We start from the raw sequence: 57,671 nt of genomic DNA on the forward strand, positions 1-57,671 counted from the left end.
CCGTGCGTGGTGTGAAGCCTAGACACCTCCACCACACCGGAGGTCTTCGCCATGATCAAGACCCGCGACTGTCAACAACGCTCGTGATCAATACAACTAGGGCCACGCCGCGTCTTCGGACGTGGTGCGGCAAGGGGCCGTCCGGACCGATCCTTCGCGGATCAGTCCGGACGGTCGCTCACCAGGAGATCCTCGGACGGGTCGTCGGACGCAATGTCGGACGCAATGTCGGACGCAATGTCGGAGAGGATGTCGGACGGTTCGTCGGAGGACTCGTCGCGTACGTACCGCAGGATTCCCCACATGCTGTGTTCCTCCGGGGCGTCCTGCGCGCCGGTGACGCGTGCGGCGTCCAGCTCCGCCAGCAGGGCGGGGGCGTCGATGCCGGAGCCGATGAGCACCAGCTGCGTCTGCCGCCCACCGTCACCCGGCGGCCAGGGCTCGGGACGAAAACGCAGGAACCTGCCGACGGAGTGGACGGCGTAGCGGTTACGGGGATCGAGAGCGCCGAAGTCGACGAAGCCCTTGATGCGGTAGAGGCCCTTTGGCCGTGAGTCGAGGAAGTCCAGCAGCCGGCGAGGATGGAGCGGGTCGTCCGAGGTGAACGAGGCGCTCTGGTAGGCGGCGTGCAGATGGCCGCCGTGCCCGGTGCCACCGCAGTCGTGGGCGTGGGGTTCGTGGTCGTCGTCGTGCTCGTCGTCGTGGACATCGTCGTGGACATCGTCGAAGGAGAGCTGGCCCACGCGCTCCGACGGCGGGCGCGGTTCGAAGAACAGCTCGGCGTCGACGCGGCCGTACGACGCCGGGATCACCGCGGCCCGGCCGGCGAGACCTGTGATCCGCTCACGCAGCCCGCGCAGGGCGTCCTCACCGGCCCGGTCGGCCTTGTTCAGTACGACCAGGTCGGCCACGCCGAGGTGCCGGTCGATCTCCGGGTGCCGTGTCCGGGTCTGCTCGAACTCGGCCGCGTCGACGACCTCGACGAGACCGCCGTACACGATCCGCTCGTTCTCGCTGGCCAGCACCATGCGCACGAGCTCCTGCGGTTCCGCGAGCCCGCTCGCCTCGATGACGATCACATCGAGGCCGACGGCCGGGCGGGTGAGCTTCTCGAGGAAGACGTCCAGTTCGCTCGCGTCGACGGCGCAGCACAGGCAGCCGTTGCCGAGGGAGACCGTGGAGTCGCCGAGCTGTCCGGCCACCGTCATCGCGTCGATCTCGATCGACCCGAAGTCGTTGACGATCGCGCCGATCCGGGTGCCGCGACTGGTCCGCAGCAGGTGGTTGAGCAAGGTCGTCTTACCGGATCCCAGAAAGCCCGCGAGGACGATGACGGGGATCTGCGACGTGCTCAAGACGGCACCTCCAGGGCTTGGCTGCACTTCGGTCCCCAGGATATGGGTCGGCCGGAACGGGGGCGGTGGGCGCAAGATGCTGCGCGGGCTCCGCAAATTCGCGGCATGGGGGAAGGGGAAACGGCCCCGCGCAACCGCCCCGCCCCGCCCCGCCCCGCCCCGCCGCTAGGGTCGCCGCACCTGCGCCGTCGACCCCCGGACCACCAGTTCCGGCTCGAACAGCAGCTCGCCCGGCGGCACCTCGCCCCCCTGGATCTGCGCGGTCAGCAGTTCGACCGCCGCCCGCCCCATCGCCTCGATCGGCTGCCGTACCGTCGTCAGCGGGGGCTCCGTGCAGTTCATGAACGCCGAGTCGTCGAAGCCGACGACCGACACGTCGCCGGGTACGGCGAGCCCGCGCCGCCGGGCGGCGCGTACCGCGCCGAGTGCGAGCGGGTCGCTCGCGCAGATGATGCCGGTGACGCCCCGCTCCAGGAGCCGACCGGTCGCGGCCTGACCGCCCTCGAGGGAGAACATCGAGCGCTCGACGTACTCCTCCGGCAGCTCCGTCCCGGCCGCTTCTGCCGCCGCCTGGGCGGCCGCCAGCTTGCGGCGGGAGGGCACATGGTCACCGGGGCCGAGAACGAGGCCGATGCGTTCGTGGCCGAGCGAGGCGAGGTGCCGCCACGCCTGCTCGACGGCGACGGCGTCGTCGCACGAGATGCACGGGAAGTCCAGGCCGTCGATGGAGGCGTTGACGAGCACGACAGGGATTTGTCGCTCGGCGAGCAGCCGGTAGTGGTCGTGCGGGGCGTCCGCCTGCGCGAACAGGCCTCCGGCGAACACGACGCCGGACACCTGTTGCTGGAGCAGCAGCTCCACGTAGTCGGCTTCGGAGACGCCGCCCTTGGTCTGCGTGCACAGCACGGGGGTGAGTCCCTGCTGGGCCAGCGCCCCGCCGATGACTTCGGCGAAGGCGGGGAAGATCGGGTTCTGCAGTTCCGGCAGCACGAGCCCGACCAGCCGCGCCCGCTCGCCCCGCAGCTGGGTGGGCCGCTCGTAGCCGAGGACGTCCAGCGCGGTGAGCACGGACTGGCGGGTGGCCTCGGAGACTCCTGGTTTGCCGTTGAGGACCCGGCTGACCGTGGCCTCGCTGACTCCAACCTTCTTCGCCACCTGAGCAAGTCGTCGCGTCATACGCGCAAGGCTAGCGCAAGCCACGCAAGTGGCTTGCGCTGGCCCGATCGTCGACCGGGGCCTCACCCCGATCGTCGACCGGACCTCGCCCTGCCCGCCCTACGGATTGATGTTGATCTTGAAGGTGGAGGTCGTGTTCCTGATGTCCTGCGCGTTGCCGCTGAGCCTCAGGCCGTTGAAGGTGACCTCGCCGACCGCCGGGCCCTGTCCGCTCTCGGGCATCTCGTTCGCCCATAGACCGAAGCCGGACTTGGCGTCGAAGGCGTCACCGCTCTTGCGGGCGCCGGATATCGAGATGTCGGTGAAGACGGTGTCCTTGATCGGGAACTCCGGTTGTCCTCCCTCGTACTTGGTCTGGAACATGATGCCGCTGTACGTCGGATCCACGATGTCGACATTGTTGACCCGGATGCCCTGGAAGACCTTGTCCGCGGAGAACAGCCAGATGCCGGGGAAGGTCTGCGCCCCCCAGAAGTGGCCGCCGGCCCGGACGACGGAGACGTTCTCGACGGTCGTCGGTCCGGTGCCGAAACCGTTCATCGGGTAGCCGAAGTCCAGGGAACTGATGGTGATCCCGGAGTAGACCAGGGTGTCGGCGATGTGGATGTTGCGGAAGGTGTTGTCGTAGCCGCCGTAGACGGCGATGCCCGCCGCGCGCCAGGTGAGGATCGAGGTCAGGTTCTCGTAGACGTTGTTCTTCATGTCCGCGCCGCCCGCGTCGATCGCCGAGAAGAGCGCGAAGCTGTCGTCGCCGGTCGCTCTGGCCTCGTTGTTCGAGACCAGGTTGTCGGTCGAGCCGTTGGTCATGTTGATGCCGTCGGCGAACATGTTCCGGATGCGGGAGTTCTTGACGGTGATCCGGTCGGTGTTGGCCCCCCAGTAGAGGCACACCATGTGCTCGTTCCAGATGTTGTCGATGACGATGTCCGACACGTTGGAGAAGTCGAACACCTTGCCCGGACCGTCGATGCGGGACGTGTAGTTGCCGAAGTAGGAGAAGTTCCTGAACGACGCCCCCTTCGCCGACGCCTCGGCCCGGAACCCGATGTCGGTGTTGTCCTGGGTGGAGGGGGCATGGAACTTCGTGAACCAGGGGCCCGCACCCGTCACCTGCACGGCCTTGCCGTACACCTGGAACTTGCTCGACGTCTGGTAGTCGCCCGCCGGCAGGTACACACCGACGAGCTTGCCGCTCGTGTCCATCCGGACGCGGTCCAGGGCGTTCTGCACGTCCTGGTGGGTGAACCCGGCGGGCACGGCGTACGACGCCGGGTCCGGGTTCGCGACCGGGGCGACCTGCTCGAGGTTGACGAAGTCGATCGCGTACGACGATGTGTTGGCCGCGTCCTTCTGCAGCCTGATCGTGCTGCCCGCGGGGACGGTCCCGCCCAGCATGATGTGTGCCTCGTCGTAGATGTGGCGTGGAGCTCCCGCCCCGGGAGAGTTGCCCGGCGAGGCCTCGGCCCCGTACAGCCAGGCGTACTTGGACGTCAGGTCGATCGCCTTGCGGAAGACGCCGTCGACGTACACGTTCAGGGTGGCGTCGATGCCGCCGCCCCCTGGCGCGTCCGGTATGGAGAAGCGGGTGACGAGGGTGTTGGTGCTCGCCCGGCTCGTGAATTCCACGTACTCGCCGGTGCTGTCGAGGGTGACCGCCTTGCGGCCCGACGCCTCACCGGCGATGTCGCCGACCGTCCGGTTCGGGCCGACGACCTGCGCGCCGCCGCCGGCCGTGCCGTCCTCGGCCTCGTACATGTCGAACGGCAGGTCGGCGCCACGACCGACGAAGAACGCCTGGGTGCTGGTGTTGTTCCCGCGCTTGACCGGCAGCTCGTGGGCGTCGGCGGCGACGGTCACCCTGAGCGTGTACGAGCCGTCGGCGGCCGTCCAGGTCCCGAGGTTCACCGGCGCCGTCGTCGCACCGGCGGCGACGGCGCCGCTGTAGGCGCCCGTGAAGGTCCTGACCGTCGCGCCCCGGGAGTCGACAAGAGCGAGGGTGAGACCGTGGCTGCCGCCCGCGGACGCGGTGGTGCCCTGGTTCCTGACGGCGACGGAGAAGGTGACGCTGTCACCGGCCGCCGGCGAGGACGGCGAGGTGGAGACGGAGGCGGCCACCAGGTCCGAGCTCGCGACCGGCTTCACCACCAGAGCGGTGGGGCTGGTGTAAGTGTTGTCCGTCTCGTTCTGCTCGATGACCGCGTCCGCCTCGTCGGCGACGGCACTCAGCTGGTAACTACCGGCCTCGCGTGTCCCGATGGAGGCGCTGACCGTCGTCTGCGCCCCGGCCGCCAGCGGGCCGGCCTGGGCGGTGGCCACCTTGGTGTCCCCGAGCCGCAGCGCGACGGCGCTCGCCGGAGCGGCGGACGGGCCGCTGTTGCGTACGGTGGCCGACAAGGTGATCTCGTCCGACTCGACGGGCGAGACCGGCGACGCGGACACAGAGGTGATCGACAGGTCCGGGTTGGGAGCGGGTACACCGAGCACCTGGAACTCGGCGATCTGCCCGGCCGTGGCGCCGGTGTTGGAGGTGAACCGGAGCTGGACGTCGGCGAGACGGGCGTCGAGCGGGACGGTGACCGTGTTGCCGCGCGCCGGGTCGAAGGCGTAGTCCTTCGCCGCCACCACGCCGGTGAACCCTGAGGCGTTCTGCCCGCGCCCGAGCACCTCTATGTTCTGTGTGCGGGCGCCCCAGGCGCCGGCCGGATTCAGCTTGAGCACGACGGCGCTGACGTCCGCGTCGGCGCCCAGCTTCACGGTGAGCGTGTTCGGGTAACTGCCGGCCGCACCCTCCCAGTAGGTGGTCACGTCGTTGTCGTTGGCGTTCTGGGCGACGAAGGTGTGGATCACGGAGGACGCGGTGATCGGTTTGGAGACGGCGAGGTTGGAGGCGGAGTCCGTGGAGCCGTTGCGGGTGACGCTGTTGCTGTCGCCCGACTCGTTCCCGGCCGCGTCCTTCGCGCGCACCCGGTAGGTCACCGTCTCCGACACGGGCCGGGTGTCCGTGTAGGTGGTCACGTCGCCGGCGACGCTCTTGCGCAGGACGTTGTCTGCGTAGATGTCGTAACCCGCCACTTCGGTGTTGTCGACGGAGGCGCCCCAGGTGAGGACGATCCGCCCGGCGACCGGCTCGGTGAAGGACAGGTTCGACGGCGCGGTCGGGGCCTGCGTGTCACCGGAGTCGGCCCTGCGGGTCACGGTGTTGCTGTTCGCGGACTGGTTCCCGGCCGCGTCCCTGGCCCGCACGTAGTAGGAGACGGTGACGTTCGAGGGCCTTGTGTCCGTGTACGTGGTCACGTCGCCCGCCACGGCGGCGAGCAGCTGATTGTCGGCATAGACGTCGTAGTCGGTGACCGCCGTGTCGTCGGTCGACGCCTTCCAGGTCAGCTGGATCCGGCCGGTCGCCGGCTCGGTGAAGGCGAGCTCCGCCGGGGCGCTCGGAGCCTTGGTGTCGCCTGTCGCCGGTCCGTAGATCTCGAGCTCGGACAGTTGGGCGGCAGGCTGCCCGGTGTTGGCGCTGACGAGGACGCGTACGTACCGGGTCGTGGCGGCGTCGAAGGCGATCGTCGCCGCATGGCCGCCCGCCGCGTCGAACACGTAGCCGCTGGAAGCGGTCAGATCGGTGAAGTCGGAGCCGTTGGCGCTGCCCTGGATCTTCAGTGTCTGGGTCCGTGCGCCCCAGCCGTCCGGCAGCCGCAGCACCACGCGGTCGACGCGCACGGACGAGCCGAGGTCGGCCTGGATCCACTGCGGGAGTTCGTGGTTGCGGCTCTCCCAGTAGCTGGCGCTGTTCCCGTCGGCCGCGTTCGCGGCCGAGTAGACCTCGGTGTGGCTGCTCGCGGTGAGCGTGCGGCCACGGGCGAGGTTCCCCGAGGACCCGTCGGCGGCACGGACCTCCAGCGCGGACAATTGGGCCGCCTGCCAGCCGGTGTTGGCGGTGATGTGGACTCTCACGTAGCGGGCGCGGGCCGACGGGAAGGACACGGACACCGTGTTGGCCGAGCCCGGTGCGAAGGTGTAGGCGGCCGAGCTCTTCAGGGTGCTGAAGCTGGTGCCGTCGGCGCTGCCCTGGACGGACAGGGTCTGCGTCCGGCTCTCCCAGCCGGCCGGGAGCTTCAGCACGACCTCGTCGACGCCGGTGGTGCTGCCGATGTCGGCCTGCACCCACGGCGGCAGCGTGCTCCCTGCGCTCTGCCAGTACGACGACTGGTCGCCGTCCGTGACGTTGGCGGCGGCGTACTCGCTGTGCGAGCTGCTCGCGGTCGCCGGGCGGCCCGCGGCGATGTCCGGACCGTCGGCCGCCGAGGCGGTCCACGAAGGCCGGCCGAGCATCAAAAGACTTGTGGTGATCACGGCGGAGAGGACCCGCCATCTCCAGCGTTGCGGTCTCATCTGTCCCCGATCTTCGGCCCCGTGCTCTGGTGCGACGAGGGCGCGGCTCTGACGACTCATCGGTGCAGCAGCATTTATGCGGCAAAGTGCTGCACCTTTTGCGTTTAGCGGTCAGAGAGTTGCAGAGATATGCCGGGTCGTCCACTGTCGCGGCAACCCCCTCTCCGACCGCCTCGCACCCCTGACCCGCCGCGCATCTGCCGATACCAGGGGCTTTCATTCGCGCTGTCAGGAAAATGAAAAATGGCCGCAAGGAGCGCAAGTCATTTGCGCGGAGACCACAATTTCGGAAAGCGGACGGCTGCCCTTACCGTTCCTAGGCATGAGTCCCGTTCCGACCGCCCCCGCCCGGCGACGGCGGTTCGGCTGGCCGCAGCGGGTCTTCTCACAGGTCCTGCTGATGCAGCTGACGATCGTCACCGGGGTCATCGCGCTGGCCACCGGCCTTTTCCTCGCCCCGCTCAGCGCCCAGCTCGACGACCAGGCGATGCGCCGCGCGCTCGCCATCGCGGAGACCACCGCGTCACCCGAGCTCGCCGAGGACGTGACCGGCTCCCGGCCGACCGCCGACGGCCCGGTCCAGGCGGAGGCCGAACGGATCAGGCAGGCCACGGGCGCCGAGTACATCGTGATCATGGACGGGCGCGGCGTGCGCTGGTCACACACCTCCCCCGCCCAGATCGGCCGGATCGTCTCCACCGACCCGAGCGAGGCGCTGGCCGGTCGGGACGTGATGGAGATCGACAGCGGCACCCTCGGCCGTTCCGCCCGCGGCAAGGTGCCGCTGCGCGACGCGGACGGCCGGATCGTCGGCGCGGTGTCCGTCGGCATCGAGTACGACAGTGTGCGGGCCCGGCTGCTGGCGGCGATCCCAGGACTGCTCGCCTACGCCGGCGGCGCACTCGCCGTCGGGGCGCTCGCCGCGTACCTGATCTCCCGCAGGCTCCAGCGGCAGACCCATGACCTCGCCTTCTCCGACATCTCCGCCCTGCTCGCCGAGCGCGAGGCGATGCTGCACGGCATCAGGGAAGGCGTCGTCGCCCTGGACACGGCCGGGCGGGTGCGGTTGTTGAACGACGAGGCACAGCGGCTGCTCGGGGTGGGGCCGGAGGCCACCGGACGGCCGCTGGACGAGGTTCTCGGCGCGGGACGCACCAGTGACGTCCTGGCGGGCCGGGTGAGCGGCGACGACCTGCTGACGGTACGGGGCAGCCGGGTCCTCGTCGCCAACCGGATGCCGACCGACGACGGCGGCGCCGTCGTCACCCTCCGCGACCGCACGGAACTGGAGCGGCTGGGCCGGGAGCTGGACTCCACCCGCGGGCTGATCGACGCCCTGCGCGCGCAGGACCACGAGCACGCCAACCGCCTGCACACCCTGCTCGGCCTGCTGGAGCTGGAGATGCACGAGGAGGCGGTGGAGTTCGTCACCGAGGTCGTCGGGGTGCACCGGGCCACCGCGGAGCAGGTCACGGAGAAGATCCACGATCCGCTGCTCGCCGCCCTGCTCGTCGGCAAGGCGACGGTCGCTGCCGAGCGCGGGGTGTCGCTGCGGATCGCCCCCGCCTCCCTGCTGCCCGACCGGCTGGTCGACCCGCGCGGACTGGTGACGATGGTCGGCAATCTGGTCGACAACGCGCTGGACGCGGCAGCGGGCACACCGGACCCGCAGATCGAGGTCGAGCTGCACACCGTCGGCAGCACGGTGATCCTCCGGGTCGCCGACAGCGGTCCCGGTGTCCCGGCCGAACACCGCGAGTTGATCTTCACCGAGGGGTGGACCACCAAGGAACTGCCGGCCCACGGCAAGCGCGGCCTGGGGCTGCCGCTGGTCCGCAGGTTCGCCGAGCGGCAGGGCGGTAGCGCCACGGTCCGCGAGTCGGCCGCCAAGGGCGCCGAATTCGTCGTCGTACTGCCCGACGCCCTGGCAGAGACCGGTCCGGACGAGGACCTCACACGGATTCCCCGACCGCTCGACGCACCGGATCCGGGAGAGACCGGCGCACCGGGACGGGCAGGCGGCGCACGAGAGGTCCGGCAGACGCGATGATCGACGTACTGGTCGTGGACGACGACGTCCGGGTCGCCCGCATCAACGCGGCCTACGTCGCCAAGGTGTCGGGCTTCCGGGTCGTCGCGGAGGCCCACTCGGCCACGGAGGCGCTCGCGAGGATCGCCGAGGCGCCCGTCGATCTGATCCTGCTCGATCACTACCTGCCGGACGAGAACGGGCTGTCGGTCGTCCGTGAGCTCCGCGCGCTCGGCCACCAGACGGACGTGATCATGGTGACGGCCGCCCGGGACGTGGCGACCGTCCAGGCGGCGATGCGCCACGGCGCCCTCCAGTACCTGGTCAAGCCGTTCAACTTCGCCGGGCTGCGGGCCAAGCTCGAGGCGTACGCGACGCTGCGGCGCGCCCTGGACGGCGGTGGCGAGGCCGAGCAGGCCGAGGTCGACCGGATCTTCGGCACGCTGTCGGCCGGCTCGATCGCCCCGGAACTCCCGAAGGGGCACTCCCCCACCACGGCAGAACTGGTACGCCAGGTGCTGCTGGCCGCCGACGGCCCTTTGTCGGCCCAGGAGATCGCGGAACGGGCGGGCGTGAGCCGGCAGACCGCGCAGCGCTATCTGAAGCTCCTGGAGCGGGCGGGCAGGGTGCGGCTGACTCTCAGGTACGGCGAGACGGGCCGCCCCGAGCACCGTTACGTGTGGGTGGCGAGTACCTGACGCCGCGGGCCCGGACTCCGTCAAACGTCACGACCCGCACCACGGCGTCAGACGGCGCCCGCTCCCGTCAGCGCCCGCACCTCGGTCTCGGCGTGCTTCGCCGCGTCCGGCGGCTCACAGGAGACGACCGTGCCGATCCAGCCCGCCAGGAAGCCCAACGGGATGGAGACGAGCCCCGGGTTCTCCAGCGGGAAGAGGTGGAAGTCCACACCCGGGAAGAGCGACCGCTCACTGCCGGAGACGACCGGCGACACCAGGACGAGCAGCACCGCGGGCACCAGCCCGCCGTAGACGGACCAGACAGCGCCACCTGTGGTGAAGTTCCGCCAGAACAGCGAGTAGAGCAGGACGGGCAAGTTGGCGGAGGCGGCCACGGCGAAGGCCAGGCCGACGAGGAACGCGACGTTCAGGTCGCGGGCCAGCAGACCGAGCGCGATGGCGACGGCGCCGATGCAGACGGCGGCGATCCGGGCGACGGCGACCTCGCTGTACCGGCCGTCGCCGTCCTCCGCGCCCGCCGGCCCGGCCGCGCGCCGGCGCCGCAGCGTCGCGTACAGGTCGTGCGCGACGGAGGCCGAGGAGGCCAGCGTGATCCCCGCGACGACGGCCAGGATGGTCGCGAAGGCCACGGCGGCCACGACCGCGAACAGGACGGCGCCCCCGGTGGACCCCGCCCCACCGCCGAGGTCGAGGGCGAGCAGCGGCACGGCCGTGTTGCCGGCGGCGTTGGACGCCCGGACCTCGTCCGTGCCGACCACCGCGGCCGCTCCGAAACCGAGCACGATCGTCATCAGGTAGAAGCTGCCGATGAGACCGATGGACCAGACGACCGAGCGGCGGGCGGCCCGCGCGGTCGGCACGGTGTAGAAGCGGGCCAGGATGTGCGGCAGTCCCGCCGTGCCCAGCACGAGCGCCAGGCCGAGGCTGATGAAGTCCAGACGGGCGATCCAGTCCCCGCCGTACCTGAGGCCCGGGGCCAGGAAGTCCTTGCCGTGACCGCTGCGTGTGGCGGCGGAGTCGAGCAACTGGTTGAAGTCGCCGTGGAATCGCATCAGCACCAGCACGGTCATCGCGATCGCGCCCGCCATCAGCAGCACGGCCTTCACGATCTGGATCCAGGTGGTGGCCCGCATCCCTCCCATGGACACGTAGATCACCATCAGCGCTCCCACGCCGATGACGGTCCACGACCGGGCGGCCTCACTCGTGCCGCCCAGCAGCAGCGCGACCAGGCTCCCGGCTCCCACCATCTGCGCCACCAGATACAGGACGGAGACGGTGACCGAGGAGGTTCCGGCCGCGATGCGCACCGGCCGTTCCTTCATCCTGGCGGCGATGACGTCGGCGAGGGTGAACCGGCCGCAGTTGCGGACGAGTTCGGCTACGAGCAGGAGCACGACGAGCCAGGCGACGAGGAAGCCCACGGAGTAGAGCATCCCGTCGTAGCCGTAGAGCGCGATGAGCCCTGAGATGCCGAGGAAGGAGGCGGCCGACATGTAGTCACCGGCGATGGCGAAGCCGTTCTCCATCGGGGAGAACAGCCGCCCGCCCGCGTAGAACTCCTCTGCTGAACCATGCCTGTTGCGGCTCACCCAGGTGGTGATGCCGAGGGTGACCGCGATGAACGCGCTGAACAGCAGCAGGGCGAGCGCCTGGTGGTCCCCGTTCAACGCCCGGCCCCTCTCGTCATCTCCTGCGTGTCCCACCGCAGATCGAGCGCGGCCCGGTCCCTCCGCAGCCTGGCGTGGCGGGTGTACGCCCAGGTCAGCAGGAAGGTGGTCAGGAACTGTGCGAGTCCCGCGACCATCGCCACATTGACCGCTCCCGCCACCGGCCTGGCCATCAGCCCCGGCGCGGTCGTGGCCGCGACGACGTACGCCAGGTACCACACGAGGAAGGCGGCGGACGCGGGCACGACGAACCGCCGGTAGCGGGCGCGTACTTCCTGGAAGGCCTCGCTGCGCTGCACTTCCAGATAGATGTCGGCGGCGCTGCGTCCGGCCGTCAGGTCCTCCCCGGCGAGCGGCGCTCGGGGGGCAGGGGCTCCGGTGCTGTCCCGGTCGCTCCAGCCCGAGGCCAGCGCGTCGTACCACGGGTCCTCGAGCCGCACTTGGGCGGCGTCCGGGCCTTCCTGCTTCTCCACGCTCACCTCTCCTTGCCGACGAACCGTTTCGGCCGCCTGCCCAAGGATGGACAGAGTGGGAAGATCCAGGACTCTTCTCCGGGGGTCTTCACCCCATCAGGTGACGTTTGTCCCCGGAGGCTTCGCGAGACCCTCCCGATAGGCGTACCGGACCGCCTGTGCCCTGTCGTGGAGGCCGGCCTTCGCGAACAGGTTGTTGATGTGGGTCTTGACGGTGGCCGTGGAGATGCCCAGCCTCGCGGCGATGTCCGCGTTCCCCAGACCCTCCGCGATCAGGGCGAGCACTTCCCCCTCGCGGGCGGTCAGCCCGTCGGGCAGCCGGGGACCGGTGGGCGCCGGCTCCGCCGTGACCTGCTCCAGCAGACGCCGCTGGACGACCGGGGACAGCCCGGCCCGGCCGGCGACGACGTCCTGGATCGCCCGTACGATCTCGTCCCCGTCCGCATCCTTGGTGAGGTATCCCCGCGCGCCGGCCCGCAGAGCGGGGAAGAGCGAGTCGTCGTCCGCGTAGGTGGTGAGCACGACGACCTGCGTGCCGGGGTACTCGCTGCGGATGCGGCGGGTGGCCTCCACCCCGTCGACCCGTGGCATCCGCAGGTCCATCAGGACGACGTCGGGCGACAGTTGGGCGACGAGGGCGAGAGCCTCCTCCCCGTCCCTGGCCGAACCGACGACCTCGATGCCGGGCAGCAGTCCCAGCAGCATCACGATGCCCTCGCGCACCACCGCCTGGTCGTCGGCGACGACGACCCGCGCGAGCTCCCCGGTCACGCCGGCACCCGCAGTCGCACCACGAACCCCTCCCCCTCCGGTCCCGCCTCCAGCGTGCCGCCGAGCAGTTCCGCACGCTCGCGCATACCGAGCAGACCGTACCCGGCGCCGGATCCTTCGAGCTCACCGGAGACTCCCGGCCCGTCCGGCACCGTGGGTCTCCCCGAGTCCCTCACCTCCAGGACCACTTCGCCGTCCAGGTAGGCGAGCAGCATCCGGACCACCGCTCCAGGCGCGTGCTTGCGGACATTGGTCATCGCCTCCTGCGCCACCCTGCGCACCGCCTGCGAGGCGTCCGCGGACAACTGCCGCCGCACCCCGGTGACTTCGGTGGACACCGGACCGCTTTCCGCCAGCTCCCGCAGGTACTCCTCCACGGGCGCCATCTCTCCGCGCAGCGCCGACAGCGCCTGCCGGGTCTCCGCCAGTCCCTCGCGGGCCATGCCGCGCGCGGCGACGACCCGCTCCAGGATCCGGTCACGGAAGGGCCCTTCCGGGCCTCGCTCGATCTGCAGCCGGGCCGCTTCCAGATGCACCAGCTGCGCCGACAGGCTGTGTGCCAGCACATCGTGGATCTCCCGGGCGATCCTGGCCCGCTCGGCGAGAGCGGCGGAGACCGCCTCGGCCTCACGGGCCGCCCGCTCCTGGGCGAGCAGCCTGAAGCCCGCGCCACGGGCCTGGGCGTCCAGGCGCAAGGCGCATCCGCCGAGCACGACGGCGGCGGTGGTGAGCAGTGCTCCCAGCGTGCTGTCCTCGGTCACCAGGAATCCGGCCACCGGGAGCGTGACGATCGCGACGACGGCGGCCACCGGCAGCCGCTCGATCGCCATGAGGGCGACCGAGACCCACAGCACCATGGCCGGGACGTCCGCCCCGGCGGCGTGCGCACCGAGCCCGGTGAGGGCGATGACGCCGAGCAACCACAGTGAGGCGGGCAACCGGTTCTCGAGAGTGGTGCGGTGGTAGCGCGTGGCGGCCGCCGCGCAGCCCAGGAGACCCAGCGGCGGAAGCACCGCCCCCCAGCCGTGGAAGACCTCGGACGTGTACGCGCTGGACACGGCCCACGACGACAGGGCGGCGAGCAACGCGACGTCGAGCACGATCCGCGCCCGCGGGACACCGATGCGGGACAGGGACTCGCGGCTGGGCCACTCGGTCCACTTGCTGCTGGGCACGCCGGGCACGTGTGTCCTCCTCCGTCGCACCCGATGCTAGGGAGCGGGGAGCCCGGCCGGATCGGACCAGGGGTGGAGTCCTCGACTCCACCCCTGGGTGCACGACCTGTCGTACCGGTCAGGCGTCGATACGCGAGCGGTCCAGCGTGGCCGCCGAACTGGTGATGAACTCCTTACGGGGAGCGACCTCGTTGCCCATGAGCAGGTCGAAGACCTGCTCCGAGGACTCCAGGTCCCCGATGTTGATCCGGCGCAGGGTCCGGTGGCGGGGATCCATGGTCGTCTCCGCCAGCTGGTCGGCGTCCATCTCACCGAGGCCCTTGTAGCGCTGGATGGAGTCCTTGAAGCGGACACCCTTGCGCTGGAACTCCAGCAGCGTCTGCCGCAGCTCGTTGTCCGAGTACGTGTAGACGTACTTGTCCTGGCCCTTCTTGGGCTGGATCAACTCGATCCGGTGCAGCGGCGGCACGGCGGCGAAGACCCGGCCGGCCTCCACCATGGGCCGCATGTAGCGCTGGAAGAGCGTCAGCAGCAGACAGCGGATGTGCGCGCCGTCGACGTCGGCGTCGACCAGCAGGACGATCTTGCCGTAGCGGGCGGCGTCGATGTCGAACGTCCGGCCCGAGCCGGCCCCTATGACCTGGATGATCGCCCCGCACTCGGCGTTCTTCAGCATGTCGGAGACGGACGACTTCTGGACGTTGAGGATCTTGCCGCGGATCGGCAGCAGCGCCTGGAACTCGCTGTTGCGCGCCAGCTTGGCGGTGCCGAGCGCCGAGTCACCCTCGACGATGAAGAGCTCGCTGCGCTCCACGTCGTCGCTGCGGCAGTCGGCGAGCTTGGCGGGCAGGGACGAGGACTCCAGGGCGGTCTTCCTGCGCTGCGCCTCCTTGTGCTGGCGGGCGGCGATACGCGTACGGGCGGCCGCCACGGCCTTCTCCAGCACCGCGCGGGCCTGCGCCTTGGCGTCCCGCTTGGTGGACGTCAGGAAGGCCTTGAGCTCCTTGGCCACCACGTTGGCGACGATCCTGTTGGCCGCCGAGGTGCCGAGGACCTCCTTCGTCTGGCCCTCGAACTGCGGCTCCGCGAGGCGGACGGTGACGACGGCGGTGAGGCCCTCCAGCGCGTCGTCCTTGACGATGTCGTCCTCGGCGACGCGTAGCATCTTGGCGGAGCGCAGCACCTCGTTCATCGTCTTGGTCACGGAGCGTTCGAAGCCGGTCACATGGGTGCCGCCCTTGGGGGTGGCGATGATGTTGACGAAGGACTTGAGCGTGGTGTCGTAGCCGGTGCCCCAGCGCAGGGCGATGTCCACGCCGAGCTCGCGGGTGACCTCCGTCGGGGTCATGTGGCCGCGATCGTCGAGAACGGGGACGGTCTCCTTGAACGTGCCCTGGCCGGTGAGCCTCAGCACGTCGCAGACCGGCTTGTCCTGGGCCAGGTACTCGCAGAACTCGCTGATCCCCCCGTCGAAGCGGAAGGTCTCGACGCTCTTGCCCTCGCCGCCGGCGTCGGTGAGGCCGCGCTCGTCGTGGACGACGATGGTCAGGCCGGGAACGAGGAAGGCGGTCTGGCGGGCGCGCTGGTGCAGCGTCTCCAGGGAGAGCTTGGCGTCCTTGAGGAAGATCTGGCGGTCAGCCCAGTAACGGACGCGGGTGCCGGTCCTGGCCTTCGGAACGCGCTTGCCCTTGCGCAGGCCGTTCGCCGGGTCGAAGGGGGCGTCGGGGCCGGACTCGGTGAAGATGCCGGGCACACCGCGCCGGAAGCTGATCATGTGGGTGGCGCCACCGCGGTCGACCTCGACGTCGAGGCGGGCGGAGAGCGCGTTCACCACTGAGGCGCCGACACCGTGGAGACCGCCGGACGCCGCGTAGGAGCCACCGCCGAACTTGCCGCCGGCGTGCAGCTTGGTCATCACGACCTCGACCCCGGAGAGTCCGGTCTTGGGCTCCACGTCCACGGGGATGCCGCGGCCGTTGTCCCGGACCTCGACGGAGCCGTCCTCATGGAGGATCACCTCGATGTGGTCGCAGTGGCCGCCGAGGGCCTCGTCGACGGAGTTGTCGATGATCTCCCAGAGGCAGTGCAGGAGACCGCGGCTGTCGGTCGAGCCGATGTACATGCCAGGTCGTTTGCGAACCGCCTCGAGCCCCTCCAGGACGAGCAGGTGCCGCGCGGTGTAGTTGGAGCCGTCACGGTCTGCTGTCAGCAGTGCGGTGGACGGCACGGACGATTCGGCGGTCACGCGGTTCGCTCCTCGCTGAATTTCAAATGTGGCCAAGGGGGGTACGGGCCCGGCGTCGGTCGCCGGTGAGAGCGTACCGAGGCCTGGTAGAGCCGATGTAACGCCACCCACCCGATTTCTCATGCTAGTCCAGCTTCGCATGGGTGTTCGATCCCTCGATGGAGTGACGTGCACATCACGTTCCCATCGGGGCATGAACCATTTAGGCTCCGGGCACGTCCTCATCAACAACCGGCAACCCGGCCGGGAGGGCCAAACGAGACAAGCAACGCGAAATCCGTAGAGCGAAGCAATACGGCTCATTCGCCGCCAACCGGCAGCAGACAGCCACCTCGGGAAAAAGTTTCGAGGAAAAGCCACGAGCGGGAACGTTTTCGGCCTGGTTGGATGTTGACCCTGGTACGACAGCTCGTCGAGCTAGAGAAGAGGCGACGTGACTACTGTTCTGACCCCCGCGAGCCCGCTGACGGCCGCTGACCGCTGCGACCGCTGCGGCGCCCAGGCGTATCTGCGCGTCGTACTGATCAGCGGTGGTGAACTGCTCTTCTGCGCCCACCACGGGCGCAAGTTCGAGCCGGAACTCAAGAAGATCGCCGCGGAAATACAGGATGAGACGGACCGCCTGACGGCCGTGCCGGCAGACACCGGCGAAGAGGATCACTGACACCTCACATCCCGACGAGCCAAGGGCCGGTCCAGGACCGGCCGATGGGCGGCTCCCCCGGCCACCGGGGGAAGCCGCCCGCTCTCGTTCCGTGACCTTTTTCCCGGTGCCGTCCGGCCGGACCGGTCAGTCGGCCTCGGCCGCCTGCGGCACCACCGCCGAGACCCGCGTGTAGACGCCGGGTCCGTCAGGGCGCCCGCAGCCGCTGCCCCAGGAGACCAGGCCGATGAGCCTGCCGCGGGCGATCAGCGGCCCGCCGCTGTCCCCCTGGCAGGCGTCGTGCCCGCCCTGCGGATCCCCGGCGCACAGCATCGTGGAGCGTGTGTACCTGCTGCCCTGCCCGCCGGGGTACGCGGCGGCACATGTCTCGTCCGGCAGGACGGACACCCGCGCCGCCCGCAGCGACGACGCGTAACTGCCGTTGCCCTGCGTGTCACCCCAGCCGTAGACGGTCGCGACCGTCCCCACCTCGTACGCCGGGTCGCCGGCCCCCGCAACCGGCAGCACATGATCCTCGGGCAGGGCCTTCGCGAGGGTCAGCAGTGCCATGTCGGCACTGTTCGTCACCGGGTCGTACGCGGGCGTGACCCACGTTTCCCGTACGGGCACCTCGTGGCCGCCGTCACCGGCGAGCTCCGAGCGGCCCGCGATGACCCGCAGGTCCCGCACGGACGCCGCGTCCTGGCCGAGGACGGCGTTGCTCAGACAGTGGGCTGCTGTCATCACCTTGGTGGGCGCCACGACCACACCTCCACAGAACTGTCCGCTCCGCGCTGGGCCGAACCGGTCACGGCTGGCCAGCGCGACCACCCATGGACTCTCGTCGGCACGAACCTCGTACCCTCCGACAACGACGCTGTCGGCGGCGGCGGGGAAGGACATCGCCGGTGTTGTCACGGCCGCTGCTGCGATCAGAGCCGGCACCCCGGCCAGGCTTCGGGCAGTGGGGCGACGCATACGGTCTCCTGACTCTGCGTGAATCCGATCCCACCCAGAGTCGTCCAGTCGGCCGTCTCGCGCACCCTCGCGCCACACCGAAGGGCCCGGCTCCCCCATGGGGATCCGGGCCCTTCGAAGCCGTGCGGCGCGCGCGCCCGCGCCTCGATCGGGTGCGGCCTAGTCGAGGTAGTCGCGCAGGACCTGCGAACGCGACGGGTGACGCAGCTTGGACATCGTCTTGGACTCGATCTGCCGGATGCGCTCTCGCGTCACGCCGTAGACCTTGCCGATCTCGTCCAGGGTCTTCGGCTGGCCGTCCGTGAGACCGAAGCGCATGGACACCACGCCCGCCTCACGCTCGGAGAGGGTGTCGAGCACCGAGTGGAGCTGCTCCTGCAGGAGGGTGAAGCTGACCGCGTCGGCCGGGACGACCGCCTCGGAGTCCTCGATCAGGTCACCGAACTCGCTGTCGCCGTCCTCGCCGAGCGGGGTGTGCAGCGAGATCGGCTCACGGCCGTACTTCTGGACCTCGATGACCTTCTCGGGGGTCATGTCGAGCTCCTTGGCCAGCTCCTCCGGGGTGGGCTCACGGCCCAGGTCCTGGAGCATCTGGCGCTGGACGCGCGCGAGCTTGTTGATGACCTCGACCATGTGCACCGGGATACGGATGGTGCGGGCCTGGTCGGCCATGGCGCGGGTGATCGCCTGACGGATCCACCAGGTGGCGTACGTGGAGAACTTGTAGCCCTTGGTGTAGTCGAACTTCTCGACCGCGCGGATCAGACCGAGGTTGCCCTCCTGGATCAGGTCCAGGAAGAGCATGCCGCGGCCCGTGTAGCGCTTGGCCAGCGAGACGACCAGCCGGAGGTTGGCCTCCAGCAGGTGGTTCTTGGCGCGACGGCCGTCCTCGGCGATGATCTCGAGCTCGCGCTTGAGCTTCGGCGCCAGCTTGTCGGAGTTCGCCAGCTTGTCCTCGGCGAACAGGCCGGCCTCGATGCGCTTGGCGAGCTCGACCTCCTGCTCGGCGTTGAGCAGGGGGACCTTGCCGATCTGCTTCAGGTAGTCCTTGACCGGGTCGGCGGTGGCACCGGCGACCGCGACCTGCTGCGCGGGCGCGTCGTCCTCGTCGTCGTCGGAGAGGACGAAGCCCTTGCTCTCGCCCTCGGGCTCTTCCTCGTCGCCCTTGCCCGCTGGCTGGGCCTCGTCGAGCAGCTCCTCGCCCTCGGCGTCGTCGCTGTCCTTCTTGGCGGTGGTCTTCTTCGCCGCCGTCTTCTTGGCGGTGGTCTTCTTGGCCACCGTCTTCTTGGCCGTCGCCTTCTTGGCGGCCGCCTTCTTCGCGGGCGCGGTCTCCGACGACTCGTCGGCCGGGACCTCGACGGTCTCGGCCGTCGGAGCCGCGGTGGCCGCGACGGTCTTCGCCGTGGTGGTCTTGGCGGCGACGGTCTTGGTGGCTGTGCGCTTTGCCGGGCTCTTCGCTGCGACGCTCTTGCGGGCGCGCTTCGGCGACTCCGCTGCACTGACCATCAGCGTCACACCCTCTTCCTCGAGGATCTGATTGAGGCTGCGCAGAACATTCTTCCACTGGGTTGGCGGAATCTGGTCAGCTTCGAAGGCACGACGCACGTCATCGCCGGCGATCTGCCCATCAGCCTTTCCCCGCTCGATGAGCGCCATCACAGACTCGGACTCGGCGATCTCCGGCGGGAGCGTACGGGATGTGCTGGCCGACACGAACAACCTCTCGGAACGATGGAAACGGCTTCCGGCCCCACCCATGATCGGGCCGGAGCCGACGACCACCGGGCTGCGGATGTGCCGGTGGCGCGGGCAAAACCAAGGAGCTGTCACAGCGCCATGTGCGGCGGCTGTATTCCCTCCTCGGCTGTCACCTCTTAGGTCATCGCGCTGTCTCGAGGAGTGTTACGCCCAATCCACGTGGCCCGAGTCACACCCCAAATGCCGCTTTAGGGTCAAAGTGGTGCGATCGGTGCAGAGCGAGTCGCCGGACCCCCAGGGAATCCGGCGACATGCAGCCCGAACACTGTCGCACTCGCCGACCGCAGCCGCGGTCAGTGCTCACGCGGCGCGGGGACCACTCGCTCCACTTCCGGGTGAACGGTGAGCAGCCGGCGCATGGCGGACTCGGCGGCGTGCGCGTCTCCCGAGGCGAGGGCTTCCGCGATGTGGGCGTGGTGCGACAGGGACGCCTCGGTCGGGCGGTCACAGCCCGTGACCGGACCGCCGGACACCTGGAGCGCGGCCGAAACGATTCCCGACAGGTGCTCGAGCATGCGGTTGCCCGCGAGCTGGATGAGCAGGGAGTGGAATTCGGCGTCGGCGCGCGAAAAGGTGAGGCCGTCCCCCTGAGCCAGGGCGTGGCCCATGATCTCGACCATGCCACCGAGACGCTGCTGGACGTCCTCACGGCCGTGACCGGCGGCGAGCCGGGCGGCCAGCGGCTCGATCGTCCAGCGCAGCTCGCTCAGCTCCCGGCGCTGGTCGTCGCGCTGGGGGCCGAAGGCGCGCCACTCGATGATGTCGGGGTCGAGGAGGTTCCAGTCGCTGACGGGCCGGACGCGGGTGCCGACATTGGGGCGGGCGCTGACCAGCCCCTTCGCCTCGAGGACACGGAGGGACTCGCGCACGACCGTGCGGGAGACCTCGAAGCGCTGGCCGATCTCCTCGGGGACGAGCGGACGGTCGGCCCCGAGGTCGCCCGAGACGATCATCTGGCCGAGCTGCTGGACGAGTTGGCCGTGCAGGCCGCGACCGCGGCTGCCTGCCGTACGGCGACCCACCCGGCCCAACTCGCTGTCGGACGCTTCCCAGGCGGGAGGACCGACGCGATCGGCCGCGGGCGACTCCCCGTAGCCGTAGCGGTTGAGTTCGCCCGGACCGGCCAGACCGGTCTCGGCGGGGCGGGCGGGGGGCATCATGGTGTGCGCAAGGGTACTCACGCATCCTTTGTCGGCTCAGCTTCCGAGCCCCTTGAGGTCTTTGGTGAAAAGCACACGAAAGGGTGATCGGCGCTCACCCCGCAATTGACGCCTTATCGGAAAGAAACGGGCATTTCTCAAGACGTTGTGGGCAGTTCACGGACAGCCGGTCGCCCTTGATCACCAAAATGCCCTCCGGCGAAGGCCGGTGAACACATACGCGCAGATCAGGGCCACCAACGACAACACCAGCGCGACGCCCACGGGTTGCGCCGGCAACCGCATCGCGGCGATCAGCCAGCGATCCGCCTGCTGCGGAAGCTCGACCCAGGCCAGCTCCCGGAGCCTGCCGGGAAGCCCGGCGATCGAACGGACTGCCGGTACGGCGAGCACCTTGTGTGCGAGGGGTGCCACGACGACCGGCACGGCGAGGACCGCGGCGACTCCGGCCGCGGTGACCCGAAAGACCCCTGCGGCCAGCAGGCCCGACCATGCGCAGCCGACACAGAGGGCGCCCCAACCGGCCGCCAGAACAGGCCAGTCGGGCGGCACAGCCACCGAGTCCGGCCCGAACACCAGCCGGAGCGCCTGCACATCGAGGACCACCACGAGCGCCGCGAGCGTGACGGCGGCAGCCGCCGTCACACCGAGCTTGGCCAGAAGCAGTCCCAATCGGCGAGGCACCGTGCCCCGCGCGGAGGCGAGAGCGGGGTAACGGAACTCCTCACCGAAGGCGAGCGCGCCGATCAACCCGGCCCCGAACGCCGCCGGCGGCAGCGGCAGGAAGCCGGGCCACGCGGCGACGGTGTGCGGCTTCACCGTGGTCGCGCCGGTCCGGGCAAGCAGGAGGCACAGGGTGAGCGAGGCGGCAACCGCGGCCAGAGCGATCAGCGGAGAGGTCCGGACACCGAGGAGCCGGCGGAGCTCGTAGCGCAGTGGCCACCGGGGACCGCGCACCGGTCGCGGCGCCCGCGGGACGACCGCCGCGCCGGCGGAGTCGGCGGGAGTGGGGGTGGGGGCGGGCGCGGGGGGCGGTACTGAGGCTGAGGCCGGGGCCGGGGCCGTCGGCACTGGGGCCGAGGCCGGGGAGGCAGTCGAGGGCGGGAGGGGCGCGGGACGCCGGGGAGGTGCGGTCACGGCGACGGGCCCTGCCTCGGCCACGGGAGCCGTCTCGCCGACCTCCTCGGTGAGGCGGTGGACGAGTACACCGTGCCGGAAGGCGGTCTCGCCCACCTCGGCACAGCTGCTGCCGAAGACGGCGAGCACGGCACTGCTCTCGGCGACCACCTCGACCGAGCGCCGCTCTGCGCGCGCCTCGCGTGCGAGGACGGCGGAGAGACGGGCCGCGTGCGGGGTACGGACGGCGACGCGGGGCCGGAGCCGGGTCCGCGAGAACTCTGCGGCCTCCTGGTCCGCGAGCAGGCGCCCCTCGTGCAGCGTGACGACGCGGTCGGCGATCCGGGCGGCCTCCTTGGGCTCGCGAAGCGTGCACAGAACCGTTCCGCCATGGGCGGCGTGCGCCCGCAGCAGCGCGAACAGCCGGCTTCTCTCGCGCGGCGACAGCCCCCGGACGGGGTCGTCTAGGACCAGCGTCTGCGGGTCGCCGAGAAGGGCGGCCGCCAGCCCCAGTCGGCGGTCCATACCGAGCGAGAGCCTCCCCAGCTGCTCCTGCGCGAGACCGCCGAGGCCGACGACGTCGAGCAGTTCGTCGGCGCGGGACGCGGGCACCCCGACAGCGGCGCTCAGCATCCGCAGCTGACCACGTACGGTCCTGGCGGGATGCCCCGGCACATCGCCGAGCAGGGCTCCCACCTCGCACGCGGGGTTGGCGATGCGATGCAGCGGGTTGCCGCGGAAGTACGTGAATCCGCGGCCGGCCTCGAGCCCCAGAACGAGCCTCAGCGCCGTCGTCTTCCCCGCGCCGCTCGCGCCGAGCAAGACGGTGACCTGACCGGGGCGGGCTTCGAAGGTGAGATCGTCGACGGCGGGCGGGTGCTCTCTGCGGCGGGTGCTGGTCAGCCCGATGGCCTGGAGCATCGCTTCTCTCGCCTCTCTCGCGGAAGGTGAGACCGCTCAGCGGCAGCACGGCTACCGGAGCAAGATAACGCGACATTTCAGACTTCTTGCGCATCGCCGGAAGACCCGGGTGTCAGACCGCGGCTGAGGGACCACACCTCCGCCCGGACGTCGGACGGGGCCGGACGTCGGCCCGCGTCCCGGACCGGACCAGGCCGGACGCCGGACGGGGCCGAACGCCGGACGGGGCCGAACGCCGGACCGGGCCGAACTCGGAGCACGCCTCAGGCCGTCTGCCCCACGGGCTCGCCGACGAGTGGTCCGGGGCCCGGACTCCTACAAGCGCTTCGTACCGTGCCGCGCCGCACCCTTGCACGCGGGCCGCTGGACGCGACTCCGCCCCGAGGTCAGACCTCGGGCCGCAGCATGGGCGGGTTCAGAATCGTGGCGCCACCGGCCCGGAAAAGCTGCGCCGGACGGCCGCCCTGCCGGGTGGTCGTGCCGCCCGCCGGGACCAGGAAGCCCGGCGTACCAGTCACCTTGCGGTGGAAGTTGCGGGGGTCGAGGGCGACGCCCCACACCGCCTCGTACACCCTCCGCAGCTCTCCGACGGTGAACTCCGGTGGGCAGAACGCCGTGGCCAGGGACGAGTACTCGATCTTGGAACGGGCCCGCTCCACGCCGTCCGCCAGGATCACCGCGTGGTCGAAGGCGAGCGGCGCCTGCTGTTCGTCCTCCCGTGCGAAAGCGGTGTCCCGGTCGAGGAGCTCCTCGACCGGCGCCCAACGGGCGCTGTTCGCGTCGCCGCCGGCACGGGGCGCCGGCAGGTCCGGGGCGAGCACGAGATGCGCGACGCTCACCACCCGCATCCGAGGATCACGCTTGGGGTCGCCGTATGTGGCGAGCTGTTCCAGGTGGGCGCCGTTGGCTGATCCCGGGGAGGCCGGGTCGTGCGCGCACAGTCCCGTTTCCTCGGCCAGTTCGCGTGCGGCCGCCGTCGCCAGGTCCTCGTCGCCCCTGACGAAGCCTCCGGGCAGCGCCCACCGTCCCTGGAACGGCGGCTCGCCTCGGCGTACGACGAGGGCGCAGAGCGCATGCCGACGCACGGTGAGCACGACCAGGTCGACAGTGACGGCAAAGGGCGGGAAGGCCGACGGGTCGTAGGGCGACATGCCGCGATCATAGTCGTCTGCCTGACGATAAACACACCCTTCCCCGCCTGCGCGCCATCGTTTTCGGCCCGGCTCCGGAACTCCACCGCCCTCGGCCCACCACCTCCCAAGCGGGGGCCCGCCTGCGGCCTGCTCGACCGTCGTCGGACCGCTGGGACCGCTGCGGATTCCTCGACCGTCGGCCGTCGCCCGTTGTCCGTCGCCGGATCGCGGAGGCCGCCGAAAGCCGCTCGCCTGCCCTGCCGTCGGCTACCGCACCGGCACGCGGTCATCGGCCGCTCCTGGCACCGCGTTGCCCGCTGCGCCGTGCGGCACGCGTACGAGCACGAGCGGCCGCTGTTCCGTGGCGTGGGCGGCCGGGCGCGGCGCCGCTCCGGGGGTGCGTGCGGTGCGAGCCGGCCTGGTCCGGCCCGGCGGCGGACGGCCGGGCGGGCCTGCCTCGACGCCGCCGAGCGGCCAGGGTGCGGTGCGCCTCGGGGCAGGCTGCCGGCGATGCCCCCTGCGACGGGACGTCCCGTTGACTCCGCAGGCATCGGCGCACCGTTTCCGGGTCCAGCCCTTCGTTGCACGCCTGGTGCAGCAGGCGTGCGAAGACGTACTCGGGATCTGCCCGGAGGGCGAGCCCCAGTGCCACGCGTGCGCCGGGCTCGTCGCCGACGGACCAGGACACCCATCCGGCGAGGGTGAGGGTCGCGGCGGCGTGCTCCGTGTAAGGGCCGGCGCAGCGCCTCGACAGGACACGCCACAGACGCAGGGCCGGAGCCGCTTCCTGCCCCTCCATCCACTGCGCCGCCCGATCCCTCGTCTCCCGGTCCTGCAGCCCGAGGATCACCGCGGCGGCTTCGTCGTCCGAAACGAGCCGGTCGTCCTCGGCGTCGGCAGCGGGATCACCGTCGGCACGAGGGGCTGCCGCCATCCGTTCCAGCAGAAGGCGGGCCAGCGCGACGGTCTCGTCGGCGACCTCCTGCCGCCCCTGCGCGTCGAGAATCCTGAAGGTCAGTACGGCACCCGCGGCGTCCAGCGCTCGCACCTGGTCCTCTGCCGCCGGTCCGGGCCGCGGGGCGAACCGCCGCTCCATGTCGCGCAGGCTTCCCCGCACCCGGACACCCGCGTACGCGGCTGCGGCGGCCATCACCGACGTGCCCGGCAGAGCGAGGGGCGTGCCGTCAGGCGGGCAGCAGCGGGCATCAGGACAGCAGTAGCTCCAGAAACGGCCGTCGGAAATGCACAGTGCCTCGTACACGGGCACGTCGAGGCCTCCGCAGGCGGTGCGCAACCGCTGCGCGAGCGGGCGCAGGCGCTCCATCACCCGGTCACCTGTCTCGTCGCCGACCGGGTCCTGGCACAGGAAGACGACAATGCCGTCGGGCCGTGGGCCGCGGCGTCCGCTGCCCCGGATCAGACACTCCGCGAGCTGGGCCGCCACGGGCTCCCATTCCCGTGGTGAGCGTGGAATTCCGAGCCGCAGCCGTCCGCCGAAGCGGCCGCTGCTGCCGTGCAGGGCGACGAGCACGATCGAATCGGTCGGGTGGAAGCCCATCATGTACGGAAGCGCGTCGGCGAGTTCGCCAGGGCCGCGCAAGGTGATCTGCTGGTCGGGGCTTGATCCGGTGAGGTCGTGGTGCTTGTTCATGCCCTGACGGTCCCGTGCCGGCCCCACCCGCCGCGACCCCTGTGGATAAAGTTGTCCACAGGTCACGGGCTCGTTCGCGCTTTGTCGGTGTCATCGGGTTGCATGGGTGCATGACCAACGCAGACCGCGCGGAGCTTCGGGCTTCCGCCGATTCCGTACTGGCCCGGCTCGTCTCCGACACCTCTGGCCGTGCCCGGCTGCGTGAGGACCAGTGGCGGGCCATCGAGGCCCTCGTCGCTGACAAGCGCCGTGCGCTGGTCGTCCAGCGGACCGGTTGGGGAAAGTCCGCGGTCTACTTCGTCGCCACCTCCCTGCTGCGGGCACGCGGCAGCGGCCCCACCGTGATCGTCTCTCCCCTGCTCGCGCTCATGCGCAACCAGGTGGAGGCGGCGGCCCGGGCGGGCATCCGCGCCCGGTCGATCAACTCGTCGAACACCGAGGAATGGGAAACGATCCAGGCGGAGGTCGCCGCGGGTGAGGTCGACGTTCTGCTCGTGAGCCCCGAGCGGCTGAACAACCCCGACTTCCGCGACCAGGTACTGCCCCGGCTCTCGGCCGCGACCGGACTGCTCGTGGTGGACGAGGCCCACTGCATCTCGGACTGGGGCCATGATTTCCGTCCCGATTACCGCAGGCTGCGCACCATGCTCGCCGAGCTGCCCGCCGGCGTCCCCGTCCTCGCGACGACCGCCACCGCCAATGCGCGGGTCACGGCGGACGTCGCGGAGCAGCTCGGCACGGGAGCGGGCACGGACGCCCTGGTGCTGCGCGGCCCGCTGGACCGGGAGAGCCTGAGCCTCGGTGTGCTGCAACTCCCGGACGCCGCCAGCCGTCTTGCCTGGCTCGCCGACCATCTCGGCGAGCTGCCGGGCTCCGGAATCATCTACACGCTGACGGTCGCCGCCGCCGAGGAGGTGACCGCGTACCTGCGCCAGTGCGGTCACACCGTGACCTCCTACACCGGACGCACGGAGAACGCGGACCGCCAGCAGGCGGAGGAGGACCTGCTCGCGAACCGCGTGAAGGCACTGGTTGCCACTTCGGCGCTGGGCATGGGGTTCGACAAGCCGGACCTCGGCTTCGTCGTGCACCTCGGCTCCCCCTCGTCGCCCATCGCCTACTACCAGCAGGTGGGCCGCGCCGGCCGTGGCGTGGAGCATGCGGAGGTGCTGCTTCTGCCCGGCAAGGAGGACGAGGCGATCTGGCAGTACTTCGCGTCGGTCGCCTTCCCTCCCGAGGAACTTGTGCGGCGCACGCTCGACGTGCTTGCGCAGGCGGACAGGCCGCTGTCCCTGCCCGCGCTGGAGCCCTTGGTGGAGCTTCGGCGTACACGGCTCGAAACGATGCTCAAGGTGCTCGACGTGGACGGCGCGGTGCGCCGGGTCAAGGGCGGCTGGACCACGACGGGACAGCCGTGGTCCTACGACGCGGAACGCTATGCGTGGGTGGCCCGGCAGCGCGCGGCCGAGCAGCAGGCGATGCGCGAATACGCCCGCTCCACCGGGTGCCGGATGGAGTTCCTGAGGCGCCAGCTCGACGACGAGGAGGCGACGCCCTGCGGGCGCTGCGACAACTGCTCCGGAGCGCGATTCAGCGACAAGGTGTCGGCGGGGGCTCTGGACGCGGCACGCGGGGAGCTCGGCAGGCCGGGCGTCGACGTAGAGCCCCGAAAGATGTGGCCGACCGGACTGGCCGCCGTCGGCGTCACCCTCAAGGGCCGGATCCCGGAGAGCGAGCAGTCCTTCACCGGGCGGGCGCTGGGGCGGCTTTCGGACATCGGCTGGGGGAACCGCCTGCGCCCGATGTTCGCCCCCCAGGCACCGGACGGCCCCGTTCCCGACGACATGGCCGACGCGGTGGTGACCGTGCTCGCCGACTGGGCCAAGGGGCCCGGCGGTTGGGCCTCCGGGGCCGTGGACGCGCCGGCGCGGCCCGTGGGCGTGGTCACGATCGCCTCCCGCACCAGGCCCCGCCTGATCGGCTCTCTCGGCAGCCGTATCGGGCAGGTCGGCAGGATGCCCGTGCTCGGCACCGTCGAGTACGTGCCGGAGGCATTGGACGCCCACGTTTCGCGCACCAACAGCGCGCAGCGGGTGCGGGCGCTGCACGAGACGCTCGTCGTGCCGCCGCAGCTGGCCGATGCCTTGGCCGCCGCGGGCGGCCCTGTTCTTCTGGTGGACGACTACTCGGAAAGCGGCTGGACTCTGGCCGTGGCGTCGCGGTTGCTGCGCAGATCGGGCGCCCAGGGCGTGTTTCCGCTGGTCCTTGCCGTCCAGTCCTGATGCGGAGGGGTCACCGGTGGCAGATAGGGAAGGGATATGAGAGTCAAACCCGCCGATTTCAGCCGGTCGTGCCGAATTGCTCGTTGCCGCATTCCCATGCGCCAGGAAGAATTGGACTGCTCCCCGCACGGCCCGTAAGCGGTCCAGAAGGGCCATGCCGCGGCGCGCCCTCACCCGACCCTGCCCGCACTGTGGGCGCGTATGCGAAGGGAGGACCGTGACCTTCGGATTCGCTTCGTCCGCAGCCACTTCGATCACCGCATCGGCCAACTCCGCCAACCGCCTTGCCCGGTTGCTCGAACCGGCCGAGTGGGCAGCGGCCGGAATCCCGCTGCTGCGCAACCCGCGCGAGGTCGTCGGCGGACTGCATGCGCGACACCGCCCCGCCCCGGCGACGGCTGTCGTCGCCGTGCTCGATCACGAGGAACGGCTCGCGGCCAGTGCGTCGTTCTCCCGGCGTGCCGTCCCGGCGGACGGCTGGGAATTCCGCAACGCGCTGCTGGCCCACCTGCGCCGCGTGATCCCTCACGATCTCCGTCGGCGCACGCCGGTGCGCACCGCCGTGCTGCTCTACTGCCGTGAGGGCGACGAGCGTTGGACGGAGGAGGACGGGGCATGGATGTGGGGCCTGCGGGATGCCTGCACGCTGCACGGCCTGCGCTGCGGCGCCTACATCACGCTGACGCGCGGCGGTTGGCAGGTGCTCGGCGAGGGCCGGGGCGGCCGCCACCCCAACTCCACGTCCTCACCCGGCCGTCTGGCCGACGCGGGGAACGACACCGACCATGTGCCCCTGCGTACGGCAGGGGGCGCCGTGGACGCGCTCCGGCGCACGGCGGCCCGCTGAAGGTGTCATCCACCGGCTGCCCAGGCACTGGGCAGCCGGGTCACGACCGGGCCGTGCGGCCCGTTCCGCGGGTACGGATCAGACACCCGCGCCGAGCACGGCGTTGATCCGCTCCGGGTCACCGCACACGATGAGAAGCGCCGAAGCCTTCTCCATGGCGGCCGGCAGCGCGCGGGCGGTGGTGTCGTCCGTGCCGCCGTTGACCGCGACAACGACCACGGGGCGTGCCGCGGCCCGCTCCACCGAAGAGGCGTCCGCGTAGAAGACATCGTCGCGGGCATCGTGCTGGGCCCAGTAGGCACCCTCGCCGAACGACAGCTCGTGAGCGGCCCACGGGTGCTGGTCACCGGTGGTGAACACCAGGACATCGCCGGGGGCGCGACCGGAGTCCAGCAGCAGGTCGACCGCCTCGTCGGCGGCGTCCAGCGCGCCACCCACCGGGGCGGGGACCAGCTGGACCTGCGGCACGGAACGATTCTCCGGCCGTGACGGCTTCGGCTTGCCGACAGCGCCGGACGCACGCTGCGCGGGCGGGGCGGGCCGGGACGGGCCGGGGCCCGGGTGACCGGGACGCGGCGAGGCCGCGGAACGCGGACCGGGGACGGGACGGGGGGTCGGCGCGGTGCGGCCTGTGGCCGGAGTGACGCGGGGACCCTGGGCGCTCTCGTGAATGTGAGGCTCCTCGGGAATGAGAGGCATGGGTGGATGTCTATCAAATGCCGCTGCGGATGGCATCGGCGGGTGGCACAAAACGTGCGACGGACGTTGACGGCGGGGCGAGTTCAGAAGTCGAAGCCGAGCTGGCCCCCGCTTTCGAGTTCGGCCGCCTCCGGCGAGAGCCGGACCTTCTTGAGGTGCCGCCATTGGGGCAGGTAGTCGAGATAGGCCCAGGACAGCCGGTGGTACGGGGTGGGTCCGAGCTCCCGGAGGGCGGCCTTGTGCACGGGCGACGGGTAGCCTGCGTTGTCGGCGAAGCCGAACGCGGCGAACTCCTCCGGCAGTTGAGCCATCATCGCGTCCCTGTGCACCTTGGCGATCACCGATGCCGCGGCCACGGCCACGCAGGACTGGTCACCCTTGATCACCGTGCGCACCTGCCAGGGCACTCCCAGGTAGTCGTGCTTGCCGTCGAGGATGATGGCGTCCGGGCGTACCGGCAGCGCCTCCAGCGCCCGGCCGGCGGCCAGTCGGAGTGCCGCCGTCATCCCCAGTTCGTCGATCTCCTCGGGGGAGGCGTGACCGAGGGCGTGAGCCGTGACCCAGCCCTCCAGAAGCTCCGCCATCTCCGCGCGGCGCTTGGGAGTGATCAGCTTGGAATCAGTGAGGCCGACGGGGGGCCGGCGCAGGCCCGTGACCGCCGCGCAGACCGTGACCGGTCCCGCCCACGCTCCGCGGCCGACTTCGTCGATCCCGGCAACGATCTTGGCGCCGATCGTGGCCCGGATCGAGCGCTCGACTGCGTGGGTAGGTGGTTCGTAGGCCATGGCGCCAACAAGGGTACGCCGCCCCGGCGGCCGGCTGACACCCGGCTCCTGGTCACGTTCCGCGGCTCGGCGGCGGACAGCTGTGGGGCCGCAGCAACGGGACCATCACCTGGTCGATCATCTCGGCGATGTCCGGGTCCGGCCAGCGGCTTCCACAGATCTTCGAGCGGTACATCAGCAGGCCGGGGATCACGTCGAAGACGAGCTCGCAGGCCGCGTCCGCCCGCACGTCGCCGCGGCGCACACCACGGTGCACGACCTCGCGGAAGAGCTGGGTGGACGGTCCGATCACCCTGGTGTTGATCAGGCTCTGGAAGCGTTCCGCGGTAGCGGTGTCGCATTCGTAGAGCACCGAACGCAGCGCGATCCCGGTGCGGGAGAACATCGCGTCACGCACCCGCCGGCAGATGTGGAGGAGGTCCTCCCGGACGCTGCCGTGGTCGGCGGCCTCGTCGAGGCTCGGCAGGCCCGCCTCGAGGGCGTCGGCGACAAGATCCTCCTTCGAGGGCCAGCGACGGTAGACGGCCGCCTTGCCGGTCTGCGCCGAGGCGGCCACCCCCTCCATCGTGAGCCCGCTCCAGCCGACCGTACTGAGCTGTTCCAGGGCGGCTTCGAGGATCGCTCGCTCCAGCACGGGCCCTCGTCGGCGCAGGGCGACCGGCGGAACCTCCGCGGCACCGGTCCAGCGCGAAGTGGCCATCTTCATATCTCCGTTGGGGACGGGAGGTTCAGTGAACGCTTGCGTTCACTGACGGGGACTCTCTACGGTTGACGAGAAAGTGAACGCCTTCGTTCACTAACTCATGTGTGGGGGACTCATAGTGACAACCTCTCAGTTAACCGCACCCGCCGGTCCGGGGGCTGCCCGCCGGCCGGGGCGCCCGGGCATCGCACTCACCGTCATCGCAGCGCTGCAGCTCATGGTGGTCCTCGACACCACGATTGTGAATATCGCGCTCCCCCACATCCAGGGAGCTCTCGAGTTCACCACGACCCAGCTCTCATGGGTGGTGAACGCCTACACACTCACCTTCGGCGGACTTCTGCTGCTCGGCGGCAGGGCGGGCGACATCCTCGGCCGCCGCCGGGTGTTCGTCTCCGGCGTGCTGCTCTTCACCTTCGCCTCGCTGCTGTGCGGCATCGCCCAGGAGCCCTGGCAGATGCTGGCGGCCCGCGCACTGCAGGGCGTCGGCGGTGCCATCGCCTCGCCCACGGCGCTCGCCCTGATCACCACGACCTTCCGCGAGGGCCCGGAGCGCAATCGCGCCTTCGGCATCTTCGCGGCCGTCTCCGCGAGCGGCGCCGCCATCGGGCTGCTGGCTGGAGGCATGCTCACGGAGTGGCTGGACTGGCGCTGGGTCTTCTACGTGAACCTGCCCATCGGCATCCTCATCGCCGTTCTCGCGCCGGTGTTCATCAACGAGTCGGAGCGCAGCCCCGGCCGATTCGACGTGGCAGGCGCCCTCACCTCGACCGCGGGCATGGCGTCCCTGGTCTACGGCTTCATCAGGGCCTCGGAGGACGGCTGGAGCGATGGGCTCACGCTCGGTGCGTTCGCAGCCTCCCTGGTGCTGCTGACCGCGTTCGTACTGACCGAACGCCGGACCCGCGATCCGATCACACCGCTGCGGATGTTCGCCGACCGCAACCGCTCCGGCACCTATCTGATCATGATGAGCCTCGCGGCGGCGATGTTCGGCATGTTCTTCTTCATCGTCCTGTTCGTGCAGAACGTGCTCGACTACAGCCCCATCACCTCCGGACTCGCGTTCCTCCCGGTCACGGTGGCGATCATGACAGCGGCCGGCCTCTCCACGAGGCTTCTGCCGGTGCTGGGCCCGAAGCCCTTCCTGACCGCCGGCGCGGTCCTCACGGGCACCGGCATGGCCTGGCTGACGCTCATCTCCCCCGACAGCTCCTACCTGGGCGGAGTGCTGGGGCCGATGCTGCTCTTCGGCTTCGGCATGGGCCTGGTGTTCGTGACGGCGACCCTGACCGCCGTGTCCGGCGTGGCGCAGCACGAGTCGGGTGCGGCCTCCAGCCTGCTCAATGCCACCCAGATGGTCGGCGGTTCACTCGGCCTGTCGATCCTCATGACGGTCTTCGGGACGGCCAGCCGTGAAGAGGCCGAGCGCCAGCTGCCGTCGTTCCTCGCTGAATCGACGCCTGCCCAGCAGGAAGCCTTCGCACGGACGCACGAGCTGCCGCCCCCGTGGGGTCACCAGGTGCTGGCCGAAGGCATCGCCACCGCGTTCTGGGCGGGGGTGGGCCTGGTCGCTCTCGCGGTCGTGACAGCCGTTCTCGTGGTGCGGGTACGCAAGAGCGATCTGGAGGCACTCAGCGGAGCGGCGGGCCCCGGCGGCCACGCCGCATGACGCCCCGGATACAGGCCGTACCCGCGGGGACGGCCTGTATCCGCTTCGGGGTGTTCCGGCGTCAGCCGAGCCGGTCGGCGCCGGGCAGCCAGCCGGGCAGTTCCTCGGTCTGCTCCAGCCAGTGGGCCGGCGGCTGTCCGCCCTTGCTCGCGGCGACGACTCCGCAGGCGATGGCGCAGGTGGTGTCGACGTCACCGCCGACCTGGGCGGTCGTCCAGAACGCCTGCTCGAAGTCACCGAGCGACCGGGCGGCGGACCAGAGCGCGAACGGCACCGTGTCATGGGCGCTGGTGCGCCGGCCGCAGCCCAGTACGGCGGCGACCGTACCGGCGTCGTCGTAGTCGAGCATGTCCCGGGCCCGGCGCAGTCCGGCGCCCACCGCGCTGCGCGGCACCAGGGCGACCACGCCGTCCAGCAGGTCCGCCGGCGCGGGCGGCCCGGCGGGGTCGGCGGCGAGCGCCGCCGCCGCGGCCACCGCCATGGCGCCGACCACCGCCTCCCGGTGCTGATGCGTGGGGTACGAGGAGATCTCGGCCTGGTGCGTGGCCTGCTCGGGGTCGTCCGCGTACCAGGCGCCGAGAGGAGCGATCCGCATCGCGGAGCCGTTGCCCCACGACCCCTGGCCCTTGAACAGCGCAGCAGCCAGCTCCCGCCAGTCGCCGCCCTCCCTGATCAGCCGGAGAAGCCGGTTGACCGCAGGGCCGTAGCCGCGGTCGAAGTCGTGGTGCTCGGCGAAGGACCGGGCGAGGGCGTCCTGGTCCACACGGTGATGGTCGACGAGCACGGCAACGACGGAGCAGGCCATCTCCGTGTCGTCGGTCCACTGCCAGAGGGACGGCGGCAGCTCGCGCCTCTTGAGCAGCGGATAGTTGGAAGGAACGAAGAACTGGGAGCCCAGAGCGTCTCCCACGGACAGGCCGCGCAGGCTGTCCAGAGCGCGTGCGAAGCGCTGGTCGGATGCGGATTCAGCGGTCATCTTCCTGCCACTCTATCCGGTGGCCCCGTACGGCTCCGGGGTCCTCCACTGCTCGAAGGGCCGGTCAAGGTGGTACCTGCCGTCGTCGCCGAGCTGCAGGATGCGGGTCTCGCCGTTGCCCGGATTGGACAGCGATTCGAACTCCGCGACGGACCAGTGGAACCACCGCATGCAGAACAGCCGCATGGTCAGACCGTGGGTGACCAGGAGGACGTTCGGCGGGTGGTCCGGGGCCTCGAAGCTCCGGTGCAGGCTCTCCAGAAAGGCGCCGACCCGGTCGTACACATCGGCCCCGGACTCGCCCTGTGCGAACCGGTAGAAGAAGTGGCCGTAAGCGTCGCGGTACGCCTTCTGAAGCCTTACGTCATCCCTGTCCTGCCAGTTGCCCCAGTCCTGCTCCCTCAGTCTCGGCTCTTCCCTGATCCGGACGAGCTCCGGGTCGAGCCCGAGCGCCTGGAAGGTCTCATGCGTGCGGCGGTACGGGGAGACGTAGACGCTGACCCGCTCACGGCCGAACAGGTCCCGCAGCCGAGCCCCCGTCTCAGCGGCCTGGGCCAGACCCGCCGCGGTGAGCCGTAGCGCATGGTCGGGCTCGCGTTCGTACACCGTGTCATCGGCATTGCCCACCGATTCTCCGTGCCGGACGAGGACGATACGTCGCGGTCGTGCCATACCAAGACCCTATGGCGACATCCGTTCAGTCGAGGAGCCGCCCCGAGACCATCCGGCGGACCTGGCCGTCGAACCGACGGCGCAGCAGACGGTCGTGGGAGACGACCACCAGCGCACCCGTCCACCGGGACAATGCCTCTTCCAGATCCTCGACCAGGCCGAGTGCGAGATGGTTGGCCGGCTCGTCGAGAAGCAGCAGGTCCGCGGGCCGGGCCAGCAGCCGGGCCAGGGCCAGCCGTCGGCGCTGCCCGGCAGAGAGGGATCCCACCGAGATGTGCAGGTCCCGTGGGCGGAAGAGCCCGAAGGACAGCAGTAGTTCCGCGGACTCGTCGTCGGCGAGCGCGAGGCCCCGCCGGAAGACCTCGAGAAGGGGCTCCGCCGGCCGGTTCACCGGAATCTCCTGGGCGAGGAAGCCGGTCCTCCCCCTGCGTGTCACAGATCCGGTGTCGGGTTCGACGAGGCCGGCCATGACCCGTAGCAGGGTGGACTTCCCGGCGCCGTTACCGCCGTGGATGAGGATCTTCTGCCCGGCCGCGACGCTGAGCCCGTCCACCGAGAGCCTGTCGCCGACGCGCACGCCGGTCAGGGTGACGAGCTCGCCCGACGCCGCGCCCGACACCGGCCCCGCGGTGAACCGAAGCGGCTCCGGAGGCTTCGGGACCGGCTCGTCCCGGAGTCTGCGCAGCCGCTCCTGGGCGTTACGGATCCGGCCGGAGACCGAGGCCTGGACCCTCCCGCCGGCCCGGTCGTAGGCCATTTTGTTGTTGTCCTTGATGGACCGGCCGACGGCGACGCTGTGGGCCGTGGTGTTCGCGAAGACTTCGAGCCGTGCCACCTCCTCGGTCCACTCCTCGTACGCCTGCTCCCAGCGCTTGCGAGCGGCTGCCTGCTCGGCACGGAAGCCCTCGTAGCCGCCGCCGTAGCGCACGACGGAGCAGCGGTCGGCATCCACCTCGATGACCGCGGTGGCGACACGCTCCAGGAAGGTGCGGTCGTGCGAGACCGCGATCACCGTGCCGGTGTGGTTGAGCAGTGTGCTCTCGAGCCAGTCGAGCGCCGTCTCGTCCAGGTGGTTCGTCGGCTCGTCGAGCAGCATCACCTCGGGTGCCGCCGCGACGAGACAGGCGAGGCCGAGTCGGGCCTGCTCGCCTCCGGACAGAGTGCCGAGGATGCGCTCGCGGTCCACGTGGGCGATGCCCAGGCCGTTCATCGCCTTGTCGACACGGGCGTCGGCTTCGTATCCCCCGCGGAGCTCGAAAGCTGTGAGCAGATCGCCGTACTCGTCGAGGACGTCCTGCTCCGCCGACCCGAGGTCCGCTTCGAGCTCGCGCAGCCTCGCTTCCATGGAGCGCAGTTCGGCGAGAGCGGCGTCGACGGCTTCGCCGACCGTGCTCCCGGGCGGTAATTCAGGAGTCTGGGCCAGATGACCCGCCCCGTTCTCGGCAACGGTGACCACCTCGCCGTCGGCCGGCCGCTCGATGCCGGCCAGCAGGCGCAGAAGGGTCGACTTCCCCGCGCCGTTCTCCCCGACGATGCCGATCCGCTCGCCTGGACGCACCGCCAGGGAGACACCGTCGAACAGCAGCCTGTCGCCACGGGACAGGGTCACTCCGCGCAGGGAGATCTGAGTGGGCAAGTGCACCTCCGACGGAGATCTAACGCAACGGTTGTCGCGTTACGAGCAGTGTGGCACACTCGAATCCCCTAATGCAACGGGAGTAGCAATTGACTGATTCAGGATCCGCCCCCGGCACGCTCCGCCCCGGCGGTCGCACCGCCCGCACCCGGGCCGCCGTCCGCGACGCCGTCCTCACGGGCCTGGGCGAACACGGCTACCCCGGCCTCACCGTCGAATACGTCGCCGAGCACTCGGGGGTGCACAAGACGACCCTGTACCGGCGCTGGGGTGGCATCGAAGGTCTCCTGGCCGACACGCTCGATCTCGCCGGTGAGGACGACTGGAGCCCACCGGACACGGGGAGCCTCGAAGGAGATCTGCGGGCGCTGGCACGCGAAGCGGCCGAATCCTTCGCCGATCCGGGACAGGCAGCCGCCCCCACCGCGATCATCGCTGCGGCCTTCCAGTCCCCGCGCGCCGCCGACGCGCTTCATTCCTTCTACGCGGAGCGGTTCTCCCGCTGCGAGAGAGTCGTGCAGCGGGCGGTGGAGCGCGGGGAGGCACCGGCCGGGACCGACGGGGGCGCCGTCGTCCGTGCGGTCAGCGCGCCGTTGTACTTCAGGCTGTTCATCACCCGCGAGCCGATAGATCCGGCGCTCGCCGACCAGTCGGCCGCCGCCGTCCTCGCGGCGGTCCGGGCAGGCGCCTTCGCCACGGCCCGGACGGCGGGACGGACGGTCCTGAGCAGCTGATCACACCGTCCAGGACGGCTCGAGCTCCACCACGTCACCGGCCAGTGCCACGACATCCGTCTGTGTCTGGGCGCGCAGCAGCAACCGCTCTATGCGCTCGTCGCGGTATTTCCCGTGCTCCGCCGACGACAACCACATCGACATCACAAGGAACTCGCAGCCGGGCGCCTCACCGAACACCCCTCGCACCATTCCCGGCGACCCGGCCATGGCCGGGTTCCACACCTTCTCCTGCATCAGGCAATAGTGCTCGACCCTGTCCTCACGCACCTTGCAGTGCGCCACCCTGACCACGTCGGCGTCCGTGAACCGCGGCTCGAACCCGGTCTTGACGTCGAAGCGGTAGTCGAAAAGCTTGGCCTGGATGTCCTTGTAGGTGCCCGACTGACCGGCCGCGAGCCGGTCGTGGGAGCGGGCCATGAAGGAGTCGTAGAAGGCCCGGGTCTCCCAGAAGGCGAAGACATGGGCCACGTTCGGCCGTAGCCTGCTCCACCCTCCGCCCTGTCCCCGGAATCCTGGCTCACCCGGCAGCCCCGCCCATTTCCGCTGCCCGCGTTCGAACCCTCGACGGTCCACCACCGTGCAGCGAATCCACTTGACCAGCACCGCGCCATCGTACGGCTCGGAACGTGGCCCCGGTCACTCTCCGCGTCAGCCCGGTCCCCGCCGCGGCTGCGATCGGCCGGTCCGAGGGGGCGGAGCGCCCGATGAATTCGCGCGTACCGCACGCCGTCCAGGGCCCGCACAATGATCGTCATGACCGACCTGCACACCAACCCGCTCTTCCATCGCCTCCGGTCCGCCGAGCGCATCCTCGTCGCCGGCGCCGGCGGCGGATTCGACGTGTACGCAGGCCTGCCGATCGCACTCTCCCTGCGCCACCAGGGCAAGGAAGTCCACCTGGCCAACCTCACGTTCAGCGCCACCGAGGGTCTGCCCCTGGAGGCGTGGCTCGCCCCCGACGTGGCGGTGATCGGTCCCGACACGGCACCGCACCAGACCTATTTCCCTGAGCGTTCGCTGGCACGGTGGCTCGCCACCCACGGCTACCCCCACACGGTTCACGCCCTCTCCCGCGTGGGCGTCCAGCCGCTGCGTGCCGCGTACCGCGCGCTGATCGAGCGGTACGACATCGATGCGGTCGTGCTCGTGGACGGAGGCACGGACATCCTCATGCGCGGTGACGAGTCGGGACTCGGCACGCCCGAGGAAGACATGACCAGCGTCGCCGCCCTACACGGCATCGAGGGACCTGAACACTTTGTCGTGTCCGTGGGTTTCGGTGTCGACGCGTACCACGGTGTCAGCCATGGACTCGTATTGGAGAACATCGCGGCTCTCGAGACCGAGGGCGCGTACTTCGGCGCGTTCTCCGTGTCGCGCACCACCCGCGAAGGCGCCCTCTTCCTTGACGCGGTGGCCCACGCCCAGGCCGCCACACCGGATCACCCCAGCATCGTGAACGGCTCCATAGCCGCCGCCGTGCGGGGCGGTTTCGGGGATGTGCAGTTCACCTCCCGCACCCGGGGCAGCGAACTCTTCATCAACCCTCTGATGTCGATCTGCTTCGTCTTCGAACTCGAGGGGATCGCTCGGCGCTGCCTGTACCTGGACCGGATCGAACACACCCATCTGATCCGCCAGGTCAGCAGTGAGATCGCGGCATTCCGTGACGAGGTCGTGCGCCAGCGGCCGCCTCGCCGCATCCCGCACTGAGCGGATACGGTCAACGAACGCATTTCATCCGGCAGTTACGGGGAAGGAAAAAGCGGTGAGCAGCCTCAACAAGGGCGTCCGGAAGGCGGAGGTGACCCTCAGGTGGGATCCGAGTCCGCTGGGAGAGCCGCCCCATGACCTCGACATCGTGGCCGCGACGTACCCCGCCCAAGCGCCGTTCGGTGAGCCGGCGTACGTCGTGCACTTCGACAGCCGCTCGCCCGACGGCACGATCATCCTGACCAGAGAGAGCAAGACGGGACAGGGCTTCGGGGCCGACGAGGTCATGACTCTGGAGTTCGACCGGCTGGCCGCGGAGTACGGCCGTGTCGTCCTTGGCGTGGTGATCCAACAGCGAGGCCGACGCACGGTGTTCGGTGACGTCGCGAACGTCTCGGTACGGGTCCTCGAGGGGCACCACGAGATCGGGCAGCACGACTTCACGGCCGTCGCCGGCGCCACGGCGGCCAAGGTCTGCGAGTTCGTCCGAGACGAGTCGGGGGACTGGGCGTTCAGCGACTCGCTCGTCGGCTTCGACGCGGACCCTCAGACCTTCGTCACGGTGATGGGCGGCCCCACCCCCTGAACACGCGTCCGCCGTTCGACGGGCGCAGGGCACAGGGACGCACGACAGAAGGGGGACCGGCCTCTGGCCGGTCCCCCTTCTTGCTGGTCAGCTCCGTGTGCGAACTACACCGGATGCCGCATCGGCGTAGCCGCCCAGGGTCAGCTGCAGCCGCTGGTCGAGCCGCAGCCCTCGCAGATGTAGCACGAGCCTGCGCGCTGCATCTTGGTCCCGCAGGAGAAGCAGAGCGGGGCGTCGGCGCTGATGCCGAGCTGCATCTCGACGAGCTCGGCGGACGTGTGCGCCTGCTTCGGTGCCGGGATCTCCGCCTGCGGGGCGGTGACGGCCTTCAGCGACTCCTGCTGCCGGGGTGCGGACTGGGCCAGCGCCTCGACATCCATCTCGTCGTCCTCGAACGACGGCTCGTAGGAGCCGGTCTCCAGGTGACGCTGGCGCTCCTCCGCGGAGTGGATACCGAGGGCGGAACGGGTCTCGAACGGCAGGAAGTCCAGCGCCAGGCGACGGAAGATGTAGTCGACGATCGACTGGGCCATCCGCACGTCCGGGTCGTCCGTCATGCCTGCCGGCTCGAAGCGCATGTTGGTGAACTTCGAGACGTACGTCTCGAGCGGAACGCCGTACTGCAGGCCGACCGAGACGGCGATCGAGAAGGCGTCCATCATGCCGGCGAGGGTGGAGCCCTGCTTCGACATCTTCAGGAAGACCTCGCCGAGACCGTCGTCCGGGTAGGAGTTGGCGGTCATGTAGCCCTCGGCGCCGCCCACCGTGAAGGAGGTGGTGATCCCGGGACGGCCCTTGGGAAGGCGCTTGCGGACCGGGCGGTACTCGACGACCTTCTCGACCGCGGCGCGGATGGTCCCCTCGGTCTTCTGCGTGACCTCGGCCTTCTCCTGCTCCTTCTTCTTCGCGGAGAGGGGCTGGCCGACCTTGCAGTTGTCGCGGTAGATCGCGAGCGCCTTGACGCCCATCTTCCACGCCTCGAAGTAGACCTCTTCGACGTCCTCGACGGTCGCAGTCTCCGGCAGGTTGACCGTCTTGGAGAGCGCGCCGGAGATCCACGGCTGGATCGCGGCCATCATGCGGACGTGACCCATCGCGGAGATGGAACGCTCGCCCATGGCGCAGTCGAAGACCTCGTAGTGCTCGGTCTTCAGGCCGGGCGCGTCGATCACGTTGCCGTGGTCGGCGATGTGGGCGACGATCGCCTCGATCTGCTCCGGCTGGTAGCCGAGGCGGCGCAGGGCCTGCGGGACCGTGCCGTTGACGATCTGCATGGAGCCGCCGCCGACCAGCTTCTTGAACTTGACCAGGGCGAGGTCGGGCTCGAGACCGGTGGTGTCGCAGGACATCGCGAGACCGATGGTGCCGGTCGGGGCGATGACCGACGCCTGGGCGTTGCGGAAACCGTTCTTCTCCCCGAGGCGGATCACGTCCTGCCAGGCTTCCGTGGCGGCTGCCCAGATCGGGCTGTCCAGGTCGTCCATCCGGACGGCCACGGTGTTGGCGTCGGCGTGCTGCTTCATGACGCGCTTGTGGGGCTCGGCATTGCGCGCGTAGCCGTCGTACGGACCGACGACAGCGGCGAGCTCGGCGGAGCGCTTGTACGAGGTGCCGGTCATCAGCGAGGTGATGGCGCCGGCGAGCGCACGGCCGCCGTCGGAGTCGTACGCGTGCCCGGTCGCCATCAGGAGCGCACCGAGGTTGGCGTAACCGATGCCGAGCTGGCGGTAGGCGCGGGTGTTCTCGCCGATCTTCTGCGTCGGGAAGTCCGCGAAGCAGATGGAGATGTCCATCGCCGTGATGACCAGCTCGACGACCTTGGTGAAGCGCTCGACGTCGAAGGACTGGTTGCCCTTGCCGTCGTCCTTCAGGAACTTCATCAGGTTCAGCGAGGCCAGGTTGCACGAGGTGTTGTCCAGGTGCATGTACTCGCTGCACGGGTTCGAGCCGTTGATGCGGCCGGACTCGGGGCAGGTGTGCCAGTGGTTGATCGTGTCGTCGTACTGGATGCCCGGGTCGGCGCAGGCCCAGGCGGCCTCTGCCATCTTTCGGAAGAGCGACTTGGCGTCGACCTCCTCGATGACATCGCCGGTCATCCGGGCGCGCAGGCCGAACTTGCCGCCCGTCTCCACGGCCTTCATGAACTCGTCGTTCACGCGGACGGAGTTGTTGGCGTTCTGGTACTGGACCGACGTGATGTCGTCGCCGCCCAGGTCCATGTCGAAGCCCGCGTCACGCAGGGCGCGGATCTTCTCCTCTTCCTTCACCTTGGTCTCGATGAAGTTCTCGATGTCGGGGTGGTCGACATCGAGGATGACCATCTTCGCCGCGCGACGGGTGGCACCGCCCGACTTGATCGTTCCTGCGGACGCGTCGGCGCCGCGCATGAAGGAGACCGGGCCGGAGGCATTGCCGCCGGAGGACAGCAGTTCCTTCGAGGAACGGATACGGGAGAGGTTCAGGCCGGCGCCGGAGCCGCCCTTGAAGATCATGCCCTCTTCCTTGTACCAGTCGAGGATCGACTCCATGGAGTCGTCGACGGAGAGGATGAAGCAGGCGGAGACCTGCTGCGGCTGGGGCGTACCGACGTTGAACCACACCGGCGAGTTGAAGCTGAAGATCTGGTGCAGGAGGGCGTAAGCCAGCTCGTGCTCGAAGATCTCGGCATCGGCGGGCGAGGCGAAGTAGTTGTAGTCCTCACCGGCCTTGCGGTAGGTCTTCACGATCCGGTCGATGAGCTGCTTGAGACCGGTCTCGCGCTGCGGGGTGCCGACAGCCCCGCGGAAGTACTTGCTGGTGACGATGTTGACCGCGTTCACCGACCAGAAGTCGGGGAACTCGACGCCACGCTGCTCGAAGTTCACCGAGCCGTCACGCCAGTTGGTCATGACGACGTCACGGCGCTCCCAGACCACCTCGTCGTACGGGTGCACGCCGGGGGTGGTGTGGACGCGCTCGATACGCAGGCCCTTGGTCGCCTTGGATCCCTTGGCTCGGGACCCTCGTGCCGGGCCGCTCGTCGTCTCGGTCATGCCGCCTCCCATATACGGGCAAAAACGCCCTGAAGTGCCCAGATCTTCCCGGGGCACGGTTTGTGTCTGTTGCTCTGGCGCCACGCACAGCACCCATGAGCAGGTCATTTGCCGCCTGAGCCGGCCGGCGGACCCTTCGCGGGGCCCTCTCCGTCCGACCCTTGCCGATCAGTCGGCGGCGGTGGCAGGGACGGGGACCTCTACGGCCCCGCGGCTCCCGCCTTCCTCAGCAGGAGGCCGCCCGGCGCGGAGCTCCGCGATGGCAGCCTCGAAGTCTTCGAGTGAGTCGAACGCCCGGTAGACGGACGCGAAGCGCAGGTAGGCGACGAGGTCGAGCTCCTGCAGCGGGCCCAGTATGGCCAGCCCTACGTCATGGGTGGTCAGCTCGGCACTGCCGGTGGCGCGCACCGCCTCCTCGACCCGCTGCCCGAGCTGGGCGAGAGCGTCCTCGGTGACCGGCCGGCCCTGGCACGCCTTGCGCACACCGGAGATGACCTTGGTGCGGCTGAAGGGCTCGGTCACACCGCTGCGCTTGATCACCATGAGCGATGCGGTCTCGACCGTCGTGAAGCGGCGGGCGCAGTCCGGACACTGCCGGCGCCGCCGGATCGCCGTTCCGTCGTCGGTGGTGCGACTGTCGACGACTCGACTGTCGGGATGCCTGCAGAAAGGACAGTGCATGGCCCCCAACCCCTCCTTCACAGCACGACCGAATAGCCTCTGAGGGCCGGATCCCGGCCCTTCGAAGCAGCCCCAAGCATAGGCGATGCCCTCGGCCCCGGAGCACCGGGGACACAACTTCTGGGTGGCTAACCCAATCCAACCACTAGATCTGGGGGTTCGACGCACACACAGGTCTCTACGCGTGTCGCGCCGGGCATCGCTGCGTGAAGGCACTGGAGCCTTGCCGCACAGACGGTATCGACCCTTGCACGCTGCGCGCGGGGCAGCGCCGACCGGGGGGCGGGGAAGGGCGACACAGGCGCACCGCATCCCGGCTTCGGGACGGCGGGAATGCGAAGATGCAACGACCTCACCGGACCCCGCTCCGGCTGCCGCCGACGGCGAAGGCTACCGTGGCGACACACCGCAACGGCTCACCGCTCCGGGTTCGATCGTTCGCACATACACCCAGCAGAATGCCCAGGTAAGGCAATCTGCAATTTTTCACTCGAACGTGTGTTTGGCGCAACCTTTCGAAAGCAACTACCGTTGTCAAACTAGGGAGACCATTCGAGAGGGGCCGACGTGACCACCACCGCCGACAGTGCCACCATCACTGCCCAGGACCGCTCACAGAGCCGATTCGAGCCGGTGCAAGCCATGAATGACGCAGCCACGACCCCGGAGGGGCCCAAGCCCGGCCGCTCGCTGCCCGGCCGACCTCCTGGCATCAGGGCGGACAGCTCCGGCCTCACGGACCGGCAGCGGCGCGTCATCGAGGTGATCCGCGACTCGGTCCAGCGTCGGGGATACCCGCCGTCGATGCGTGAGATCGGCCAGGCGGTCGGACTGTCGAGCACATCGTCGGTGGCGCACCAGCTCATGGCTTTGGAGCGCAAGGGCTTCCTGCGCAGGGACCCGCACCGCCCCCGGGCGTACGAGGTCCGCGGCTCCGACCAGCCCAGCACCCAGCCCACGGACACCACCGGCAAGCCCGCCGCCTCTTATGTCCCCCTGGTCGGCCGCATCGCGGCCGGTGGCCCCATCCTCGCCGAGGAGTCCGTCGAGGACGTCTTCCCCCTCCCCCGCCAACTGGTCGGCGACGGTGAGCTCTTCGTACTGAAGGTCGTCGGAGACTCGATGATCGAAGCCGCGATCTGCGACGGGGACTGGGTGACCGTGCGACGCCAGCCCGTGGCGGAGAACGGCGACATCGTGGCAGCCATGCTCGACGGGGAGGCCACCGTCAAGCGCTTCAAGCGGGAGAACGGCCATGTCTGGCTCCTCCCCCACAACGCCGCTTACCAGCCCATCCCCGGCGACGAGGCGACCATCCTCGGCAAGGTGGTGGCGGTGCTGCGACGGGTGTGACGGCACCCGCCGGCCCCAGACCGGACCCCGGGATCCACTGCGCCGGTCCCGGGGTCCTGCTCATGTCTGCGAGCAGGACCGCTTCGGCCCTACTTCCCCTCCTGCTTCGCCGCTGCGTCGATGGCGGCCAGTGAGCGGCGTACCTGATTGCGATCCGTCGTGTACCAGAAGTCGGGCAACGATGCGCGCAGGTAACTGCCGTAGCGGGCGTTCGCCAGCCGCGGATCGAGCACCGCGACCACGCCCCGGTCCCCTGTGGCACGCACCAGCCGGCCCGCGCCCTGAGCCATCAGCAGCGCGGCATGGGTCGCCGCCACAGCCATGAACCCGTTGCCGCCCGCCTCCTCGACCGCCTTCTGGCGGGCGCTCATCAGCGGGTCGTCCGGACGCGGGAACGGAATCCGGTCCATGACGACGAGCTGACAGCCGGGTCCGGGCACATCGACGCCCTGCCAGAGCGAGAGCGTGCCGAACAGGCACGTCTCCGCGTCCCCGGCGAAAGTCTTGATCAACTCGCCGAGGGTTTCCTCGCCCTGCAGGAGGATCGGCTTGTCGAGACGGCCGCGGAGTTCCTCCGCGGCGGCCTGGGCGGCCCGCATCGAGGAGAAGAGACCGAGCGTGCGCCCTCCGGCGGCCTCCACCAGGTCGGCGAGCTCGTCCATCATGTCGCCCCGGGAACCTTCGCGTCCCGGAGTGGCGAGATGGCGTGCGACGTAGAGGATGCCCTGCTTCGGGTAGTCGAAGGGCGACCCTACGTCGAGCCCCTTCCACTGCGGCACGTCCTCTCCCCCGCTGCCTTCAGGAGCAAGGCCCAGAGAGGCCCCGACACCGTTGAAGTCACCCCCGAGCTTGAGCGTGGCGGAGGTCAGCACCACCGAGCGCTCGGAAAAGAGCTTCTCCCGCAGCAGCCCGGAGACGGAGAGCGGTGCCACCCGCAAGGACGCGCCGAAACGGTCGTGCCGCTCGTACCAGACCACGTCGTACTCCGAGCCGTGACTGATCCGCTCGGCGACGGCGTGGACATTCTCGACGGCGGCCAGGGCCTGCTTGCGCACGGCGTTCTCGTCCTGGACCGACTTGTCCCTGGTGGCCCCGATCGCGGTGATCACGGTGCGGGCCGCGTCCCTCAGCGCCATCAGCGCATAGCCGAGATCCTCCGGGATCTCCTCGAGACGCCCCGGGAGAGCCAGCTCCATGAGCTTCTCGAACGACTCGGCGGCGGTCTGGAGAGCGTCCGCCGCCTTCTCGTTGACGAGCTTGGCGGCACGGCGCACGGCGCGGTTGACCTGGCCCGGGGTGAGCTCACCGGTGGCGACCCCGGTGACGCGGGAGACCAGCTCATGGGCCTCGTCCACGATCAGCACCTCGTGCTGGGGCAGCACCGGCGCCCCTTCGATCGCGTCGATCGCGAGAAGGGCGTGATTGGTGACGACGACGTCCGCGAGCTTGGCCCGCTCACGAGCCATCTCCGCGAAGCACTCCGCTCCGTACGCGCACTTGGAGGCCCCGAGGCACTCACGCGAGGAGACGGAGAGCTGGTTCCAGGCCCGGTCGGAGACGCCCGGGGTCAGATCGTCCCTGTCCCCCGTCTCCGTCTCGTCGGCCCAGTCCCGCATACGGAGCAGGTCCTTGCCCAGCTTGCTCGTGGGTGCCGCCGCCTCGAACTGGTCGAAGAGACCCTCCTCGTCGTCCTGCGGCATGCCCTCGTGCAGGCGGTGGAGGCAGAGATAGTTCGACCGCCCCTTGAGCATGGCGAACTCCGGGCGGCGGCGCAGCAGCGGGTGCAGTGCCTCGACCGTCCGCGGGAGGTCACGTTCCACGAGCTGCCGCTGCAGCGCCAGCGTCGCCGTGGCCACGACCACACGCTCGCCGTGGGCCAGGGCGGGAACCAGGTAGCCGAGCGACTTGCCCGTACCGGTGCCGGCCTGGACCAGCAGATGGGAATCGTCGTCGATGGCCTCGGCAACGGCCTCGGCCATGGTGACCTGGCCTGGCCGTTCCACCCCGCCGACGGCGGTCACGGCGGCGTGGAGGAGCTCGGGGAGGGATGGCTTCGTCATAGCCCGACCACCCTACGGGGCGCCACCGACAACGGGATCACGCAGCGGAGCATCAGGCCGGCGCCAAGGGGTTGGGCACCGTCCCGTGGACGGCGGCGTGCGGGCGCTCGGGGCGGTCCCGGTAGCCGTCGAGATGCAGCCGGTTGCGATTGAGGCACAGCCGCTCGATACGGGGAGTGAGCAGGTCGAACGTCTCGTAGCGCTCCTTGAGCTCGGGGAAGCGCGCCTGGTACCGGAGGATCTCCGCCCTTACGAGTGAGAAGAACTCCTCCTCCGGAACGTTCAGTTGCTCTGCGCAGAGCGGGGCGAGATAGCGGAAGACGCCCACGAAGAGACCCGAGTGGATGAACTGGGTGAGGAAGCCCGGCTCCTCGGTGAGGAGAATCCGCCGGACGTCGTCCGGCATGGACGCGTGCTCGGGCACCGGCCGGGCACTCACGTTCACGTCGTCGACGAAGTCCTTGATCGCGAGGCGGACGGGAATGTCGTGGTCGTCGTAGACGACGATGGCGTTCTCGCCGTGCGGGGAGAAGACCGTGCCGTAGCGGTAGAGGAAGTGCAGCAGCGGGGGCAGCAGCGCCGCGAAGAGCCGCCGGAGCCAGACGGTCGGGCCGAGCCCCGACCGGGCGACCAGTTCGGCCGTGAACGCCCGGCCCTGCGGGTCCGTGTGGAGGAGCGATGCGAGCGTGCGGGCCCGCTCGCCGGCTGCCAGCTGAGGCTGGAGCGGTTCCCGCCAGATGGCTCCCAGCAGTTCCTTGTACTGGTACGGCACCTCTGCCAGGTGGTCGTACAGCGGATGCTCGACCGTGACGGAGGCGACCTCCCCGAGCAGGACGACCCGGCACTCGTCACGCAGGAACGGGTCGGCGTCCCGCAGCCCGTGCACCCACGCGGTGACGGCTGGGGCGGCGAGAGTGCGCTCTGTGGGCAAGCCACGCCAGACCAGGGTGTTCAGGATGGACAGCGGCAGTTTGACGGTATGGCGATCGGGCCGGTCGAGGTTCACGAAGGTTCTGATGGACTGCTGGGGCAGTCGCAGGTCACCGTCGCTGGGGAGGGGAACGATGTCGCCGTCGGCGACGGCGGGCGCGTACAGGGGCAGGATCACCTCGTCCCACTGCCAGGGGTGCACCGGCAGGAGCAGGTAGCCGGCGGGATCCAGTCCCTTGGCGCGCAGGGTGTCGGCGAAGGAGTCGCGGGTCGTCCCGTCGAGCTCCCGACGGTAGAGGTCCTCGGCCTGGTCGAGGCCGGCGACGCCGCGGTAGGCGGCGAGGCCGGTCCGCACCGCTATCCAGGGGAGATGTACGGGGCGGCGGGCTTCTGGCGCCCACTGGGCGGCGTCGCCGGCGGAGAAGCCGATCCGGCCCTTGTTGAGAACCAGCCACGGGTGGCCTGTCTGGTGGCCCTCGAGCTCCGCGTAGCCGAGGTCCGCGAGCTCGGCGGCCGTCAGCGCGGTGCCGTCGAGCCGGGTGTCGCTGCTCAGCGTGACGGACATTTCGCGCAGCAGGTGGCCGAGCGTCGCTCCGTCGAGGCCCAGCAGGTTCCTGGCGCGCGCGAGGAAGGCGAGCGGGTCGGTGAAGGGGCGGCCGTCGCATTCGACAGAGTCGGGATCGACACGCCAGCTGCCGTAGGCGCCGCGGCGGGCGCGGAAGGTGAGCACGCCCGTGGCGTCGATGGGGAGGGTGTAGCGGCGGGCCTCGCCGGTGGGTCCGGATGTTCCGGACGACGGGTCCGGGACCGGCTCGATGATCTCTTCGTAGGCGAATTCGCCGATCATCTTCGCGAGGAGGCGAGCCGCGGCCCGGTCCCAGTTCTGCCGGGTCAGGCCGGGTGGCGTGAACGGCACGGCATGCTGCCGGGCCGCCGTGCCGGTGGCGGCTGCGTCGGTGCCGGTTCCGATGTCGCTGGAAGCGGTGCCGATTCTGATGCCGGTGGCATCGGTACCGGTGGCATCGACGGGCCGGGGATCGGTGGAGCCGGTGCCGGCGGGGGCGGAGTCGGTGGGGGCTGAGTCGATGGAGCCGTCGCTGGCAGGGGACTTCGGCACGGGGACTCCTCAGGTGGAACCGATGCGGATCGAGCGGTGTATGTAAGTCAGCGGGTTGTTCACAGCACGTTCCGCAGGGCGCGATCACGGACCATCAAGGCGGCTCGTTTGTCGGGAAGGTCGAGTTCGGCGGCGTAGCGGAAGCCGGAGGTGAGAAAAGCGGAGACGGAGGGGGTGTTGCACATGTCTGGCTCGGCGAGGACGCGGGTGCATCGAGGCCGATTGTCGAGAACGAGATCGGATACGGCTCGAAGGAGGACGGACCCGACGCCACGGCCGCGGTTCGCGACGCCGCCGATGAGCAGGTGGATACCGGTGTCGTGCGGGCGCGCGGGATAGTGGCGGGCCAGCGGATCGAGGTCGGCCCGGTAGATCTCGAAGTAGCTCATGGGCTTGTCGTCGAGGACGCCGAGGCAGGGGATGCTGCGGCCGTCACCGTCGAGTTGTGCGCGCAGGTGAGTGGCGGTGACGGAGTCGGGTCCCGCCAGTTCCCAGAAGGCGGCGACGGCGGGGTCGTTCATCCACCTGCTGATCAGCTCGAGATCACGCTCGAGGATCACGGGGACGAGTCGGAAGACACCGAGGGGCGTGGCCGCCGGCTCCCAGCCACCCAGGTTGTCGAGCAGATCGCCGGCGCCCGCGCCGCCGTCGGCCTTCGCCGGGGCAAGGTGCGCTGCCGCTGCCTGGCCCCGGCCTGAACGGGGAGCCGTTGTCGCGGCCTGGCCGACAGGCCATGTCGGCTCCCATGCCGGTGCCGGTGCCACCGTCGACGCCGGTGTCGGCACTGCCGCCGGCGTCGACGGCCCGGCACCGTCGTTGCCGCGGAACAGCGTGAGGAAGTCGTCCGGCAGCCGCAGGTCGAGCGTGTCCTCCGCGCCCCCTCCCGGCCGGGGCGCGGGTCCAGGCCCGCTGTCGGTGTGCACATCGGTGGGCGGCAATGCGGCGCTCTCCTCTCGCGGTTCGGTCGGTTCGTGGCGCCTCAAGATCGGAGGGGGTTGGCGATGGTGACGTAGACGGACTGGGTGTCGACCGGGCCGACGAGTTCGTCGAGCCCGTGGAGCCGGGTGAGCAGGTTGGCCTTGCAGCGGAGGGTAGGCGTCTCCAGCAGATGGCGGGGCAGTGGTGATCCCATGCCGACGGCGGAGGTGAGGAACTGCCGGAAGGCGGCGAGGAGGACGCGCTCGTCGGCGAGGCGCTGGGCTCCGAAGGCTCCGATCAGCCCCAGCACGTTGTTGATGCCGAGGTAATAGGCGAAGCGTTCGTCCGTGACCTCGTCGGACACGAAGGTGTCGCTGTGGGTTCCGATACCAGGAAGGAGGGCGGCAAGCCGCTCGCGGTGCGACTCGCGGAAGTAGTAGCCCTGGTTGTCGCGGTAGCGTCCGCCGGTCGGCCAGCCGTGGGGGTCGAGCAGTACGAGCGTGTTCTGTTGATGCGCCTCGAGCGCGATGCCCGCTGTGGCGTCCAGCCACAGCACCGGGCGCACGACGTGGTCGAGGTAGCGAAGGAACCACTCGGCGGCCACTGCCGTGACGGGCCGTCCGGTGTGGGCCGCGAGCCGCTCGACGACGGTGGCGAGGCGTGACTGCATGCCCACCCGCCCGGGCCACGGCCGGGGAGTGGTGAGCGCCGCTACGCAGACCGCGTCGTCCCCGGGGCCGAAGGGGTTGTGACGGATCATCACGTCGAGCCCTTGCAGGGGTTCGGCCCCGGGCGCGTCGACGGCGAGCCAGGCCGGGTCGCGAACGATGTCGAATCCGGGGTGCGCGGCCCGCCACTGCTCGGCCAGGCCGGCGCGGAGCAGTCGGTGCACCTCGACGCCGCGGTGGAGTTCTTTGCGGAGGTTCTCCCGACGCGAGTTGGTGATGCGCAGTCCGAGGGAGAGTTTGAGCATGGCGGGTGCACCCGGGCGGTGCACGGTGCGGACGGAAGAGGTGGGATACCAGACGTCGCCACGGGGACCGAGGTCGTGCAGCAGGCCCGCCTCCAGGAGGGCCGCCACCGCGGGACGCTGCCTGAGGTCCTGCGCCTGCCATGGGTGGAGGGGCAGGGCGGCGGTGTCGCCGGGGAGCGGGAGGTCTCCCGCGAGCCGGGCGGTCAGCTGGTCGGCCGTGACGGTGCGGCCCTGCTCGGTCCAGGCGGATTCGGTGGCAAGGACGGACCGGTCGACAGCCATCCAGTGCAGCGGGAAGGAGCCGTACAGCTCCGGCGAATAGCGCTGTGCTTCGGCCTCCGAGAGTCCTTCACGGCTCTTGGGAGTCGGATGGAGCGGGTGGCCGAGCAGCAGCGACTGCTCGGCGGTGAGGAACAGGTCCGCCTCGGGCGGGGCAGTGGGGCGGGCACGCCGGTCGGCGATGAAGTCTGCGGTCCGCCGGACGGAGTCGGCGACGCGGCCCACAAGGTCCGTGCCTTCGCCATGACCGGCTTCGCGGCCGAGGAGCGCGGCTACGGTCACGGCGTCGGCCCGCGTGGCCTCGTGCGGACTGCCCTGCAGGGTGGGCGGGCCGAAGCGGTGCCATCCGGTGTCCGACCAGTAGCGGACGGGGACCAGCAGCGCGGTCCCGCTGGCGTCGAGGGGGACGCGCAGGACGTCGCCCTCGGGCCGGGGCAGGCCGTTCTCCCGTACCCAGCAGCGGAGGATGTTCTCCACGGTCGCCGTGTCCGAGGCACGGCGCGGATCGGGGTCGTCGAGGTGGTCGTGCTCCGCGTCCGGGTGGGCGGAAGGCTCGGACAGACAGGCGTGCGGGGTGCCGGCTGTCGCCCCGCCGCGCTGTTCGTCGTACCGCCCGGCCTGCCGTGGCACCGTCGCTGCCTCCATGGTGAGCGGGCCGCTCACGCCGGCTTGGCTGCGGTGGTGGCCGGCGGGGCCGTCGAGGGACTCGGGCGCATCGGGTGCGGGGGTGGGGTTCACTGAGGGCTTCCTTGTGACGTTGTCCGGGTTCACTGCGACTGCCTGTTGGTGGTGCGGCGTTGCGTGGAGCGCTCTGCGGCGGCCAGGGCGTCGGCGAAACGGTCCAGGACGGCCACTGCCTGCTCGTCGGTCAGGGTGAGAGGAGGGAGCAGGCGTACGACACCGGCATGACGTCCGCCCAGTTCGACGATCAGGCCGCGGTGCAGACACTCCTGCTGCACGGCGGCCGCGAGCCGGGGCGAGGGAGGCGGTACCAGCGCGTCCGGTGCCGCGGAGTCGGCGTCGACGAGTTCGACGCCGATCATGAGGCCCCTGCCGCGTACGTCTCCGATGCAGGGGTGGGCCGCGGCGAGTCCCTGGAGACTCGCCAGCATGCGCGCGCCGAGGGTCGCGGCGCGCTCGGCGAGGCGGTTCTCGCGCACATGGGCGAGGGTCGCCGCACCGGCCGCCATGGCGAGCTGGTTGCCGCGGAACGTCCCGGCATGGGCCCCGGGCTGCCAGACGTCGAGCCCGGAGCGGTACACGACGACGGCCAGCGGAAGGGATCCCCCGATGGCCTTGGACAGCACCATCACGTCCGGCACGATCCCGCTGTGCTCGACACCCCAGAAGGTGCCGGTGCGTCCCACGCCGGTCTGCACTTCGTCGGCGATCAGCGGAATGGAGCGGTCGGCCGTGATGGCGCGCATCCTCCGCAGCCACTCGTCGGGCGCAGGGATCACTCCGCCCTCGCCCTGCACGGGCTCGAGGATCATGCCCGCCGGTTCGGGGACACCGCTCTTGGGGTCGTCGAGCAGGCTTTCCGTCCAGCGGGCGGCGAGTTCCGCGCCACGCTCGCCGCCGATCCCGAAGGGGCACCGGTAGTCGTGCGGGAACGGCAGCCGGGTGACCCGCACGTCCGTCGCGCCCCCCGATGCTTCGAGCGCGCCTGCCGTCATGCCGTGGTAGGCGCCCGTGAAGGCGAGGAGGCCGCTGCGGCCGGTCGCGGTCCTCACGAGTTTGAGAGCGGCTTCGACCGCGTCCGTGCCGGCGGGTCCGCAGAACTGGATGCGCGCGTCCTGTGCCAGCGCCCTCGGCAGTGTGGCGAACAGTTCCGTGGTGAAGGCGTCCTTGACGGGTGTGGCGAGGTCGAGCACATGAAGCGGGGCACCCGAGTCGATGACCTTCTTGATCGCCTCGAGGACGACGGGGTGGTTGTGCCCGAGTGCCAGGGTGCCCGCACCGGAGAGGCAGTCGAGGTACCGCCGGCCGTCGGCGCCCTCGATCGTCAGACCCCTGGCCCGTACGGGCACGATGGGCAGTGAGCGCGCATAGGTGCGGGCCGCCGACTCACGGAGTGACTGCCTGCGCAGAATCCCCTCATGGGTCGAGGTCGGCGCCACCGGAGCGGGTTCGGTCACGGCCACGGCTGTTGATCCTCCGGCTGTCACAGTTGCGTTGCACATCGGTACGGCCCTCCTGCGCGGCATACCCGCGCCGAAGGCTGTCCTTGTGTCCCCCGCACGTACCAACGACGCGGGGGGCCGGGGATCACGGCCGATCGGAAGATCCTTGCGGTGCCGGAACCGTGGACCTGCCGCACGCCGTCCCCATCGGCACCGGCATAGTGGGGGGCGCCTTCCGGCAGTGGACTCCACTGCGGCGGGCGGGAGCTTGCTCGTTCCAGAAGTTCCATGACAATTCCGACAGTTCAGATCAGCAGCACCGAAGTCCCAGGGGGATCAAGAGATGCGACCCATTCGCCCGACGCTGGCAGTGGCCTCCATGGCCGCGGTGCTCGCGCTGGCCGCCACCGCGTGCGGCCCTACCGAGGACAACGCCGGCGACAAGCCGAGCGCGTCGGCCGAGCAGCCGACCGACGACAAGATCACTATCCCGGACGATCTCAAGGACCGCCTCAAGGAGCGCGGGATCGACCTGGACAAGTGGAAGAACGGCGAGTGGAAGAACTGGGACAAGGACAAGTGGCTGCGTGAGGCCCAGGACTTCGTCAACCCGATCATCGAGGACCTCTGGGACCCCGACCGGATGCGCGACGCCGAACAGCCGCCCGAGAAGCCGGTCGACAACGACATCTCCGGCGACGAGGGTGTCACCGACCCCACCCCGGCCCCCGTCGACGCCCAGGCCGTGAAGGCCCCCTACCACGCGAGCGCCGCGGAGGCCGGCAAGGTCTTCTTCGACGGCCCGCAGGGCTCGATGGTGTGTTCCGCGACCGTGGTGAAGGACCCGGCCAACCCGGGCAAGTCCAACATGGTGTGGACCGCCGGACATTGTGTGCACGCCGGCAAGAGCGGCGGCTGGTACCGCAACATCGCCTTCGTCCCCTCGTACAACGACGGGGCGAAGGAGACGGCGGAGCTGGAGAAGGCGCCCAAGGAGGAGATCGCTCCCTACGGTGTCTGGTGGGGTGACTGGGCGCAGACCTCCGACCAGTGGATCTCCCAGGGCGCCGCGACCGGCGGCCAGGGCGCTGCCTACGACTTCGCCGTCATCCACGTGACCCCGGAGAAGGGCAGCACCGGCAAGTCCCTCGAGGAGACGGTCGGCGCGGCCCTGCCGGTCGACTTCGACGCCCCCGCGGTGCCGAAGATCGACAACATGACCGCCACCGGCTACCCGGCGGCCCCTCCCTATGACGGCCAGAAGCTCTTCCGGTGCGCCGACAAGCCCGGCCGGCTGTCGCTCAGGGCCGAGGAGCCGACGATGTACCGCATCGGCTGCACCATGACCGGCGGTTCGTCCGGCGGCGGCTGGGTCGCACAGGGCCAGGACGGCAAGCCCGCCCTTGTCTCGAACACCTCGATCGGCCCGGTGACGGCCGGCTGGCTGGCCGGTCCGCGTCTCGGCAAGGAGGCCGAGGGCGTCTACAAGGCGGTCAGCAAGAAGTTCGAGGGCCAGTAGGAGAATCCGGGCGCGCGAGTGCCCGGGCGCAGTGACAGGGGCAGGGGTCCGGCCGTACGGCCGGGCCCTTGTTCACCTGGTGGTTCTTCATCCTCGTGGAGACTCCGTGCAGTTGGGGCTCCCGCCCGGCTGATCGACCGCGCACCGGCCTAGAGTGGTGCCGCACCCCGAGGCGGCCCCGGAGGCCGCCTTTTTCCATGACGCGCTCATGGCAACAGTCCGACACCGCCGCATCGGCGTGCGTCGCGGCACACGGTGCGAGCACTTCCAGCACATGTCGAAGATTCGAAGCATTCAGGGGGAATCGTTTCCATGCGATCCATACGTCCGTTGCTGGCCGCGGCCGGTCTTGTCTCGGCCCTCGCGCTGACGGCGACCGCCTGCGGCCCGAGCGAGGACAACTCGGCCGACAAGCCGGCCGCATCCGGCTCCGCCGCGGACAACGCCGGCGCCGCGCTCCCCGCGGACCTGGCCGACAAGCTCAAGGAGCAGGGTGTCGACCTGGACAAGTGGAAGAACGGCGAGTGGAAGAACTGGGACAAGGACAAGTGGCTGCGTGAGGCCAAGGACTTCGTCAACCCGGTGATCGAGGGCCTGTGGAAGCCCGAGCGGATGACGACGGCCAAGGCACCCGCCAAGACCATGGCGGCCGGTGACATCTCCGGTGACCAGGACGTGACCGACCCGGAGCCGCGCCCCGTACAGGCCGAGCCCGAGAAGAAGCCGTACCACAAGAACGCCGCCCCCGTCGGCAAGGTGTTCTTCGACGCCCCCGAGGGCTCGATGGTCTGTTCCGCGACCGTCGTCAAGGACCCGAAGAACCCCGGGAAGTCCAACATGGTGTGGACCGCGGGCCACTGTGTCCACGCGGGCCGGGCGGGCGGCTGGTACCGCAACATCGCCTTCGTCCCCGCGTACAACGACCAGGGCAGGTCCCCTGCCGCGCTGGAGAGCGCGCAGCCGCACGAGGTCGCGCCGTACGGCGTCTACTGGGCCGACTGGGTCGCGACGTCCGCCGGATGGATCGACGAGGGCGGCCCCACGGGCGGCACGGGCGCTCCGTACGACTACGCCGTGATGCACGTGAAGCCGGAGAAGGGCACCAAGTCCCTCGAGGAGACGGTGGGCGTCGCCCTCGACATCGACTTCGACGCCCCCGAGGCCAAGGACATCAGCGCCATGGGCGCCTGGGGATACCCGGCCGCTCCGCCCTACGACGGCGCCCTCATGCACAAGTGCGTGGACCGGCCCGGACGGCTGTCCATCGCCCCCGGCACGCCGACGATGTGGCGGATCGGCTGCACCATGACGGGTGGTTCCTCCGGTGGCGGCTGGTTCGCGGAGCAGCCCGACGGAAAGCTCGCGCTGGTCTCCAACACCTCGATCGGCCCGGTGACTTCGGGCTGGCTGGCGGGTCCGCGGCTGGACCAGGACGCACAGCAGCTCTACGCGATGATGAGCGAGAAGTTCGCCGGCCAGTAGCGCCGGCAGGGCGGATCCCCCGCGCAGTCAGGGAGACGTCCGCAGTGCACGAAGGCCCGCCCCCCGTCGGGGGGCGGGCCTTCGTGCATGTCCCGGAGCGGTCGTCCGGTGGGTCAGGGCCGGATCAGTGCGCGGCAGGCACGAACGGAGACAGGGCCGCAGCCAGCTCCTCGTGCACCCGCGCCTTCAGCAGGGTGCCTTCCGTGGTGTGTTCCTCGGAGAGCACCTCACCGTCGGCGTGCACCCGCGAGACGAGCCCGCCCTCGGTGTAGGGCACGAGCGCCTCGATCTCGATCTGCGGCCTCGGCAGCTCGTCGTCGATCAGCTGCACCAGCTCGGCCATGCCCGCGCCGGTCCGCGCCGACACCGCGATCGCATGCCGCTCGATGCGCAGCAGCCGCTGCAGCACCAGTGGATCGGCCGCGTCCGCCTTGTTGATCACCACGATCTCGGGCACGTCGACCGCACCCACGTCGCGGATCACCTCGCGCACGGCTGCCAGCTGCTCCTCCGGTGCCGGATGCGAACCGTCGACCACGTGCAGGATCAGGTCGGAGTCCCCGACCTCCTCCATGGTGGAACGGAACGCCTCGACGAGGTGGTGCGGAAGGTGCCGTACGAAGCCGACCGTGTCGGCCAGGGTGTAGCCCCTGCCGCTCGGCGTCTCGGCCCGTCGGACGGTCGGGTCCAGGGTGGCGAACAATGCGTTCTCCACGAGGACACCGGCGCCGGTGAGACGGTTGAGCAGGGACGACTTGCCCGCGTTGGTGTAACCGGCGATCGCGACGGAAGGCACGCGATGACGGCGGCGCTCCTGACGCTTGATGTCACGCCCGGTCTTCATCTCCGCGATCTCACGGCGCATCTTCGCCATCTTCTCGCGGATCCGCCGCCGGTCCGTCTCGATCTTGGTCTCACCGGGACCACGCGTGGCCATGCCGCCACCGCCGCCGCCACCCATCTGCCGGGAGAGCGACTGACCCCAGCCTCGGAGCCTGGGCAGCATGTACTGCATCTGCGCCAGTGCCACCTGCGCCTTGCCCTCTCGGGACTTGGCGTGCTGGGCGAAGATGTCGAGGATCAGGGCGGTACGGTCGACCACCTTGACCTTGACGACGTCTTCGAGCTGGATCAGCTGGCCGGGGCTCAGCTCACCGTCGCAGACGACGGTGTCGGCACCGGACTCGAGGACGATGTCCCGCAGCTCCTGCGCCTTGCCCGAGCCGATGTACGTGGCCGGGTCCGGCTTGTCACGGCGCTGGATGACGCCGTCGAGGACCAGTGCGCCCGCCGTCTCGGCGAGGGCCGCGAGCTCCGCCAGGGAGTTCTCGGCGTCCTGCATCGTCCCGGTGGTCCAGACACCGACCAGCACGACCCGCTCGAGGCGCAGCTGCCGGTACTCGACCTCTGTGACGTCTTCGAGTTCGGTGGAGAGGCCCGCCACACGCCGTAGCGCCGCCCGTTCGGAGCGGTCGAACTGGTCGCCGTCCCGCTCGGTGTCGATCTCGTAGCTCCAGGCGACGTCCTCTTCCATCAGGGCATCGGCCCGAAGGCTCTCGGTGCGCGTGTCAGCCAAGCTCTGCTGTTCCTGGGAAGTGGATGAAGAGGAGGTCATTGGATCCTTACGTCGATGTGGGAGCCCTCCCGCCGGGATGACCGTCGGAGTGCTCGGTTACAGATGACAACGCGTGACGGTCCCGGAAGATTCCCCGTGGGATCCCCGGCCCGGCCGCGCCGCCGACCTGCCGATGGTCGCACGGGGGTACCGGCACCGTCACCCCGATTTCAACGGCCCGCGCACTTGCCCGACCGTCTTTGCCCGGCTGTCCCCCGCGGCATCGCTGCGCCAGTCCGGGTGCCCCGGCATCGGCGGGGTCTTCTTGCCGTACAGCCACGCCTGGAAGAACGCCGACAGGTCACGCCCCGCGACGGTCGAGGCGAGCTGCGTGAAATCTTCCGTGGTTGCGGTGCCGTTCCGGTGCTCCGTGACCCACAGGCGCTCCAGGCGCTCGAACGCGGCTGTGCCGATCTCCTGCCGCAGTGCGTACAGGACCAGCGCGCTGCCGTCGTAGACGACGGGCCGGAAGAGGCTCATCTTCTGGCCGGCGGCGGGGGCGGCGGGCGCCGCGGGCGGTCCGCCGGCGGCGCGCCAGGCGTCGGAGCGCGCATAGGCCTGACGCATCCGGGTCTCCATCGGCTGCTCTGCCTTCTCCTGCGCGTACAGCGCCTCGTACCAGCTCGCGTGTCCCTCGTTCAGCCACAGGTCGGACCAGGTGCGCGGCGAGACGCTGTTGCCGAACCACTGGTGGGCCAGCTCGTGGACCATGATGGAGTCGACGTACCACTCGGGGAAGTCGCCCGAGGTGAACAGGGAGCGCTCGAAGAGCGACAGCGTCTGCGTCTCCAGCTGGAAGCCCGTGTCTGCGTCGGCGACCAGCACGCCGTACGTCTCGAAGGGGTAGCGGCCGACCTTCTCCTCCATCCACTTCAGCTGGTCCGGCGTCTTCTTCAGCCAGCGCTCCAGCTTCTCGCGGTCGGCAGCGGGCACGACGTCG

The 57,671-nt window shown here is 70.1% G+C and carries 42 protein-coding genes (1 of these 42 running past the window's edge); 12 read left to right on the forward strand and 30 right to left on the reverse strand.

Features of this window, described 5'->3' with window-relative positions; translation table 11 throughout:
- Positions 1 to 161: 161 nt before the first annotated feature.
- From ACIPJI_RS33040 to ACIPJI_RS33050, 3 genes are all read right to left on the reverse strand, one after another.
- Complete coding sequence (locus ACIPJI_RS33040) at positions 162 to 1,355, reverse strand: CobW family GTP-binding protein (RefSeq protein WP_402250538.1); 1,194 nt, start codon at positions 1,353 to 1,355, stop codon at positions 162 to 164.
- Between the two features lie 165 nt (positions 1,356 to 1,520).
- The gene (locus ACIPJI_RS33045) at positions 1,521 to 2,531 is read right to left on the reverse strand and encodes a LacI family DNA-binding transcriptional regulator (RefSeq protein ID WP_356621877.1); all 1,011 of its coding nucleotides are present in this window, start codon (positions 2,529 to 2,531) and stop codon (positions 1,521 to 1,523) included.
- Between the two features lie 99 nt (positions 2,532 to 2,630).
- On the reverse strand, positions 2,631 to 6,920 hold the full coding sequence (locus tag ACIPJI_RS33050) for a discoidin domain-containing protein (protein WP_402250540.1): 4,290 nt from the start codon (positions 6,918 to 6,920) through the stop codon (positions 2,631 to 2,633).
- Between the two features lie 322 nt (positions 6,921 to 7,242).
- Between ACIPJI_RS33050 and ACIPJI_RS33055 the strand changes: the two genes are divergently transcribed.
- Both ACIPJI_RS33055 and ACIPJI_RS33060 read left to right on the forward strand, forming a co-directional pair.
- Complete coding sequence (locus tag ACIPJI_RS33055) at positions 7,243 to 8,970, forward strand: ATP-binding protein (protein ID WP_402250542.1); 1,728 nt, start codon at positions 7,243 to 7,245, stop codon at positions 8,968 to 8,970.
- On the forward strand, positions 8,967 to 9,647 hold the full coding sequence (locus tag ACIPJI_RS33060) for a response regulator (protein ID WP_402250544.1): 681 nt from the start codon (positions 8,967 to 8,969) through the stop codon (positions 9,645 to 9,647). Before ACIPJI_RS33055 ends, ACIPJI_RS33060 begins: the two co-directional genes overlap by 4 nt.
- A 47-nt stretch (positions 9,648 to 9,694) precedes the next feature.
- Here the strand turns inward: ACIPJI_RS33060 and ACIPJI_RS33065 are convergent, their stop codons facing one another.
- From ACIPJI_RS33065 to ACIPJI_RS33085, 5 genes are all read right to left on the reverse strand, one after another.
- Positions 9,695 to 11,317, reverse strand: a complete 1,623-nt coding sequence (locus ACIPJI_RS33065; protein ID WP_402250546.1) for a cation acetate symporter — start codon at positions 11,315 to 11,317, stop codon at positions 9,695 to 9,697.
- Entirely contained in the window at positions 11,314 to 11,790 is a 477-nt protein-coding gene (locus ACIPJI_RS33070; RefSeq protein ID WP_307708660.1) for a DUF485 domain-containing protein, read from the reverse strand. The genes ACIPJI_RS33065 and ACIPJI_RS33070 overlap by 4 nt, the downstream gene beginning before the upstream one ends.
- A gap of 96 nt (positions 11,791 to 11,886) precedes the next feature.
- Positions 11,887 to 12,561, reverse strand: coding sequence for a response regulator (locus ACIPJI_RS33075; RefSeq protein WP_402250548.1), 675 nt, complete (start codon positions 12,559 to 12,561; stop codon positions 11,887 to 11,889).
- Entirely contained in the window at positions 12,558 to 13,736 is a 1,179-nt protein-coding gene (locus ACIPJI_RS33080; protein WP_402250622.1) for a sensor histidine kinase, read from the reverse strand. The genes ACIPJI_RS33075 and ACIPJI_RS33080 overlap by 4 nt, the downstream gene beginning before the upstream one ends.
- A gap of 118 nt (positions 13,737 to 13,854) precedes the next feature.
- Complete coding sequence (locus tag ACIPJI_RS33085) at positions 13,855 to 15,981, reverse strand: type IIA DNA topoisomerase subunit B (protein WP_307708658.1); 2,127 nt, start codon at positions 15,979 to 15,981, stop codon at positions 13,855 to 13,857.
- A gap of 433 nt (positions 15,982 to 16,414) precedes the next feature.
- Here ACIPJI_RS33085 and ACIPJI_RS33090 point away from each other — a divergent pair, with 433 nt between their 5' ends.
- On the forward strand, positions 16,415 to 16,645 hold the full coding sequence (locus ACIPJI_RS33090) for a hypothetical protein (RefSeq protein WP_005311020.1): 231 nt from the start codon (positions 16,415 to 16,417) through the stop codon (positions 16,643 to 16,645).
- Positions 16,646 to 16,771: 126 nt separating this feature from the next.
- On the opposite strand, the gene ACIPJI_RS33095 is transcribed toward ACIPJI_RS33090, so the two are convergent.
- The 6 genes from ACIPJI_RS33095 to ACIPJI_RS33120 all read right to left on the reverse strand — a co-directional run bounded on the left by ACIPJI_RS33095 (position 16,772) and on the right by ACIPJI_RS33120 (position 25,341).
- Positions 16,772 to 17,602, reverse strand: a complete 831-nt coding sequence (locus ACIPJI_RS33095; protein WP_402250551.1) for a serine protease — start codon at positions 17,600 to 17,602, stop codon at positions 16,772 to 16,774.
- Positions 17,603 to 17,761: 159 nt separating this feature from the next.
- Entirely contained in the window at positions 17,762 to 19,315 is a 1,554-nt protein-coding gene (locus ACIPJI_RS33100; RefSeq protein ID WP_189474689.1) for an RNA polymerase sigma factor, read from the reverse strand.
- Positions 19,316 to 19,653: 338 nt separating this feature from the next.
- Positions 19,654 to 20,541, reverse strand: coding sequence for a FadR/GntR family transcriptional regulator (locus tag ACIPJI_RS33105; RefSeq protein WP_307708656.1), 888 nt, complete (start codon positions 20,539 to 20,541; stop codon positions 19,654 to 19,656).
- A 159-nt stretch (positions 20,542 to 20,700) separates the two neighbouring features.
- Positions 20,701 to 22,557, reverse strand: coding sequence for an ATP-binding cassette domain-containing protein (locus tag ACIPJI_RS33110; RefSeq protein ID WP_402250553.1), 1,857 nt, complete (start codon positions 22,555 to 22,557; stop codon positions 20,701 to 20,703).
- Between the two features lie 386 nt (positions 22,558 to 22,943).
- Positions 22,944 to 23,708, reverse strand: coding sequence for an NUDIX domain-containing protein (locus ACIPJI_RS33115; RefSeq protein WP_402250555.1), 765 nt, complete (start codon positions 23,706 to 23,708; stop codon positions 22,944 to 22,946).
- Positions 23,709 to 23,976: 268 nt separating this feature from the next.
- Complete coding sequence (locus ACIPJI_RS33120) at positions 23,977 to 25,341, reverse strand: DUF4192 domain-containing protein (protein ID WP_402250557.1); 1,365 nt, start codon at positions 25,339 to 25,341, stop codon at positions 23,977 to 23,979.
- 110 nt (positions 25,342 to 25,451) lie between these two features.
- Here ACIPJI_RS33120 and ACIPJI_RS33125 point away from each other — a divergent pair, with 110 nt between their 5' ends.
- Together ACIPJI_RS33125 and ACIPJI_RS33130 are read left to right on the forward strand one after the other, a co-directional pair.
- Complete coding sequence (locus ACIPJI_RS33125) at positions 25,452 to 27,623, forward strand: RecQ family ATP-dependent DNA helicase (RefSeq protein WP_402250559.1); 2,172 nt, start codon at positions 25,452 to 25,454, stop codon at positions 27,621 to 27,623.
- A 217-nt stretch (positions 27,624 to 27,840) separates the two neighbouring features.
- A complete protein-coding gene (locus ACIPJI_RS33130; protein ID WP_402250561.1) occupies positions 27,841 to 28,470 on the forward strand; it encodes a hypothetical protein in 630 nt (209 codons plus the stop codon).
- A 78-nt stretch (positions 28,471 to 28,548) separates the two neighbouring features.
- Here the strand turns inward: ACIPJI_RS33130 and ACIPJI_RS33135 are convergent, their stop codons facing one another.
- The 3 genes from ACIPJI_RS33135 to ACIPJI_RS33145 form a co-directional block, all read right to left on the reverse strand.
- A complete protein-coding gene (locus ACIPJI_RS33135) occupies positions 28,549 to 29,169 on the reverse strand; it encodes a hypothetical protein (protein ID WP_402250563.1) in 621 nt (206 codons plus the stop codon).
- Between the two features lie 83 nt (positions 29,170 to 29,252).
- The gene (locus ACIPJI_RS33140) at positions 29,253 to 29,954 is read right to left on the reverse strand and encodes a ribonuclease HII (protein ID WP_402250564.1); all 702 of its coding nucleotides are present in this window, start codon (positions 29,952 to 29,954) and stop codon (positions 29,253 to 29,255) included.
- Between the two features lie 52 nt (positions 29,955 to 30,006).
- Positions 30,007 to 30,654 carry a TetR/AcrR family transcriptional regulator gene (locus ACIPJI_RS33145; protein ID WP_402250566.1) on the reverse strand — a complete coding sequence of 216 codons (648 nt, stop codon included), beginning with the start codon at positions 30,652 to 30,654 and terminating at the stop codon, positions 30,007 to 30,009.
- A gap of 121 nt (positions 30,655 to 30,775) precedes the next feature.
- Between ACIPJI_RS33145 and ACIPJI_RS33150 the strand changes: the two genes are divergently transcribed.
- A complete protein-coding gene (locus tag ACIPJI_RS33150) occupies positions 30,776 to 32,329 on the forward strand; it encodes an MFS transporter (RefSeq protein WP_402250568.1) in 1,554 nt (517 codons plus the stop codon).
- Positions 32,330 to 32,390: 61 nt separating this feature from the next.
- Here the strand turns inward: ACIPJI_RS33150 and ACIPJI_RS33155 are convergent, their stop codons facing one another.
- Genes ACIPJI_RS33155 through ACIPJI_RS33165 form a run of 3 tightly spaced genes read right to left on the reverse strand, consistent with a single transcriptional unit; the run spans position 32,391 to position 35,613 of the window.
- Complete coding sequence (locus tag ACIPJI_RS33155; RefSeq protein WP_356621863.1) at positions 32,391 to 33,305, reverse strand: ADP-ribosylglycohydrolase family protein; 915 nt, start codon at positions 33,303 to 33,305, stop codon at positions 32,391 to 32,393.
- Between the two features lie 12 nt (positions 33,306 to 33,317).
- Positions 33,318 to 33,977 (reverse strand): histidine phosphatase family protein, encoded by a 660-nt coding sequence (locus tag ACIPJI_RS33160; RefSeq protein ID WP_402250570.1) that lies wholly within the window; start codon positions 33,975 to 33,977, stop codon positions 33,318 to 33,320.
- Between the two features lie 25 nt (positions 33,978 to 34,002).
- Positions 34,003 to 35,613: an ABC-F family ATP-binding cassette domain-containing protein gene (locus ACIPJI_RS33165; protein ID WP_402250572.1), complete on the reverse strand. Its 1,611-nt coding sequence runs from the start codon at positions 35,611 to 35,613 to the stop codon at positions 34,003 to 34,005.
- A gap of 89 nt (positions 35,614 to 35,702) precedes the next feature.
- On the opposite strand from ACIPJI_RS33165, the gene ACIPJI_RS33170 reads away from it, so the two are divergent.
- On the forward strand, positions 35,703 to 36,347 hold the full coding sequence (locus ACIPJI_RS33170) for a TetR/AcrR family transcriptional regulator (RefSeq protein WP_307708643.1): 645 nt from the start codon (positions 35,703 to 35,705) through the stop codon (positions 36,345 to 36,347).
- Here ACIPJI_RS33170 and ACIPJI_RS33175 read toward each other — a convergent pair whose 3' ends face one another.
- Positions 36,348 to 36,953 (reverse strand): YdbC family protein, encoded by a 606-nt coding sequence (locus tag ACIPJI_RS33175; RefSeq protein WP_356621861.1) that lies wholly within the window; start codon positions 36,951 to 36,953, stop codon positions 36,348 to 36,350.
- A gap of 150 nt (positions 36,954 to 37,103) precedes the next feature.
- On the opposite strand from ACIPJI_RS33175, the gene ACIPJI_RS33180 reads away from it, so the two are divergent.
- The gene (locus tag ACIPJI_RS33180) at positions 37,104 to 38,063 is read left to right on the forward strand and encodes a DUF1152 domain-containing protein (protein WP_402250575.1); all 960 of its coding nucleotides are present in this window, start codon (positions 37,104 to 37,106) and stop codon (positions 38,061 to 38,063) included.
- 55 nt (positions 38,064 to 38,118) lie between these two features.
- Positions 38,119 to 38,649 (forward strand): TerD family protein, encoded by a 531-nt coding sequence (locus ACIPJI_RS33185; RefSeq protein ID WP_402250577.1) that lies wholly within the window; start codon positions 38,119 to 38,121, stop codon positions 38,647 to 38,649.
- 140 nt (positions 38,650 to 38,789) lie between these two features.
- On the opposite strand, the gene ACIPJI_RS33190 is transcribed toward ACIPJI_RS33185, so the two are convergent.
- Positions 38,790 to 41,681: a vitamin B12-dependent ribonucleotide reductase gene (locus ACIPJI_RS33190; protein WP_402250580.1), complete on the reverse strand. Its 2,892-nt coding sequence runs from the start codon at positions 41,679 to 41,681 to the stop codon at positions 38,790 to 38,792.
- 168 nt (positions 41,682 to 41,849) lie between these two features.
- Positions 41,850 to 42,362: a transcriptional regulator NrdR gene (nrdR, locus tag ACIPJI_RS33195; protein ID WP_189474656.1), complete on the reverse strand. Its 513-nt coding sequence runs from the start codon at positions 42,360 to 42,362 to the stop codon at positions 41,850 to 41,852.
- 567 nt (positions 42,363 to 42,929) lie between these two features.
- On the opposite strand from nrdR, the gene lexA reads away from it, so the two are divergent.
- Positions 42,930 to 43,715: a transcriptional repressor LexA gene (gene lexA / locus ACIPJI_RS33200; RefSeq protein ID WP_189474654.1), complete on the forward strand. Its 786-nt coding sequence runs from the start codon at positions 42,930 to 42,932 to the stop codon at positions 43,713 to 43,715.
- Between the two features lie 89 nt (positions 43,716 to 43,804).
- Here the strand turns inward: lexA and ACIPJI_RS33205 are convergent, their stop codons facing one another.
- From ACIPJI_RS33205 to ACIPJI_RS33225, 5 genes are all read right to left on the reverse strand, one after another.
- Positions 43,805 to 45,775, reverse strand: a complete 1,971-nt coding sequence (locus ACIPJI_RS33205; protein WP_402250582.1) for an ATP-dependent DNA helicase — start codon at positions 45,773 to 45,775, stop codon at positions 43,805 to 43,807.
- A gap of 52 nt (positions 45,776 to 45,827) precedes the next feature.
- A complete protein-coding gene (locus tag ACIPJI_RS33210) occupies positions 45,828 to 47,621 on the reverse strand; it encodes an IucA/IucC family protein (RefSeq protein ID WP_402250624.1) in 1,794 nt (597 codons plus the stop codon).
- A 260-nt stretch (positions 47,622 to 47,881) separates the two neighbouring features.
- Positions 47,882 to 48,760 carry a GNAT family N-acetyltransferase gene (locus ACIPJI_RS33215; protein ID WP_402250584.1) on the reverse strand — a complete coding sequence of 293 codons (879 nt, stop codon included), beginning with the start codon at positions 48,758 to 48,760 and terminating at the stop codon, positions 47,882 to 47,884.
- 41 nt (positions 48,761 to 48,801) lie between these two features.
- Positions 48,802 to 50,730 carry an IucA/IucC family protein gene (locus ACIPJI_RS33220; RefSeq protein WP_402250586.1) on the reverse strand — a complete coding sequence of 643 codons (1,929 nt, stop codon included), beginning with the start codon at positions 50,728 to 50,730 and terminating at the stop codon, positions 48,802 to 48,804.
- A 29-nt stretch (positions 50,731 to 50,759) separates the two neighbouring features.
- The gene (locus ACIPJI_RS33225) at positions 50,760 to 52,136 is read right to left on the reverse strand and encodes a diaminobutyrate--2-oxoglutarate transaminase family protein (RefSeq protein ID WP_307708636.1); all 1,377 of its coding nucleotides are present in this window, start codon (positions 52,134 to 52,136) and stop codon (positions 50,760 to 50,762) included.
- A gap of 322 nt (positions 52,137 to 52,458) precedes the next feature.
- Between ACIPJI_RS33225 and ACIPJI_RS33230 the strand changes: the two genes are divergently transcribed.
- Both ACIPJI_RS33230 and ACIPJI_RS33235 read left to right on the forward strand, forming a co-directional pair.
- Positions 52,459 to 53,634: a hypothetical protein gene (locus ACIPJI_RS33230; RefSeq protein ID WP_356621855.1), complete on the forward strand. Its 1,176-nt coding sequence runs from the start codon at positions 52,459 to 52,461 to the stop codon at positions 53,632 to 53,634.
- A gap of 312 nt (positions 53,635 to 53,946) precedes the next feature.
- A complete protein-coding gene (locus tag ACIPJI_RS33235) occupies positions 53,947 to 55,116 on the forward strand; it encodes a trypsin-like serine peptidase (protein ID WP_402250588.1) in 1,170 nt (389 codons plus the stop codon).
- A gap of 124 nt (positions 55,117 to 55,240) precedes the next feature.
- Here ACIPJI_RS33235 and hflX read toward each other — a convergent pair whose 3' ends face one another.
- Both hflX and ACIPJI_RS33245 read right to left on the reverse strand, forming a co-directional pair.
- Positions 55,241 to 56,731: a GTPase HflX gene (hflX, locus tag ACIPJI_RS33240; RefSeq protein ID WP_307708633.1), complete on the reverse strand. Its 1,491-nt coding sequence runs from the start codon at positions 56,729 to 56,731 to the stop codon at positions 55,241 to 55,243.
- Between the two features lie 159 nt (positions 56,732 to 56,890).
- Positions 56,891 to 57,671, reverse strand: the 3' portion of a protein-coding gene (locus ACIPJI_RS33245) for a M1 family metallopeptidase (RefSeq protein ID WP_402250590.1). The gene runs 719 nt beyond the window's last position; the window shows 781 of its 1,500 coding nt (coding positions 720-1,500); its start codon lies off the right edge, out of view — the gene reads right to left on this strand; the stop codon is at positions 56,891 to 56,893.

This window comes from Streptomyces sp. NPDC086835 (assembly GCF_044745705.1).
GTDB lineage: Bacteria > Actinomycetota > Actinomycetes > Streptomycetales > Streptomycetaceae > Streptomyces.

Excerpts from the sequence above, each read along its gene's own strand:
- ACIPJI_RS33045 (WP_356621877.1), bottom strand. The coding sequence starts at position 2,531 with ATGACGCGACGACTTGCTCAGGTGGCGAAGAAGGTTGGAGTCAGCGAG.
- ACIPJI_RS33050 (WP_402250540.1), bottom strand. The coding sequence starts at position 6,920 with ATGAGACCGCAACGCTGGAGATGGCGGGTCCTCTCCGCCGTGATCACC.
- ACIPJI_RS33055 (WP_402250542.1), top strand. The coding sequence starts at position 7,243 with ATGAGTCCCGTTCCGACCGCCCCCGCCCGGCGACGGCGGTTCGGCTGG.
- ACIPJI_RS33060 (WP_402250544.1), top strand. The coding sequence starts at position 8,967 with ATGATCGACGTACTGGTCGTGGACGACGACGTCCGGGTCGCCCGCATC.
- ACIPJI_RS33095 (WP_402250551.1), bottom strand. The coding sequence starts at position 17,602 with ATGCGTCGCCCCACTGCCCGAAGCCTGGCCGGGGTGCCGGCTCTGATC.
- ACIPJI_RS33110 (WP_402250553.1), bottom strand. The coding sequence starts at position 22,557 with ATGCTCCAGGCCATCGGGCTGACCAGCACCCGCCGCAGAGAGCACCCG.
- ACIPJI_RS33115 (WP_402250555.1), bottom strand. The coding sequence starts at position 23,708 with ATGTCGCCCTACGACCCGTCGGCCTTCCCGCCCTTTGCCGTCACTGTC.
- ACIPJI_RS33120 (WP_402250557.1), bottom strand. The coding sequence starts at position 25,341 with ATGAACAAGCACCACGACCTCACCGGATCAAGCCCCGACCAGCAGATC.
- ACIPJI_RS33125 (WP_402250559.1), top strand. The coding sequence starts at position 25,452 with ATGACCAACGCAGACCGCGCGGAGCTTCGGGCTTCCGCCGATTCCGTA.
- ACIPJI_RS33135 (WP_402250563.1), bottom strand. The coding sequence starts at position 29,169 with ATGCCTCTCATTCCCGAGGAGCCTCACATTCACGAGAGCGCCCAGGGT.
- ACIPJI_RS33140 (WP_402250564.1), bottom strand. The coding sequence starts at position 29,954 with ATGGCCTACGAACCACCTACCCACGCAGTCGAGCGCTCGATCCGGGCC.
- ACIPJI_RS33145 (WP_402250566.1), bottom strand. The coding sequence starts at position 30,654 with ATGGCCACTTCGCGCTGGACCGGTGCCGCGGAGGTTCCGCCGGTCGCC.
- ACIPJI_RS33155 (WP_356621863.1), bottom strand. The coding sequence starts at position 33,305 with ATGACCGCTGAATCCGCATCCGACCAGCGCTTCGCACGCGCTCTGGAC.
- ACIPJI_RS33160 (WP_402250570.1), bottom strand. The coding sequence starts at position 33,977 with ATGGCACGACCGCGACGTATCGTCCTCGTCCGGCACGGAGAATCGGTG.
- ACIPJI_RS33180 (WP_402250575.1), top strand. The coding sequence starts at position 37,104 with ATGACCGACCTGCACACCAACCCGCTCTTCCATCGCCTCCGGTCCGCC.
- ACIPJI_RS33190 (WP_402250580.1), bottom strand. The coding sequence starts at position 41,681 with ATGACCGAGACGACGAGCGGCCCGGCACGAGGGTCCCGAGCCAAGGGA.
- nrdR (WP_189474656.1), bottom strand. The coding sequence starts at position 42,362 with ATGCACTGTCCTTTCTGCAGGCATCCCGACAGTCGAGTCGTCGACAGT.
- ACIPJI_RS33205 (WP_402250582.1), bottom strand. The coding sequence starts at position 45,775 with ATGACGAAGCCATCCCTCCCCGAGCTCCTCCACGCCGCCGTGACCGCC.
- ACIPJI_RS33230 (WP_356621855.1), top strand. The coding sequence starts at position 52,459 with ATGCGACCCATTCGCCCGACGCTGGCAGTGGCCTCCATGGCCGCGGTG.
- ACIPJI_RS33235 (WP_402250588.1), top strand. The coding sequence starts at position 53,947 with ATGCGATCCATACGTCCGTTGCTGGCCGCGGCCGGTCTTGTCTCGGCC.
- hflX (WP_307708633.1), bottom strand. The coding sequence starts at position 56,731 with ATGACCTCCTCTTCATCCACTTCCCAGGAACAGCAGAGCTTGGCTGAC.